Source organism: Variovorax ginsengisoli (assembly GCF_030811835.1).
In the GTDB taxonomy this organism is placed as follows: Bacteria; Pseudomonadota; Gammaproteobacteria; order Burkholderiales; family Burkholderiaceae_C; genus Variovorax; species Variovorax ginsengisoli_C.
Genome location: NZ_JAUSRO010000012.1, coordinates 1 through 56,905, shown reverse-complemented (window position 1 = coordinate 56,905; position 56,905 = coordinate 1). Strand labels below are relative to the sequence as shown.

Genomic DNA, 56,905 nt, shown 5'->3' with positions numbered 1-56,905 from the left:
CCGAGAACGTGGCCGCGCAGGTGCTCGCCATCGCGGCGAACTACAGCCACATCCTGTTCCCCTCGACTGCCAACGGCAAGAACGTCGCACCGCGCGTGGCCGCCAAGCTGGACGTGGCGCAGATCTCCGACATCACGCAAGTCGTGAGCGCAGACACCTTCGAGCGCCCGATCTACGCCGGCAATGCAATTGCCACCGTGCAGAGCAGCGACGCAACCAAGGTGATCACCGTGCGTACGACCGGCTTCGATGCGGCTGCAGCCACGGGTGGCACTGCGACCGTCGAGACCGCCGAAGGCGTGGCCGACAGCGGCAAGTCGAGCTTCGTGGGCCGCGAGGTCACCAAGAGCGACCGCCCCGAACTGACCGCCGCCAAGATCATCGTCTCCGGCGGACGTGCGCTGGGCAGCGCCGAGAAGTTCACCGAAGTGATGACGCCACTGGCCGACAAGCTCAACGCGGGCCTGGGCGCCAGCCGCGCGGCAGTCGACGCGGGCTATGCCCCGAACGACTGGCAGGTGGGCCAGACCGGCAAGATCGTCGCGCCGCAGCTCTACATCGCCGCGGGCATCTCCGGCGCGATCCAGCATCTGGCCGGCATGAAGGACTCCAAGGTGATCGTCGCGATCAACAAGGACGAGGAAGCGCCGATCTTCTCGGTGGCCGACTATGGCCTGGTGGCTGACCTGTTCACGGCCGTGCCGGAGCTGGTGAAGGCCCTGTAAGCGCGGGCAACCGTTTGTCCCACAAGGCATCGTTCGCGGTGCCTTTTTCGTATCTGGAGACCCCTCATGAGCTATATCGCCCCGATCAAGGACATGCTGTTCGACATCGAGCACCTCGCAAACATCGCGCAGGTCGCGCAGATGCCCGGCCTCGAAGAGGCCGGACTCGATACCGCGCAGGCGGTGCTTGAAGAATGTGCGCGCTTCAATCAGGATGTGGTGGCGCCATTGAATGTGGCCGGCGACCGCAATCCCTCGTCGTTCAAGGACGGCGTGGTCACGACCACGCCCGGCTTCAAGGAAGCCTTCATGCAGTACGCGGCCGGTGGCTGGCAGGGGCTGCAGCATCCGGGTGATTTCGGCGGACAGGGCTTGCCCAAGACCATCGGCGCGGCCTGTGGCGAGATGCTGAACTCGGCGAACATGAGCTTCGCGCTCTGTCCGTTGCTCTCCGATGGCGCGATCGAGGCGTTGCTCACGGCCGGCTCCGACGAGCTGAAGGCGGTGTACCTCGAGAAGCTGGTGAGCGGGCAATGGACCGGCACCATGAACCTGACCGAGCCGCAGGCCGGCAGCGACCTGGGCCTCGTGCGCAGCCGTGCCGAGCCGCAGGCCGACGGCACCTACAAGGTGTTCGGCACCAAGATCTACATCACCTATGGCGAGCACGACATGGCCGAGAACATCGTGCACCTCGTGTTGGCCCGCGCCACGGGAGCACCCGAGGGCGTGAAGGGCATCAGCCTTTTCGTGGTGCCCAAGTTCATGGTGGAAAATGACGGTTCGCTGGGTGCGCGCAACGACGTGCAGTGCGTGAGCATCGAGCACAAGATGGGCATCAAGGCGTCGCCTACGGCGGTGCTGCAGTATGGCGACCACGGGGGCGCTGTGGGCTATCTGGTCGGGCAGGAAAACCGCGGCCTCGAATACATGTTCATCATGATGAACTCGGCGCGCTACGCGGTGGGCATGCAGGGCATCGCGATTGCCGAGCGCGCCTACCAGCATGCCGTGGCCTATGCGCGCGAGCGCGTGCAGAGTCGACCGGTCGACGGTTCGATCAACGCCAGCGCGCCCATCATCCATCACCCGGACGTCAAGCGCATGCTGATGACAATGCGTGCCTACACCGAGGGCTGCCGAGCCATGGCTTCGGTGGCCGCAGCGGCCTACGACGCCGCGCACCATCATGCGGACGCTGACGCACGCAAGCAGAACGCCGCCTTCTATGAATTCATGGTGCCGCTGGTCAAGGGCTTCAGCACCGAGATGAGCCTCGAAGTGACTTCGCTGGGGGTGCAAGTGCACGGCGGCATGGGCTTCATCGAGGAAACGGGTGCCGCGCAGTACTACCGCGACGCGAAGATCCTGACGATCTACGAAGGCACGACGGCCATCCAGGCGAACGACCTGGTCGGCCGCAAGACCGCGCGCGACGGTGGCCAGACGGCCAAGGCGATTGCCGCGCAGATCGCGCAGACCGAAGCCGAACTCGCGCAGCGCGACAGCGCCGACGCAAGGGCCGTGCTGCTGCGGCTGACGGCGGCGCGCAAGGCCTTCATCGATGTGGTCGACTTCGTTGCGGGCCAGACCAAGGCCTCGCCGAACGCGGTGTTTTCGGGCAGCGTGCCGTACCTGATGCTTGCCGGCAACCTGGTCGCGGGCTGGCAGCTGGCGCGCTCGCTGCTGGTGGCCGAAGACCTGGAGAAGGTCGGTACCGACATCGCCTTCATGAAGGCCAAGGTTGCGACCGCGCGTTTCTATGCCGAGCACATCCTCAACAAGGCGCCGGGACTGCGCGACAGCATTGTCGACGGTGCCGACAGCGTGACGGCACTGGCGCTCGAAGCCTTCTGAGAAAGCGGTCGCCGAACGCGGAGGTCGCGAAGGTTACGCAGAAGTCGCACAAGGAAAACCAGAATGGGCTCCAGCTTCCTTTGCGTTCGGAAATCCGCTCCCGTATTCAATAACTTATCAAGAGACGATCGACCATGTCCACACTGCCCCCTGTACTCGCCAACCTGCCACTGCCCATCATCGGCTCGCCACTGTTCATCATCAGCAACCCCAAGCTGGTGATCGCACAGTGCAAGGCCGGCGTGGTCGGCTCGATGCCGGCACTCAACGCGCGTCCGGCCGCGCAGCTGGAAGAGTGGCTCATCGAAATCACCGAAGAACTCGCTGCCTACAACAAGGCGAACCCGGACAAGCCGGCGGCGCCTTTCGCCATCAACCAGATCGTGCACAAGAGCAACGACCGGCTCGAGCATGACATGGCCATGGTCGTGAAGTACAAGGTGCCGATCGTCATCACCTCGCTGGGCGCGCGCACCGACGTCAATGACGCGGTGCACAGCTACGGCGGTGTGACACTGCACGACGTCATCAACAACGCCTTCGCAAAGAAGGCGATCGAAAAGGGCGCCGACGGCCTGATCGCCGTGGCAGCCGGTGCGGGTGGGCATGCAGGCGTGAAGAGCCCGTTCGCGTTGATCCAGGAGATCCGCCAGTGGTTCGACGGCCCGGTGGCGCTGTCGGGGTCGATCGCCTCGGGCGGTGCCGTGCTGGCAGCGCAGGCCATGGGGGCCGACTTCGCCTACATCGGGACGGCCTTCATCGCCACCGAAGAGGCACGCGCCAGCGACGATTACAAGCAGGCGATCGTCGACGGAAGTTCAGACGACATCGTGTATTCCAACCTGTTCACCGGCGTGCACGGCAACTATCTGGCGCCCAGCATCGTGGCAGCGGGCATGGACCCGGCGAACCTGCCCGAGGGTGACCTCAAGACCATGAACTTCGCCAGCGGCGACGGCAGCAAGGCCAAGGCGTGGAAGGACATCTGGGGCTCGGGCCAGGGCATTGGCGCCATCACGGAAGTCACGTCAACGGCGGTGTTCGTGGAAAAGCTCAAGCGCGAATACCAGGCTGCGCGCCAACGACTGGCGCTGTGAGGCGACCGGGGGGATACCCCGGCGAGCGAAGAAAAAAAGGGCCTGGACAGGCCCTTTTTTCATGGGCGGTTCCGTTTGGAATTCGGGCAGGTGAGGCCAGTGCCTGCACCCGGCCAGAGGGCCTGTGGGCGAAATCCTACAGGCCTTGTCCCGACGGCGATAGGCGTCTATGATTGACGAAATTTCAGTAAATACTGAAATTTCGGTAAAACAAAGTGATACATCGTCCTGCGACTGCTGCTACTTCCGAGCCGACGCTCTCCGCGGGCTTGCGCACGCTCCGGCACCCCGGGGCGGGGAGCCTGGTACAGGGCGCCGCCGCGTTGTGCTGGCTGCCGCAGGCCGCCCTGCTGGCGTGGTCCGTGCAGCGGCTGGGCGGTGGCGAAGGCGTCCAGGCGGTCTGGTGGCCGGCGCTCGGCATCCTGCTGCTCGGTTTGTTGCGCGCGGGTGCCGAGGCCTGGGGCAGTCGCCGGGTGTTCGTGCAGGCGCGTGCGCAGTTGTCGGTCGTGCGCGCCCAGGTGGTGGCCGCGCTGGCCGCACGCTCGCCGCTGGACCGCAGCCGTGCCGCATCGGGCCAGGCGGCGAGTGTGGTCGCCGAACAGGCCGAAGCGGTGCTGCCTTACCTGGTGCGGTACAGCCCGGCGCGTTGGCGTGCTGTGATCGTGCCGCTGGTCATCCTGCCGGTAGTGGGTTGGTTCTCGTGGATCGCCGCGTTGGTGCTGCTGGTTGCTGCGCCGCTGATTCCGCTCTTCATGGCCATCGTCGGTTGGCGCGCCAAGGCGGCGAGCGAAGCACAACGGGTCGAGATGGGCGGCATGAACGCGTTCCTGCTCGATCGGCTGCGGGGTCTGGCCACCTTGCGCGCGCTCGACGCGGTCGACGCCACAGCGCGGCGCCTGGGCGAATCGGCACAGTCCCTGCGCCAGCGCACGATGGCGGTGCTGCGCATTGCCTTCCTGTCCTCGGCCGTGCTGGAACTGTTCTCCGCGCTGGGTGTGGCCATGGTGGCGGCCTATATCGGTTTCCATTTGCTGGGCATGATCGGTTTCGGCACCTGGGGGCGTTCGCTCACGCTGGGCGAAGGGCTGTTCGTGCTGCTGCTGGCACCGGCCTTTTTCGAGCCACTGCGCGACCTCTCGAGCGTCTGGCACGACCGCGCGGCCGGTGAGGCGGCGCTGGACGAACTCGACCGGCTGGGCTGCGGCGGCGTGGCGCTGCCGGGCGCGGCGTTGTCCGCCGCCGTGCCGCCGACAGAGGGCCGGCACGTCACCAGCGGCCCGTCCGTCGTGCTGCGGGGCCTGTGCTTCACCCACGTTGGCGAGGCACCCCTGTTCCAGGACTTCGACCTGCAGATTGCGCCCGGCGAGCATGTGGCGCTGCTGGGACCGAGCGGCGCGGGCAAGACTGCGCTGCTGAGCCTGATCGCCGGCCTGGTGCCGGCAGATGCAGGCAGCGTGGAGATCGACGGCGTTGCACTGAACGGCGACACCGCCACAGCGCTGCGTCAACGCATGGGCTGGATGGGCCAGCAGCCGCACGTGTTCGCAGGCTCTGCACGGGCCAACGTGGCGCTCGGCCGTGCGGGCGTCACGGCCGCGCAGGCCGATGCCGCCATGCAGTGTGCGGCGCTGGGCCATGTGACGCAGGCCCGCCCGGACGCGGCGCTGGGCGAGGGCGGCACCGGCCTGTCGGGCGGCGAGGCCGTGCGCCTGGCGTTGGCCCGCGTGTACGTTCGCACCGATGCCGATCTGCTGCTGGTCGACGAGCCGACGGCTCACCTCGACACCGCCACGGCGCTGCGCGTTGCCGACGCGCTGGTGGCACTGGGCCATGGCCGGACGCTGATCGTCGCCACGCACGACCCGGTGCTGGCGGCGCGCATGGGGCGCGTGGTCCGGCTCGAGCCGGCAGGCAATGCTGCACCCGTCGCCGTGAGGGAGGCTGCATGAAGCGCCGCAACGACCTTGCCGCGGTGCTGTGGCTCTTCGTCGCGGCGCAGCCCGGCCGGCTGGCGCTCGGCGCGGCCATGGCGGCCTTGACGGTGCTCATGGGCATGGCGCTGCTCGGGCTGTCGGGCTGGTTCATCACGGCCACTGCCCTCGCAGGCCTGCAGGCCGCCACCGCCATCGGTTTCGATGTGTTCATGCCCTCGGCAGGCATACGCCTGCTCGCGCTGGGGCGCACTGGCTCGCGCTATGCCGAGCGCCTGGTGACGCACGACGCCACCTTCGCTGCGCTGGCACCTTTGCGTGAGCGCCTGTTCCGTGGCTGGGCGCAGCCCGAGGCCGCGCGCGAGCTTCTGGCGCGGCCCGCGCGCCTGCTGTTTCGCCTGACCGCCGACATCGACGCACTGGAGACCTTCTACCTGCGGCTGTGGGTGCCCGCAGTTTCGGCAATGGGTGCGGCACTGCTGGCGGGCGTCGTGCTCGGCTTCATGAGCGTGGGAATGGGCGTGGCGCTGGCGCTGTGGCTGATCGCGTCCGGCTGGGGCATCGCGCTGGTGGTCGCGCGGCGGGCACGACCGGTGTCGGTGCAGCGCGGATTGGCCGTCGAGGCGCTGCGCGCGCGCACGGTCGACCTGGTATCGGGCCAGACCGATCTGGTGATGGCCGGACGGCTGGCGGCGCAATGCGAGGCGATTGCCGTGGCCGACCGTCACCTGGCCCGCGCCGACCTGCGTCTCCATCGCCTGGAAACGCGGGCGGGCATGGCCTATGGCATCGCCAGCACGCTGACATTGGTCGGGGTGCTGATCGGCGTCGGCATGCTGATGGGTGAGGGCCGCGTCGGCGCCCCGGCGGCCACGCTCGCCCTGCTCGTGGCGCTGACGGCGGTCGAGCCCTTCGCCGCGCTGCGCCGGGGAGCGCTCGACGCCGGACGCAGCTGGCTGGCCGCCCGCCGGCTCGGCCCCCGCATGGCGACGGTACCGACGGCGCCCATGCCGCCGCGTGCGGCCAACGACGACGAGGTGCTGCGCCTGCGCGACGTGAGCGCGGCGCATGCGGGCAGCCGCGTCGATGTGCTGCATGGCGTGTCGCTCACGCTGCAGGCCGGCGAGCGCGTGGCGCTGATCGGGCCGAGCGGTGCGGGCAAGTCGACGTTGCTGGCGGTGTTGGCTGGCGAGATCACGCCGCGCGCCGGTCGTGTGCAGGTGCCGCCGCTCAGCCTGTTCACCCAACGCACCGAACTGTTCCAGGATAGCCTGCGCGACAACCTTCGCCTGGCCGCACCCGACGCCGACGATGCGCGGCTGTGGATCGCGCTCGATGCTGCCGGTCTGGCGGGCGATGTGCGCGCGATGGCGCGCGGGCTCGACACACCGCTGGGCGAGGGCGGTCTGGGCCTGTCGGGCGGGCAGTCGCGGCGGCTCGCGCTCGCCCGCCTGCTGCTGCGCCCACCCCGTGTCTGGGTGCTGGACGAGCCCACCGAGGCGCTCGACGCCACCGTCGCCCATGACGTGCTGGAACGCCTGGCCGCCCAGGCCGCCGGACGCAGCGTGCTCATCGCCACCCATTTGCGCCGCGAGGCTGCTTTGGCCGACCGGCTGGTCTGCCTGGAGGCCGGCCGCATCGTCGCCGAGCTGTCGCGCGGCACCCCCGAATTCGACGCGGCGCTCGATGCGCTGCGACCCGACTGAATTGCCACGATCCGAAGAGAAACGAAAGGACTTTCCATGGACCTCGATATCGTCGCGCTGTCCCGATTGCAGTTTGCACTCACAGCGCTTTACCACTTTCTTTTTGTACCGCTGACGATCGGGCTGGCCGTGATCCTCGCGATCATGGAGACGGTCTACGTGATGACCGGCCGCACCGTCTGGCGCGACATGACCAAGTTCTGGGGCGTGCTCTTCGGCATCAACTTCGCGATGGGCGTGGCCACCGGCATCGTCATGGAGTTCCAGTTCGGCATGAACTGGAGCTACTACAGCCATTACGTCGGCGACATCTTCGGCGCGCCGCTGGCCATCGAAGGGCTGATGGCCTTCTTCCTCGAAGCCACCTTCGTCGGCCTGTTCTTCTTCGGCTGGGACAAGCTCAGCAAGGTCGGCCACCTGATGACGACCTGGGCGGTGGCCATCGGCTCGAACCTGTCGGCGCTGTGGATCCTGATCGCCAACGGCTGGATGCAGAACCCGGTCGGCTCGGCTTTCAATCCGCAGACCATGCGCATGGAGGTGACCGACTTCTTCGCCGTGCTGACCAATCCGGTGGCGCAGGCCAAGTTCGTGCACACGGTGTCGGCGGGCTACACCGTCGCGGCGATTTTCGTGCTGGGCGTGTCGGCGTACTACGTGTTGCGCGGCCGGCACCTGCAGCTCGCCAAGCGCTCGATGACCGTCGCTGCGGCATTCGGCCTGGCGGCCTCGCTGTCGGTGGTGGTGCTGGGCGATGAGAGCGGCTACCTGTCGACCGAGCATCAGAAGATGAAGCTCGCGTCGATCGAAGCCATGTGGAAGACCGAGCCGGCGCCCGCGGCCTTCACCGTCTTCGGTTTCCCCGATCAGGAAGCACGCGAGACGCATTTCGCGGTGCACATTCCGGCCGTGATGGGTCTGATCGGCACGCGCTCGCTCGACACCGAGATCCCGGGCATCGAGGATCTGGTGAAGCTGGCCGAACACCGCATTCGGGATGGCATCCGCGCCTACGACGCACTGCAGACGATCCGTGCCGCTGGCAGTGATGCCGCGGTGCCGGTGTCCGCGCGCGCCGCCTTCGAGGCCGACGGCGCGTCGCTGGGCTACGCGCTGCTGCTCAAGCGCTATGTGGACGATCCGCGGCAGGCCACGGCCGAGCAGATCAGCAAGGCCGCCTGGGACACCGTGCCCGCCGTAGCGCCGCTGTACTGGTCGTTCCGCATCATGGTTGCGCTGGGCATGTTCTTCATCGTGCTGACCGCCACCTTCTTCGTGCTGTCGGTGCGCCGCCGGCTCGATGCGCACCGCTGGCTGCTCAAGGTGGCCGTGTTTGCGATCCCGCTGCCCTGGATCGCTGCGGAGTGCGGCTGGATCGTGGCCGAGGTCGGCCGCCAGCCCTGGGTGATCGAGGGCGTGCTGCCTACCGCAGTGGCTGTCTCCAGCCTGGGCGCAGCCACGCTGCTCATCACCATCGCGGGCTTCGCGCTCATCTACACCGTGCTGCTCGTCATCGAGATGAAGCTCATGCTCAAGGCGATCCGCAAGGGCCCTGCCGACCATCCGGTCCCGCCGCCCGCGGTGTACCGCGCCGAAGCTGCACCCGAGCTGCGCGCCGTAGGAAATACGCCGCTGACCGCCGCCGACTGACCAGGAGCACCCCATGATCCTTCACGACCTCATCAATTACGAAATCCTGCGCCTGATCTGGTGGCTGCTGCTCGGCGTGCTGCTGATCGGCTTCGCCGTGACCGACGGCTTCGACCTCGGCACCGGCATCCTGCTGCCCTTCGCGGGGCGCAACGACATCGAGCGCCGCGTCATCATCAACAGCGTCGGCCCGGTGTGGGAGGGCAACCAGGTCTGGCTCATTCTGGGCGGCGGGGCGATCTTCGCGGCCTGGCCGCAGCTCTACGCCGTGTCTTTTTCGGGCTTCTACCTGGCGATGTTCGCGATCCTGGTGGCACTCATCCTGCGGCCGGTCGCCTTCAAGTTCCGCAGCAAGCGGGAAGACCCGAGCTGGCGTGCGCGCTGGGACGCCGTGCTCTTCATCAGCGGCTTCGTGCCCGCCCTGATCTTCGGCGTGGCCATCGGCAACGTGCTGCGCGGCGTGCCCTTCCGCCTGTCGCCTGACATGCACATCTTCTATGACGGCACCTTCTTCGGCCTGCTGAACCCGTTCGCTGTGCTCTGCGGCCTGGTGTCGGTGGCCATGCTCGTGATGCACGGCGCCGCCTGGCTGCAGCTCAAGACGCAAGGTCCGGTGGCCGATCGCGCACGTCGCTTCGGCAGCGTGGCGGCGATTGCCACGGTGGTGCTCTACGCGCTGGCGGGGTATGCGATGTGGCGCTGGATCGATGGCTACCAGGTCACCAGCGTGCAGCCGGTCGATGGTCCGTCCAACCCACTGCTCAAGACCGCCGTGGTACAGCAGGGCGCGTGGTTCGCCAACTATGCGGCGCGGCCGTGGCTGTGGGCCGCTCCGGCGCTGGGCTTCGTCGGCGCGCTGATCGCGCTGGCGGGGTTGCAACTGCGTCGCGAGGTGCTGACGATCCTGGCCAGCGCGCTGTCGATCGCCGGCATCATCCTGAGCGTGGGCGCCTCGATGTTTCCGTTCATCCTGCCGTCGTCCATCGACCCGCGCGCCAGCCTGACGGTGTGGGATTCGTCGTCGAGCGATCTCACGCTGTTCATCATGCTGGTGGTGACCGTCGTCTTCATCCCGCTCATCGTGGCCTACACGAGCTGGGTCTACCACGTGCTGTGGGGCAAGGTCGACGCGGATGCCATCCGCGACGAACGCGGCCACGCCTACTGAAACGTTCAAAGAAACAAGGAATCGATCATGTGGTACTTCGCCTGGATCCTGGGGCTGCCGCTGGCAGCGACCTTCGCCGTGCTCAACGCGATGTGGTACGAGCTGATGGAAGACGACGCCATTCGGCACGACAAGATGGACAAGCCCTGAAACCGCGGGGCTTAAAATAGAGTGGCCCCAGGCACCCCGCCGGGGTGACCTTCTCACGCGGCGTGCGCGGGCGGACCGCTTCGATGAACCACTCTCAGCCTCCTGGTCCCCAGCCACCCGCAGCAGCAGCGGCCGTCGATGATGAGGGCGGCGCGCCGCCGTCACGCGGCGCGGTCACCGAGGTCCTTCTCGCGTTCTTCAAGCTCGGGCTGACCTCCTTTGGCGGACCGGTCGCGCACCTGGGTTACTTTCGCGCGGAGTTTGTGGAACGCCGCCGGTGGCTCGACGACAAGAGCTATTCCGATCTGGTTGCGTTGTGCCAGTTCCTGCCCGGCCCGGCCAGCAGTCAGGTCGGCATCGCCCTGGGGTTCGGCCGCGCGGGGTGGCTCGGCGCACTGGCGGCCTGGCTGGGCTTCACACTGCCTTCGGCGATCGCGCTCATTTTCTTTGCGGCCGGGGTGAACCAGTGGGCCATGCTCTCGCGATCGGGGGCTGTCCATGGCCTGAAAGTGGCCGCAGTCGCCGTGGTCGCGCAAGCGGTATGGGGCATGGCGAAGTCGCTCTGCACCGACCGCCTGCGCGCCGGTGTCGCCATTGGCGCAGCGCTGTTCGTGCTGGCGGTGCCTTCCGCTGCGGGGCAGATCGCGGCCATCGTGGTGGGCGGCGTCATCGGCCGCTGGCGCATCGAAACCGGACACTTTGCGCCGACGCGGCACCGTGACTATGGCATCAGCAAGACGACCGGTGCCGTGCTGCTGGGCCTGGCTGGTGCGCTCCTGGTACTGCTGCCTGTGCTGGCGACCTTGGTCCAGTCCCCGGCGCTGTCGGTCGCCACCATGTTCTATCGGGCCGGCGCCCTGGTGTTCGGCGGTGGGCATGTCGTGCTGGCGCTGTTGCAGGCCGGCGTCGTGCCAACCGGACTCGTCTCCAATGATGTTTTTCTCGCGGGATACGGGGCGGCGCAGGCTGTCCCGGGTCCCTTGTTCACTTTCGCTGCTTACCTGGGTGCCGTCATGCCACCCCCTTGGGGCGGTTGGGGCGGCGGCATGGCGTTGCTGTTGGCCATCTTCGTGCCAGCCTTCCTGCTCGTGCTGGGCGCCTTGCCATTCTGGGAGTCACTGCGCCAGCGCCATGGCGTTCAGCGCGCCATGGCTGGTATCAATGCAGCCGTGGTCGGCGTCCTGGTTGCGGCGCTGTACGACCCGGTCTGGACGAGTGCCATTCGCTCACGCGCCGATTTCGCGCTTGCATTGGCGGCGTTCGGACTGCTGGTTTATGCGCGACTGTCGCCGGTGCTTGTCGTGGTACTGGCTGCAGGGGCAGGATGGGTGTTCGCCCTTTAGGCGCTGGACCGCTGGCAGAGGCCCGGTCGTGGCATCACGCTCGCCTGGTCAGTCCGCCGTGTTCTTTTCCTTGCTCCGGCCGATCAATCGATCCTTGACACTCAGCACCTTCGTTACCGTCGCGCCCATGCCCATCAATTGCATCGCAGTCTCGGGCGACAGGCGTTGCACATCGTCGAACCACTTCATTAGCCGGTCGATGAGCTCGTACATCTCACGCATGCGCTCCTGCGCGTGACGCTCTTCTTCGGAGCCCGCTTTCTCCAGCAGCGCCATGCGCAGCATCGAGAGCGTGGGTTCGATCTCTCGGCGGCGGCGTTCCTCTGCCAATACGCGAAAAATCTCCCACACGTCGGCGGGCGCCTCGAAATACTCGCGCCGGTCGCCGGGCTGGTGACGCAGCTGCACCAGGCGCCAGCTCTGCAGTTCCTTCAACCCCATGCTGACGTTGGAGCGGGAAAAGGAAAGCATCTCCGAAATCTCGTCGGCATGCAGTGCACGCTGCGAGATGAAGATCAGCGCGTAGATCTGGCCGACCGTTCGGTTGATGCCCCACTTGCTTCCCATCTCGCCGAAGTGGGCAACAAACTGGCGATTGAGGGGCGGCAGGTTCGATGTATGGGGCATGCCGCAATTGTTGCGCGAACATGCTGTACTTTCACGAAGTCATGAAAATACCCCGACTCGCATCAAGCCCACGGCGTGGGTGGGGGTATGGCGCACACCGGTTCCACGTCGATGCTTTTGAAGTCGGCGGGCCCGACGATTTCCAGGTATTCCATGTCCGGCGAATAGTCGAAGAGATAGTGGCGGATGCCCGGGCGCTGGTGCACCACGTCGCCGGCCTCGACCAAGGTTTCCTTGTCTTCATACATGAAGCGGGCCCAGCCCTTGGTCATGATGACGATCTGGAAGTCCGCCTCGTGACGGTGCCAGCCGGTGCCCGTTTCGGGTGCCATGTTCGCCTTGACCAGGTGCGCGATGACCTTGCCGTGGGTGGCTTGGGCGATGCCGAGGTCCCGGTAGAGGAAGAAATCGCGCAGGCCGCCTGACACGAATTCGGTGTCGCCGGGCTTGACGTGGGAGAACGTTGTCGCAGTGCGGTCCAGCATGTGCATTCCTTCGGAGGAGGGTGGAGATGCGGCGCTGCAACATGCATAAACCGTTCCCGGCCGAAGCCGGCGGTGCCGCGCCTGGTTTGCCTTGCGCATCGGGCGCGCGTGGTTGCGGGGATAATCTGCGCCCATGAGCGGCAACACCTTTGGCACCCTTTTCGCAGTCACCAACTTCGGTGAATCCCATGGCCCGGCGATCGGTTGCGTCATCGACGGCTGCCCGCCCGGCCTGTCGTTGAGCGAAGCGGACATTCAGGGTGACCTGGACCGCCGCCGTCCCGGCACCAGTCGTCACGTGACGCAGCGCAACGAGCCGGACACCGTGAAGATCCTCTCGGGCGTGTACGAAGGCAAGACCACCGGCACGCCGATTGCGCTTCTCATCGAAAACACCGACCAGCGCAGCAAGGACTATGGCCAGATCGCCCAGCAGTTTCGCCCCGGCCATGCGGATTTCACCTACTGGAACAAGTACGGCATTCGCGATCCGCGCGGTGGTGGGCGATCGTCGGCACGCTTGACGGCCCCCATGGTTGCCGCCGGCGCCGTGGCCAAGAAATGGCTGGCCGAACGGCACGGCATGGTGTTTCGCGGCTGCATGGCCCAGATCGGCGACATCGCCATTCCCTTCGAGAGCTGGGACCATGTGCCGAACAACCCGTTCTTCGCGCCCGTGGCCGACGTGGCGGCGCTGGAGGCCTACATGGACGCGCTGCGCAAGGCCGGCGACTCCTGCGGTGCGCGCATCCGCGTGACCGCCACCGGCGTTCCCGTGGGACTGGGCGAGCCGCTGTTCGACAAGCTCGATGCCGACATCGCCTTTGCGATGATGGGCATCAATGCGGTGAAAGCGGTGGAAATCGGCGCGGGCTGGAACAGCGTGACCCAGCGCGGCACCACGCATGGCGATTCGATCACGCCCACCGGCTTTCTCAGCAACAACGCGGGCGGCATCCTGGGCGGCATCAGCACCGGCCAGGACCTGGAGGTCACCATCGCCATCAAGCCAACCAGCTCGATCATCAGTCCGCGCCAGTCGATCGACGTGAACAACCAGCCGGTCGAGGTGGTGACCAAGGGTCGCCATGACCCTTGCGTGGGCATTCGCGCCACGCCCATTGCCGAGGCCATGCTGGCGCTGGTGGTCATGGAGCATGCGTTGCGCCACCGCGCGCAGTGTGGCGACGTGCAAGCCGCATCGGCACGGTCCCGCGACGATGCGGGTGCCGCAGCGGCTGTGCCGCAGGCGTCCTTTCTCTAGAGGGGCGTGGCGCTGCATGCGCCCGTGTTCCAGGCTGCCACGCCGCCGTGAGCCCCGTCCATTGTTGCCCTAACGGATTTCGAGATGTTTGCCTTGCCCCCCGCCACCCAGGCGTTGATCCTCACGAACGTGATCGTGTTCCTCATGCAGTCGCTCGGGGCGGGCGACGGGTTGGCCTCGTTTGCGCTCTGGCCGATCGGCTCCGGCGCGTTCGAACCGTGGCAGGTCGTGAGCTACGCCTTCCTGCATGGCGGCCTGTCGCATCTCGTGTTCAACATGTTCGGCCTCTACATGTTCGGTGGCGAACTCGAGCGTGTGTGGGGTCCCAGGCGTTTCCTGATCTTCTACTTCGTGAGCGTGCTCGGTGCAGCCGCCGCCCAGCTGGGCGTGGCCGCATGGTCCGGCGGCATGTACCCGACGGTGGGCGCTTCGGGCGGCCTGTTCGGGCTTCTGGTGGGGTTTGCGATGCTGTTTCCGCACCGCAAGATCGTGCCGCTCATTCCCCCCATCCCGATGCCGGCGTGGGTGTTCGTCACCCTCTACGGGCTGATCGAACTCGGCCTGGGCGTGACTGGCAGCATGAGCGGCGTGGCGCACTTCGCGCACCTGGGCGGGTTGGCCGGCGGCTGGCTCACGATCCGTTACTGGCGTGGCCAGCCACCATTCGGCCGCAGGCGCTGAATCCGCTCAGACCAGCTCCGCGCGGCGAGGCATGTCGGCGCCCCGGCGTGAGCAGGTGATGGAGGCCGCGCGCGCTGCAAAGCGCAGCAGCGCAGCGACCTCGGCCAGGCCCAGCGCGTCGATGGCTGGTGGCGTGAGCGCCTCGTGCTCGGCCAGCCAGGTCAGCAACGCGGCCTGGAAGGTGTCGCCCGCACCCACCGTGTCGACCACGTCCACCAGCAGCGCGGGTGCGCTGGCATGGCCGGCCGCATTCCATGCCTCGCAACCGGTCGCGCCGCGCGTGACCACGACCAGCTTCACACCGAGCGCCAGCCAGCGTTGCGCGACGTGGGCGGGCGACTCGTCAGGGTAGAGAAGCCCCAGGTCCTCGTCGCTCACCTTGACGATGTGCGACAAGCCGACCATCTCGTCGACCACCGGGAGCCAGCGCCCGACGTCGGGTTCGACGTTCAGCCGCACGTTCGGGTCGTAGGCGATCAGGCGCTGCGTGCGTTCGCGCGCAGCGAGCGCGCGCAGCGCGGTGCCCACCGGCTCCACCACCAGGGCGTAGGAGCCGAACTGCAGCACCCGCGTTTCGGCGGGCAGCGCGGGCAGGGTGCCGAGGGTGAGCTGCCGGTCGGCTGCACCATGCCCATGGAAGGCATAGCTTGGCACGCCGGTGGGCCCCACGCTCACCACGCTCAACGTGGTCGGCGCCGCGTGGCGCAGCACCAGCGCCGTGCCGACGTTCTCGTCGCGCAGCGACTGCACCAGCCGCTCGCCGGGCACGTCGTTCGACAGCCCTGTGAGCAACTGCGCGTTGCCGCCCAGGCGCGCCAGGCCGACCGCCACATTGAACGGCGAACCGCCCACGCGTGCATCGAGCAGCAGTCCGGTGGGGGTGCTGTCACGCACATACACGTCCATCAAGGCTTCACCGCAGACGACAAACATCTTTTGCTCCAGGCGAGTGGTCGTCCGCTCAGCGCGGTGCCGACCAGCCCTTGTAGTCCTTGACGTTGGCGCGGGTAACCAGCGTGGAGGGCAGCAGGACCATCGGTTGTGCGGGCTTCTGGCCGTTGAGGAGGCCCTGGCCGATTTCGACCGCCTTCTGCGCGATCATGAACGGGTCCTGGCTGGCCGAAGCCTGCACCTGGGTGTCCGCCTTGAGTGCGCCTTCGATGTCCGGCGCACCGTCGACCGAGGCGATCACGATGTTCTTGCGGTTGAGCTGGCGGGCGGCCAGGTCGGTGCCGATGGCCTGTGGATCGTTGATGGTGAACACCGCATCGATCTTCGGGAAGCGGGTGAGGTGGTTCTGCATCACGTTGAGGCCGCCTTCGCGCGAGCCCTTGGCGTCCTGGTCGTCCGACAGCACCTTGATGTCCGGGTTCTTCTTGAACACCGACTTGCAGCCGTTCACGCGGTCGATGACGGCCGACACCTGCGGACCGTTCTGGATGATCACGTTGCCCTTGCCGCCGAGCTTCTCGACGATGAACTGGCAGGCGATTTCGCCAGCCTGCACGTTGTTGGTCTGCACCGTCGCATCGGCACCATTGGCCGCCACGTCGACGCCCACCACGGCGATGCCGGCCTTCTTGGCCTTGTTGAGCGCGGGCTCGATCGCCTTGGCGTCAACGGCGTTGACCAGGATCAGGTCGACACCGGCGGAGATGAAGCCGTCGATCTGAGAGAACTGCTTGTTCAGGTCGTAGTCGGCCGACAGCGCAGTCACCTTGGCCGCAGGGTTGAGCTGCTTGACCTTGGCTTCGGCGCCCTTGGCGAGCGACACGAAGAAGGGGTTGCCCATCGAGCCGAGCGTGATGCCCACGTTCTTGATCTGCTTGGTCTGGGCCTGCGCCGCAGGAGCGGCGATGGCCGCCGCGATCACGGCGAGGGCGAAGAGGGATTTGCGCATGGGAAGTCTCCTGTCAGTGGTCTGTGGTTGTTGAAGCGTTGCACGAAAAAGGGCAGGCCAGTAAACACCGCGGAACCGGCTTAGCCGGGCCGTAGGTGTTGCCTCCTGCCAGGGGATGGGCGAAGCGACACGAAGTGCGCGAAGCCTGGGGGTAGGCCTATGTTCTGGCCGAGCCCTTGCGGCGATAGGCATCGAGGGCGACCGCACCGATGATCACCAGGCCCTTGACGATGTACTGCCAGATGTCCGAAACACCCATCAGGATCAGCCCGTTGGTGAGCACCGCGATGATCAGCGCGCCGATCAGCGTGCCCAGGATCGAGCCGACACCGCCGACGAAGCTGGTGCCGCCCAGGATCACCGCCGCGATGGCATCGAGTTCGTAGGATGCGCCCAGCTGCAGGCCGTTGGCCGCATAGAGCCGGGATGCCGCCATCACGCCGCCCAGGCCCGACAGCAGCCCCGACGTGGCGTAGGCGAACAGCAGCACGGCCCAGACCTTGATGCCGGCCAGTCGGGCCGCTTCGGGGTTGCCGCCCACCGCATAGATGTTCAGGCCGAGCACCGTGCGCCGCAGGATGAACCACGACAGCGCGACCACGCCGAAGGCGATGATCACCAGCCACGGCACGCCCAGCACATCGCCATTGCCGATGAACGCAAAGGGCAGGTCGGGGTTGAACACCGTCGTGTCGCTGGCCAGCAGGCGCGCGATGCCGCGCACCGCGGTCAGCGAACCCAGCGTGACGATGAAGGGCGGCAGCTTGACGAAGGCGATCAGCACGCCGTTGATCAGTCCGAACAGCAGCCCGCAGGCCAGCCCGCCCGCGATGCCCAGCATGCCGAACTCCGGCAGCTTGGACACCAGCATCGCGACCACGGCCGAGGCGGCCAGGATCGAGCCCACCGACAGGTCGATGCCCGCGGTGAGGATCACGAAGGTCATGCCTGCGGCCAGCACGATGTTGATCGATGCCTGCTGGGTCATGATCGACAGGTTCTGCAGGCTGAAGAAGTTCTCGCTGGCCAGGCTGAAGCCGATGCACAGCAGCACCAGCACGGGCAGCATGCCCAGCGTGCGGACCAGGTCGCGGGCGCTGGCGCGCGGTTGCGCGGCGGCTTCGTGGGCCATGGCGGCGGCAGCGGTGGCGGTCTTGGGTGTCATGACGTTGTCTCTCCTTGAGGGGGCGGTTCAGTGGACCGCCGGACTGAGGCTGTGGTCGGCGCGGTCACCGATGCCGATGCTGGCGCCGGTGGCGAGCGCAACGATGTTTTCCTGGGTGATGGCGTGGCCGCTCGTGCCGCCCACGTCGCCGACCAGGCGGCCTTCGCGCATCACCAGCACGCGGTCGCAGATGCCCACGATTTCGGCGAGCTCGCTGGAGATCACCAGCACGGCGACACCGCGGCGCGCCAGCTCGTCGATCAGCCGGTAGATTTCGCTCTTGGCGCCGATGTCCACGCCACGCGTGGGCTCGTCCAGGATCAGCACGCGCGGGGCGAGTTCGAGCAGCCGGGCAATGAGCACCTTCTGCTGGTTCCCGCCCGACAGCGAGCCGACGTTCACGCGCGCAGAGGCCACGCGGATCGACAGTTGCCTGATCGCATCGCGGGCACGTTGCAGCGCGCGGCTGCCGTTCATCACGCCCACGGCACTTGCGTCGCGCGGGCAGACCATCACGTTGATGTTGTCGCGCACCGACAGGTCCAGGAACAGGCCCTGGCCTTTGCGGTCTTCGGTCAGGTACAGGATGCCCGCCCGCATGGCGTCCAGCGGCTGTTCGATGTGCAGGTCGGCGCCGCTGCCGTTCAGTGAAATCGCACCGGTCGTGCGCGTGTCCGCGCCGAAGATCAGGCGTGCGAGTTCGGTGCGCCCGGCGCCCACCAGCCCGGCCAGGCCCAGCACTTCGCCGGCATGCAATTCGAAGCTGCAGTCGTGCACGCGCCGGCCGTCGCCCAGGTTGCGCACGGTCAACGCCCGCTCGCCGGTGTGGTGGCCTGCGCCTTCCTTGCGGTAGAAGCCCGACAGGTCGCGGCCCACCATCATCTTGACCAGCGCGTCGCGCGAGAGTGCCTCGCGCGTCAGCGTGCCGACGTAGCTGCCGTCGCGCAGCACGGTCACCTCGTCGGCCAGCTCGTCGATCTCGTCCATGCGGTGGCTGATGTAGAGAATCGCCAGGCCTTCGTCGCGGAGCTTGCGGATGAGCACGAAGAGGCGATCGGTCTCGTGCGTCGACAGCGGCGTGGTCGGCTCGTCCATCACCAGGATGCGGCAGTCGAATTGCACTGCACGCGCAATCTCCACCAGCTGGCGCTGCGCGATGGACAGCGTCGACACCGTGGTGGCCGGCCCGAAGTCGGCGCCCAGGCGCTGCAGCGTGGCGGCGCAGGCCGCGGCCATGCCGGCGCGGTCGACCATGCCGCCGCTGCGCAGGGCACGGCCCATGAAGATGTTCTCGGCCACGCTCAGGTTGGGCGCCAGGCTGAGTTCCTGGTAGATCACCGACACGCCCAGATTCTTGGCTGCCAGCGGTCCGTCGATGGCCACGCGCTGGCCGTCGATCAGGATCTCGGCACCCGCATCGGGCAGGTAGGCGCCCGAGAGGATCTTCATCAGCGTCGACTTGCCGGCACCGTTCTCGCCCATGAGCGCATGAATGCGGCCGGCGCGCGCCTCCAGGCGCACGTCCCGCAGTGCCTTCACGCCCGGAAAGGTCTTGGAAATGCCACGCAGTTCGAGCAGCGGCGGGGCGGTGTCAGACATGGGCGTCCTCCTGGATGAAGCGGTGCGATCGGCCACGCAGCACGTCGGCACGGGGCGAGAAATTGAAGAACATCGGCAGGCTCGCGGCGCCCACGGCGCCGGCGTCCGCGCGGAAGCTGCCGCGCAGGATGCGGGGCGTTTGGCGGGCCTCCGGTGCGATGTCGCGCAGCCCGATGTCCAGCCGCTGCATGAGTTCGGCCACCAGCCCGGCGTCGATGTCGCAGTCGATGACCACCGCCGGCACGTCGAGGACGGCGAGCGCAGCACGCACCGAGGGCACCAGCGCGTCGACGCAGTCGTCGAGCCATTCGCGCACTTCGCTGCGGTGCGCGTGCACGGCGCGCTCCAGGTCGGCGTGTCCCTGGATCTTCACGCCATGGTGGCGCAGATGCCGTGCCATCGCATTGAGTGAGGCCCGTGACAGCAGGATGTCCCAGCGCCGGTCCGACACCGGCGCTGATGCCAGGCGGCTGGGCGGCACCGGCATGAGCCCGAGGTCGGCCGCGTTGCCGGTGCTGCCGCGCAGGCTTTCCCCACCGATCACCACGCCGGCGCCCAGTGCCGCGCCGATGAAGATGTACAGAAAGTCGCTCTCCTCGCGGCCCACGCCAAAGAACAGCTCGGCAATGGCAGCGGCGTTGCCATCGTTTTCCTTGAAGACGGGCAACTGCACGTCGTGCGACAGCATGGCGCCGAAGTCCACGTCGTCCCAGATGCGGAAGTCGGCCTTGAGGTCGAGCTCGCGCAACCAGCTGCCCAGGTTGTATGGCTGCGCCAGGCCGATGCCGGTCAGACGCTTGCGCTGGCCCGCGTCGAGCATGCCGACCATGCGGGCCACGTCCTTGCGCACCAGCGCCAAGGCCTTGTCCGGGTGGGGCAGCAGGACGTCATGTGTTTCTCGCGCCAGCAGGTTGCCGCCCAGGTCGACCAGCACGGTTTCCGTCATGGTGCGGTCCAGCCGCACGCCGATGCCGTACGCGCCTTGCGAGTTGATGCGGTAGAGCCCCGCGGGCTGGCCGCGCTGGCCTTCCTGGCGGCGGCCAGCGGCTTCGATCAGGCCCGCGTCTTCGAGCGACTGCACGATGCTGCCGACGGCGGTGTTGGTCAGCTGTGCCCAACGGGCGAGGTCGGCCTTGGACGCTTCGCCTGCACGGCGCAACCGCTGCAGCAAGGTGCGCTCGTTGTAGAGCCGCAGGTTGACCGAATTGGTACCGCGACCGGGGCCGTCTGACTTCAAAGCCGCTCCTAGGCAAGGCGCCCGGGCCGAAGGAGCCTGAACGCGTCATTAATTAATTCAACTTGAATAAATTTTATGGACGCGTGTCGATACGTTGATGCGGACTTACCCGCATGCTTGTGAGCGCATGAATCACAAAAAAACGGAGGTGTGTGCCGCGGCGCTCAGATCAGGTTGCGCATCGCCTGCGCCGTCTCGCGCAGCACGGGCAGCACACGCGCCACCGCGTCTTCGCTGGTCTCGTGTCCCATCGGCATCGTGATGTTCAGTGCGCCGACCAGTTCACCGCGCCGGTCCCGCAGGGGCACGGCGATGCCACGCGAATTCAGGTCCAGCTGCTGCTCCGACAGCGCCCAGCCCTGCGCACGGATGCGCGCCAGCTCGAGCTTCATGCGTGCCTTGCTCTCGATGGTGTGCGAGGTGTAGACGCGCAGTTCCCGCGTGGCCAGCCAGTCGGCCAGGTCGTCGTCGCTGCGCAGCGCGAGCATCAACATGCCGGCGGCCGTGACTTGGGCGGGCACGCGAGCGCCCAGCACGTAGCCGGTGCTCATGCTGCGGTTCGGGCCATTGCGCGCGATGTAGACCACTTCGTCGCCATCCATCACGCTGAGGTAGGCGACCTCGTGCGTGCCTGCCGCCACGCGTTGCAGGAAGGGCTGCACGATGCGCGGCAGGCGCGCCGATTCAAGGTACGACTGTCCCAGCCGCAGCACCCGCGGTGTGAGCCAGAACAGCTTGCCGTCGCTCGCCACGTAACCCATGTGCTGCAGCGTGAGCAGGTAGCGCCGGGCGGCGGTGCGCGTCATGCCGGTGCGCTGGCCCGCCTGGCTGGCGGTCAGCCGCGGGTTGGCATCGTCGAAGGCCTCGATGATGCCGATGCCTCGTTCGAGACCGGCGATCCAGTCGCGCTTTTCGAGGCCAGCGGGTGGAAGGGAATCGTCCTGGGTCATGGCGGTGAGTGTGCGGCGGGCGTGCGGGATGGGTATGCTGGAAGAGATCAGGTAAAACCCTGTGTTTGGTCGATCATCGCTCAATTCAGTTCGGTGATCGATCCAATGGGCGACGCCGCGGCCGACAAGCGGCGTCGCGTTCGTTACAGTTCTGGCGTTCGATTCCGATCGGACGCTCGGCCCATTCACAGAGGCATCAGATGAATCACACCATCAGCGGCGGCACCGCGGCGTATCTGCTTCCCGGCGATCCGGTGAAGAACGTGCGCCTGCCGAAGATGTTCAACGCCGCGTTCGCACGCTATGGCATCGATGCGGTCATGGTGCCGATGCAGGTCGCGACCCGCGACTTCGCGGTGTTCCTCAAGTCCGCCTTCCTCGCGCGCAATGTGCGCGGCATGGTCATCGCGCCGCCGCACAAGCCGCTGGCGGTCGACCTGCTCGACGGCTGCGGCCTGTTCGGCCGCGTGGCCGGGTCGGTCAACATCGTGCGCCGTATGGACAACCGGCAGCTCGAGGGCGATCTGTTCGACGGCGAAGGCCTGATCGGTGCGCTCGATCACTGCAACATCCCCTTTCGCGGCAAGCGCGTGCTGGTCCTGGGCGCGGGCGTGAGCGCGGCGGCCATCGGTGTGGCGCTGGCCGAAGGCGGCACCGTCAACGGTGCGGAGTCCATTGCCTTTCACGACACCTCGCCGGGCAAGGCCGCAGGCGTGGCGGCCAAGCTCGATGCGTTCTTCGATGCGCATGTCACGGCGGCGGAGAGCAACGACCCCGCGGGCTACGACCTGGTCGTCAACGCCACGCCAATCGGGCTGGAGGAGGGCGCTCCCCTGCCGGTGGACGTGGCGCGCATGGACGGCCATGCCGCGCTCTTCGACATCCTGCTGCGCAATCAGCCGACCCCCTTGGTGCGCGCGGCGCGCGCGCGTGGCCTCAATGCGCAGGCGGGCTTCGAAATGCTGATCCAGCAAATGCCCTATTACTTCGACTACTTCGGGCACGCCGAGGCGGCCGAGGCACTGCGCAAGGATGCCAACTTCCTGCGCGAACTGATCTACCCGCCGGCCATGGCCGCAGAGATCCTGGCGCCGCTGCGCTACCAGTCTGCCAGCGTCGCCTGACGCGCGACCGTTCCTTCATCACCTTTGCAAGAGACCCGAATGATCTCCGGAAAAACCACCCTGATCGCCCACCTGGGCTACCCCACGGAGTCCTTCAAGGCTCCAATGATCTACAACCCCTGGTTCGACAAGAAGGGCATCGACGCGGTCGTCGTGCCCATGGGCGTCAAGTCCGAGGACTATGCGGCGGCGATCGCGTCGATCTTCAGGTTCACCAACATCCGTGGCGCGCTGGTGACCATGCCGCACAAGATCGCGACCCTGTCGCTGGTCGACGAGGTCACGCCGACCGCAAAAATCGCCGGTGCCTGCAACGCCATCCTGCTGCGGCCCGACGGCACGTTGCTGGGCGACCAGTTCGACGGCGCGGGGTTCGTGCGCGGCGTGGAGCGCAAGGGCCGGCTGTTCAAGGGCACGCGTGTGCTGGTCTCGGGCAGCGGCGGCGTGGGCTCGGCCATTGCAGCGTCCATCGCCGCGGCCGGCGCTGCCGAGATGATGCTGTTCGACGTGAGCGATGCCTCCGCGCAGGCGCTGGCCGCGCGGCTGCGCGAACACTACCCGCAGCTGCGGGTGCAGACCGGTTCCAGGGACCCGGCCGGCTTCGATATCGTGGTCAACGCAACGCCGCTGGGCATGAAGCCCGATGACCCCCTGCCGTTCGATGTCGAACGCATCTCGCCGGACACTTTCGTGGGCGAGGTCGTGATGAAGAGCGAATACACGCCGTTGCTGCAGGCGGCCAAGGACAAGGGCTGCGCCGTCCAGGTCGGCACCGACATGCTCTTCGAGATGATCCCCGCCTACCTCGAATTCTTCGGCTTCGGCACCGCGACGGCCGACGAGCTGCGCGCGACGGCGCAGATCCAGTACTGAGCCGATCCGCCACCGCACACCGATCATGAGCATCTTCGACGGCTTTCTCTCCACCCCCCAGGTGCTGGACGCGTTCAGCGACAGCCAGTTCGTGGCCGCGATGCTGCGCTTCGAATCCGAACTCGCGAGCGCGCAGGCGACCGTTGGCCTGATTCCGGCCTCGGCCGCGCAATCGATCGCGGGCAGCTGCAAGGTCGAACTGTTCGACGTTGCGAAGATCGTGCGCGACAGCGGCCGCGCCGGCAGTGTCGCCATTCCGCTGGTCAAAAGCCTGAAGGAATCGGTCGCGATGTTCAACGCCGAGGCCTTGCCCTTCGTGCATCTGGGCGGTACCAGCCAGGACGTGATCGACACCGCCATGGCGCTGGTCACGCGCGAGGCGCTGGCGTTGATCGAAGCCGATCTCGACCGTGCCATCGATGCGCTGCTGCAGCAGGCCAGCCGCCATGCAGCCACGCCGATCCTGGCGCGCACCCTGATGCAGCCGGCTTCGGTCACCAGCTTCGGTTTCAAGTGCGCGGGCTGGCTGGCGCCCCTGGTACGCAGCCGCGCGCGGCTGCGCGAAGCATCGCGCCGCGCCTTGAACGTGCAGTTGGGCGGTGCCATCGGCACGCTCGCGCAAATGAAGGGCCAGGGCCCGGCGGTGCGCGCGCGCATGGCGCAGGCGCTGGGCCTGGGCGATCCGGGCGCCACTTGGCACACACAGCGCGACGAATGGGTCGCGCTGGGCTGTGAGCTGGGCCTTCTCACCGGCAGCCTGGGCAAGATCGCGCTCGACATTTCGCTGATGGGCCAGTACGAGGTCGGCGAAGTGGCCGAGCCGAGCGAGCCCGGCCGTGGCGGTTCATCGGCCATGCCGCACAAGCGTAACCCAGTGGCCTCGATGGTGGCCCTGGCCGCCGCGCATCGTGCGCCCCAGCGCGTGGCGACCTTGCTGGCCGCCATGCCGCAGCAGCACGAACGCGCGCTCGGCGCCTGGCAGGCCGAACTGGCCGAGTGGCCCCAGCTGATGATGTCCGCGCACGGCAGCCTGCACGCGCTCGCCGGCGTGCTGCCGGGCTTGCAGGTCGATGCCGTGCGCATGCGCGCCAACATCGACCATCTGCGCGCCGAACTGCCGCGCGATGCGGCCGACGAGTGGTTCGATCCCGCGCTCGCCGTGCAGGCCGGTGAGACCACGCTGCGCGAACTCGACGCGCTGCGCCAGCAATGGCAGGCCCTGCGCGTTGCAGCGCCCGCCCGCAAGATCAATCCCGATGCTTGACCAGGAAGAAACGATGAGCGCCAGTGACATGACCCCGCCCGCCAACGACTATGAAGATGGCCTCCTGAACCGGCGCCGCGTGCTGGGCGACGCCTGGGTCGACAAATCGCTGGCCAACCGCAATGGCTTCAACGCCGAATTCCAGGAACTCATCACCCGTCATGCGTGGAACGACATCTGGGGCCGTCCGGCGCTGGGCGACAAGACGCGCCGCTTCATGGTGCTGTCGATGATGCTGGGCATCCATGCCTACGAGGAGTTTGCGATGCACGTGCGCGCAGCGCTCGACGGCCCTCCCGAGTCGCGGCTCACGCCCGACGACATCAAGGAAGTGATCATGATGTCTGCCATCTACTGCGGCGTTCCGGTGGCCAACCACGCCTTCGGCATCGCCACCGGCATCCTGCGTGAAAAGGGCCTGCTCGCGGACCTGCCGAAGTGAGCGGTGTGGCCCCAGGACGGGGCGTGACCTTCGCGCTGCTGCTGCCACTGCTGCTGGCTGCGCAGCCAGTGGCGACCGACAGCTACCTGCCGGCGCTGCCGGCCATTGCGCTGGAGATGGGGGCGGCCAGCGCCACGCTCACTGTCTTCGTGCTGTGCTTTGGCATCGGCCAGTTGCCCTGCGGGCCGTTGTCCGACCGCTTCGGTCGCCGGCCGGTGCTGCTGAGCGGGCTGGCCTGCTATGCGCTGGCCGCGCTAGGCTGCGTGCTGGCAACCAACGTGCCGACCCTGGTCGTCTGCCGCGGGCTGCAGGGCTTTGCGATGGCCGCGATCCTCGTGTGCGCGCGGGCGGCGGTGCGCGACCTGTATCCGGCGCACGAGGGCCCGCACATCATGGCGCGCGGACTGACCGGGCTCGGCGTGGTCGCGCTGATTGCGCCGCTGGCCGGCGCCTTTGCCGTGCAGTGGGGCGGCTGGCGCTGGGTGCTCGGCGGCATGGCGGTGTATGCGGCGCTGTTGTGGCTGCTGTGCCTGCGCTACTTCGGCGAGACACGACAGCGGGGGCTTGCCGACATCGGCATGCAGGCGTCGGGCACGGCTGCAGCGCCGAAAGGCGGCCTGCGCGACGTGTTCGCGAGCCAGCGCTTTCGCGCCTGGGCTTCGCTCGCCGCTTCGACCTACGGGGGCGTGTTCGCGTTCCTGCTGCTGTCGCCGATGGTCTATATCGGCTACCTTGGTTTTTCGCCGGCGCTGTACGGGTGGATTCCGGCGGGCGGCTCGCTGGTCTATGTCTTCAGCACCATGCTGTGCCGCCGCCTGCTGCATCGGGTGGGCTCTGTACAGGCGGTGCAGTTCGCCTCGATGCTCAGCGTGGGCGGACCGCTCATCCAGCTCGTGGGCTGCTGGCTGGTGCCCCTGAGCCCCTGGCCGCTGCTTGTGGGCCATGCGGTGTACGTCATGGGCCACGGCATCCACCAGCCCTGCGGGCAGGCGGGTGCGGTGGGCGACCTGCCGCACCTGGCCGGGCGGGCGGTGTCGTGGTCGGGCTTCGGCATGATGCTGGTGGCCTTCGTCATCGGCCAGGTCGCAGCGACCTTCGTCGACCCGGCTTTCAGCAACGGCGCGCTGCCGATGGTGGTGCCGATGGCGCTGGCCGGCGTCGTGCTCTTTTTCATTGCATTCTTCTGGCTGCCACGCCTGCAGCCGCTTCATCGAACCTCCAAGGAAACCACCTCATGACCCGTTTGAACGTCGTCCGCGAAGGGCAGGGCCCGATCGTCGTGCTGAGCCATGCCCTCGGCTGCAACCTCCACATGTGGGACGGCGTGGCCGCGCTGCTTGCACGCGCACACACGGTGATCCGCTACGACCACCGCAATCACGGTGGCTCCGAGCAGGTGGCGGGCCCGCTGACCATGGACATGCTGGCCGCCGACGCGGCCGCGCTGATCGAACGCGAGGCCGGTGCAGAGCCTGTGCATTTCGTCGGACTGTCGATGGGTGGCATGACGGCGCAGGCGCTGGCGCTGCACCGGCCCGAACTGCTGCGGGACGTGGTCATCGCCAATTCGGCATCGCACTACCCCGATCAGGCGCCGTGGACCGCACGCGCCGCCCGTGTGCAGGCCGAAGGCGTGGGCGCCGTTGCACCGGGCGCTGTCGAGCGCTGGCTGACACCCGCCTTCGCCGCCACGCCGGAGGGTGCCGCCGCGGCGGCAAAGCTGCACGCCATGCTGGTCGCCACCGATGCCGCCAGCTACATCGCCAGCGTCAACGGTGTGGCCGCCATCGATTTTCGCGAGAGCAACCGCCGCCTGAAGGTGCCCACGCTCGTCATCGGCGGCACGCAGGACCTGGCCACGCCGATGGCCATGTCCGAACAGATGGTTGCCGCCATTCCCGGCGCGACGCTCGCCACCATCGATGCGGCGCACCTGAGCGCGGTGGAGTTGCCCGAGCGGTTCGTCGAACTGCTGGTGAACTTCTGGCGCAGCCAGTGACGCCAGTGGGGTGATCGGCGTAGGCAGGCTTGAAATCGGCGGCGGCGGCCCCATCATGGGAGCCCCTGACCAGCCTGGAAAGCACTGCCGATGACCTCCCGCCTCAAGATCGATTTCGTCTCCGATGTGTCCTGCCCCTGGTGCGCCATCGGGCTCAGTGCGCTGGAGACGGCGTTGCAGCGGGTGGCGCCAGACGTGAGCGCGGACCTGCATTTCCAGCCCTTCGAGCTGAATCCGCAGATGGCCGCCGAGGGCGAAGACACGATCGAACACCTGACGCGCAAGTACGGCATCACCGAGGCGCAGGCGGCCGCCAACGCGGCGAACATTCGCGAGCGGGGTGCTGCGGTGGGTTTCGACTTTGGCCTGCACAAGCGCAAGCGCATCTGGAACACCTTCGACGCGCACCGCTTGCTGCATTGGGCCGAGCTGGAAGGCCAGGGCAAGCAGATCGCGCTGAAGAAACGGCTGCTGCAGGCCTATTTCACCGACGGCGAGAACCCGTCGGACGTCGAACTCCTGGTGCGTGCGGCAACCGATGCCGGCCTCGACCCGGTGCGCGCCCGCGCCATCCTGGCGAGTGACGCGTACGCCCTGGAAACCCGCGAGCGCGAGCGCATGTACACCGAGGCCGGCATCCATTCCGTGCCTGCGATCATCATCAACGACCAGCACCTGATCTCGGGTGGCCAGCCGGTCGAGGTGTTCGAGCGCGCGCTGCGGCAGATCGCCGGCGCGGCACCGGCGGCCACCGCGACCGCCTGATCCGCCGTCCGGCGCAAGGCAAGCGCCGTCCTTGCGCATCGTTACCTTGACGATGTAAAGCCCGTCAACGCGAAAGAGGACCTGGGGGTTGAGGGAGCAGCATGCCGTGCACGGCGCATTGGCAGCTCACAGGGGTGATCATGCTCAAGACACGGCAGTCCAGCGTCTCTGTACTTGGTTGGCGCGCACGGACGGCGACCACACTTTGCGCGTCGGCGCTGTTGCTCGCGGCCTGTGCCGTGCCGGGGTCTCCCGGACCGCCAGGTTCGCGCGGCGCTGCGGCCGGTGTTACGGCTGCATCCTTCCCTCTGCCGCGCGTGTCGGCCACAGACGGCGCCACCCAGCTGCAATGGCTCGATCGGGTCGCCTGGGGTGCCAACGCGAGCAGCGCTGAACAGCTCGCCCACGCGGGCCTGCCGGCCTGGCTGCGCGCGCAGTTGCATCCGGATGCAGCCGGCTTGCCGCCCGCAGCCCAGGCGCAGATCGATGCGATGGCGCTGACGCGGACGCCCGTCGATCAACTGGCCGTGTCGCTCGAAGCGCAGCGCGCCGCCGCCCAGGCGCTCACCGACGACGACCAGAAGAAGGCAGCGCAGCGCGAGTACCAGGCCCGGCTCAATGCGTTGCTGCGCGAGGCCAGGCAACGCGCCGTGCTGCGTGCGCTCTATTCGCCTCACCAGCTGCAGGAGCAGATGACGTGGTTCTGGATGAACCACTTCAACGTGGATGCGCGCAAGGACAACCTGCGCGCACTGGTGGGCGACTACGAGGAAACGGCCATCCGGCCGCATGCGCTCGGGCGCTTTCGGGATCTGCTGGGCGCCACGGCGCACCATCCGGCGATGTTGCGCTACCTCGACAACGCGCAGAACGCGGCCAACCGCATCAACGAGAACTATGCGCGCGAGCTGATGGAGCTTCACACGCTGGGGGTCGGCAGTGGCTACACACAGGCCGACGTGCAGGAGCTCGCCCGGGTGCTGACCGGCGTCGGCGTCACGCTGCGCGGTTCGGACGCGCCGCCGCCGCGGCTTCGGCCCGAGCTGCAGGGCGCCTACGTGCAGCAGGGCCTGTTCGAATTCAACCCGGCCCGCCATGACTTCGGCCCGAAGACCCTGTTGGGCCAGCCCATGACGCAGCGCGGGCTGGCCGAGGTCGACGAGGCACTCGACCGGCTGGCGCGTGCGCTGGCCACGGCACGGTTCGTCTCCCGCAAGCTGGCCGTCTACTTTGTCTCCGATGCGCCGCCGCTTGCGCTGGTCGAGCGCATGGCCGCGACCTTCATGCGCAGCGACGGCGACATTGCGGCCGTGTTGACGACGATGTTCGAGTCGCCCGAGTTCAGCGCGTCGCTCGGCCGCAAGTTCAGCGATCCGCTGCACTATGTCATCGGCAGCGTGCGGCTGGCCTATGACGACCGGGTGGTCACCAATGTCGGTCCCATGCTGGGCTGGATCGACCGGATGGGGGAGCCGCTCTACACCCATGCGACGCCCGACGGCTACCCGCTGACGCAGGACGCCTGGGCCAGCGCCGGCCAGATGGCGACGCGCTTCGAGATCGCGCGCGCGATCGGCGCCAACGGCGGCGTGCTGTTCCGCGCGGCCGATGCGCCGGCCGCCGCCGTCCCGGCATTGCCAGCCCTGGCTGCGTCCCGGGCGGTGCGCACTGCCATGCCCGGCTGGAGCGCCGACACACGCGAGGCGCTCGCGCAGGCGACGTCGGCGCCGGACTGGAACACCTTCCTGCTGGCGTCACCCGAACACATGCACCGCTGAATCACCCCAGGACCTGCGCTGAAAGGAACCGCCATGCAACGTCGACATATCCTGAAGATGCTGGCCGCCGCGCCGCTGGCCGGTGGCGCGGCGCGGCTGATGGCCGCACCCGCGGCCGGCAGCGCCAAGCTGCTGGTCGTTTTCCTGCGGGGCGCGTACGACTGCGCGAACCTGCTGGTGCCCATCGGCGGCGAGGCGCGCGCGTTCTACGACGCTTCACGGCCCACCATCGCCGTGCCACGGCCGGGGCAGGCGGGAGGCGCCGTCGCGCTGGACACGACCTGGGGCCTGCATCCCGTGCTCGCGTCGAGCGTGCTGCCGCTGTTCCAGAAGCGCGAGGCCGCCTTCATCCCGTTTGCCGGCATCGACGACCTCACGCGCAGCCACTTCGAGACGCAAGACGCCATCGAGCTCGGCCAGGCGCTCGACCGCGGGCGCGACTATCGTTCGGGTTTTCTCAACCGGCTGGCCAGCGTTCTGGGGGGCGGTCCGCTGGCCGCGGTGTCGCCCATTGCTTTCACCGACCAGTTGCCGATCATGCTGCGCGGCCAGTTCAAGGCCGCCAACATGGCGCTGGGCAACGTCGGGCGCCAGGGCATCGACGCAGCGCGCAGCCGTGTGATCGAACGCATGTACCGCAACACCGCGCTGGCCCAGCAGGTGGCCGAGGGCTTCCAGGTGCGCGACGAGGTGACGCGCACCGTCAAGCTCGAAATGGACGCCGCCAGTCGCAATGCCATGACGGCACAGGGCTTCGAGCTGTTGGCACGCCGCATGGCGCTGCTCATGCGCGAGCGCTTCGATCTCGGCTTCGTCGATGTCGGTGGCTGGGACACCCACGTCGGCCAAGGCGCGGCCACGGGCTACCTGGCCAACCGCCTGGACGAACTCGGCCGCGGCGTGGCGGGGTTTGCCGAGGAGATGGGCGAAGAAGCCTGGCGCGACACGGTGGTCGTCGTCATCAGCGAATTCGGCCGCACCTTTCGCGAAAACGGCAACAAGGGTACCGACCACGGGCACGGCACGGTGTACTGGGTGCTTGGCGGCGGCCTGTCGGCGCAGGCCGGTGGCCGCGTGGTCGGCGAACAGGTCGCGCTGTCGCCGGCCACGCTGTTCCAGAACCGCGACTATCCGGTGATCAACGAGTACCGCGCCGTGTTCGGCGGACTGTTCGCACGCATGTACGGGCTCTCGCCCGCGCAGCTCGACCGGGTGTTTGGCGGGGTGGTGCCCCAGGACCTCGCGTTGGTCTGAACGGGGCAAGCGAGCGCGGTCAGCCGCGCGCTGCCCGCTGTTCGGCCCACGCCATGATGTCTGGCAGCGGGCCGGGACGGGCAATGTGGTAGCCCTGCATCAAGGGGCATTTCATTGCCTGCAGCACGTCCAGGTCGGCCTGCGATTCGATGCCCTCGGCAACCACGGCGATGTTCAGCGACCGTCCCAGCTGCAGCACGGCTTCCACCAGTGTCTGGTTGCCTGGGGAATCGGCGAGTCCGCAGATGAAGCTGCGGTCGATCTTCAACTGCCGCACCTGGTCGTTTCGCAGCGAGGACAGCGATGAATAGCCGACACCGAAGTCGTCGAGGACGATCGTCGCGCCGGCCGCGGTCAGACGCTTGAGCCGGTGACGGGTGGCGCGCGTATCGAGCGCCACCTCCTCGGTGATCTCGATGTGAAGGCGCCGGGGTGAAACACCATTGGCTTTCAACGTACCCAGCACGATGTCGTCGACCGCGAGCTGCGCCATTTCGCGCGGCGAGATGTTCATCGCGATCGGTGTATCGGCCAGCACGGGGCAATGCGCAGCGAGTGTCTGCAGCGCCAGGCAGACATCCTCCAGGATGTGCTGCATCAGCAGCGCCGCAGCGCCCGTGCTTGCCGCGGCGAAGATCACCTGCTCGGGCGGGATCTGGCCATGCCGGGGATGTTGCCAGCGCAACAGGCCTTCCAGGCTGTGGATACGTCCCTGCGCATCGCCGCTGATGATGGGTTGGAACCACACGCCGATCTCGCGCGACACGATCGCCTGCACCAGGTCGCGCTCGACGTCGGTGCGCACGGCCAGCCGCTGATACAGGGCATCGTCGACGAGGCGGAAGGTGTTGCGGCCGGCTCGCTTGGCTTCATGCAGCGCTTCATCCGCAAAGATCAGCATGCTGGCCACCTGGGCGTGCGTGGCCGTCGACACGCCGATGCTGACCCCCAAGTGCCCGCCGCAGCGCGTGGTGGCGAAAGGAATGGCCGTGATCAGTGCGTCTGCGACGACTTCCGGGGGCGGATGCCGGGGCTTCTGGCGGCTGAGCACCGCAAACTGGTCGCCCCCCCATCGACCGATCACCGCGTCGAGCGTTTGGAGCTCGTGTTGCAACCACTTGGCGGTGTCCTGCAGCACTCGGTCGCCCACCGTGTGGCCGAAGGCATCGTTGACGGCCTTGAATCCGTTGAGGTCGAGCAGCATCAAGGCGTACGAGTGCGCCGGGTCCTGTGCGATGTAGGCGGTGGCTGCCTGCGTAAAGCCGTCGCGATGGAGCAGGCCGGTCAGGCTGTCATGCGTGGCGCGAATGCCCAGTTCATGCGCGGAAGCCTGCAGGCGTTCGTGTGCCTCGCGCAGTTGCGCAGCGACCACTGTCGCTTCATTCTGCAGGCGGCTGCGTTGCCGGAAAGCCCGTTCGTTGAGCCGCGCGCCGCGCAGCAGGGCAGCCAGGAAGAGCAGCGCCATGGCGGCCAGACATTGGCGATCGAAGCCGCCCGCAGCGACGAGGCAGCCCGCCACCGACAGCAGCGCCGGCGTGATGAAGCTGATCGACACCGCCGCGTACGGCACGCCGTAGATGACCGAGCCGGCGCAGATGCCGCAGACCACCGTCAGGTAGAAGATCGTCTGCGGCGTGGTGTAGCCGTCGCACAGGAGCGCAATGAGCGCCCAGACGCCGCCCGAGGCGGCGGCCCACACTGATGCGATCCTCAGATGCCGCTCGACATGGCGCCCGTCGGACGCCATGGGGGAAGACGGCGACGCGATGTCGCTCTTGCAGACCAGGATGCGCAGCACGTTCACCGTCAGCGACAGCGCGAGCCACCACAGGCCTTCGATCGCGCGGCCTGCGTGCCATGCCACCAGCGCACCCACACAGCTGAGCACCATGTTGATCGGGATGGCGGCCAGCACACTCTGGCGCACCGCGGTGAGCTGGTCGGCGCGAACCATGCGCGACAACAGCGCATCGTCGATGGCCACCAAGGGAGCGGGCGTGGGAGGGGTGCTATGGGCCATGAAGCGAAATGGATAACTCACCCTGATGTCACAAACCTGCTGCGGGCTCAGGGACTCGGGGCCTCAGGGACTCTCACAGCATGGCGACTCCGACGAGTGTATCTGAGGGGCCGCACGCGTTGAGTCGATGTCGCTGCGTCAGGTTCGCGTCGGGTGGTTTCCTGCACAATAGCGCGCGCCGCGGGCCTGGGTTCGCGTGTACCTCTTTCGCAGACCCAACCCAGGACGACGTGCCATGTTCGACAAACGCTACTACCCGCGCCTGGCCGTTGCGTCCGGCGGCAACAGATGGGACTGGGCGTTGCTGCCGCTGGTGCTGGCCGTGCTCTTCGGCCTGGCCTACGGCGGCATGCAGATGGCACGGCCCTATCAGCTCGGTGAGACGCTGCCGATCAGCCTCGATCCGTGGATGCTCCCGTATTACCTGCTTCGCACCACGCTGCGAATGTTCCTGGCGCTCGGCGCATCGCTGGTCTTCAGCTGCATCTTCGCGGCGCTCGCGGCCAAGTACCGTGCTGCCGAACGCGTGCTGGTGCCGATGCTCGACATCCTGCAGTCCATTCCGATCCTGGGTTTCCTGTCGATCACCGTGACGGGCTTCATCGCGTTGTTTCCCGGCAACCTGCTGGGTGTGGAGTGCGCGGCGATCTTCGCCATCTTCACGTCGCAGGCCTGGAACATGGCGTTCAGCCTCTACCAGTCGTTGCGCACCGTGCCGGCCGAACTGAGCGAGGCCGCAGCGGTGTTCCAGCTCTCCGGCTGGCAGCGCTTCTGGCGCCTGGAGATGCCTTTCGCCATGCCCGGGCTGCTCTGGAACATGATGATGTCGATGTCCGGTGGCTGGTTCTTCGTGGTGGCCTCGGAAGCCATCGCGGTGTCGAACCAGCACATCCTGCTGCCCGGCGTGGGCTCGTACATCGCCATGGCCATCGATGCGCGCGACCTGGGCGCGATCGGCTGGGCCATTGGCGGCATGCTGGTGGGCATCGCGCTGTACGACCAGCTCTTTTTCCGGCCGCTGATCGCCTGGGCCGACAAGTTCCGTTTCGAGGAAGGCAGCGGTGAGGACACGCCGCGTTCCTGGCTGCTCACCTGGCTGCGCCGCACCGACCGGCTGCAGCGCCTGGGCCAGTGGCTGGGTGGCCATTTCGAGCAGTCGCTGCTGTGGTTTCGCCGCGACCACGACGGCACCTCGATCAAGGCGCGGCCGACCGTGGTCAACCCCCGGATCGAGCGCGTGTGGGACGCCACGCTCGCCGCCGCGGTGCTGCTGGCCGTGATCTGGCTGGCGCGCTTCATCCACACCGAGGTGGGTTGGTCGGAGGTCGGACACGTCTTCTTGCTCGGTCTCTACACGCTGGCGCGCGTGCTGGTGCTGATCATGCTGGCAGCGCTGGTGTGGGTGCCGGTGGGCGTGTGGATCGGCATGAACCCGCGTTGGGCGGGCCGGTTGCAGGGCGTGGCGCAGTTCCTCGCTGCATTTCCTGCCAACCTCATGTTCCCGGTGGCGGTGCTCTTCATCGTGCGCTGGCATCTCAGCCCGAACATATGGCTGGCGCCGCTGATGGTGCTGGGCACGCAGTGGTACCTGCTGTTCAATGTGATCGCCGGCGCGTCGACGATACCCACCGAGTTGCGCTACGCAGCGAAGAACCTGGGGCTGAGCGGCTGGCTGCAATGGCGCCGCTATCTGCTGCCCGCCGTGTTCCCGAGCTTCGTGACCGGTGCCATCACGGCCAGCGGCGGCTCCTGGAACGCCAGCATCGTGGCCGAATACGTGACTTGGGGCGACACCACGCTGCAGGCCAGCGGCCTGGGAAGCTACATCGCCCACATGACCGCCATCGGCGACTTCCCGCGCATCGCCCTGGGCATTGGCGTGATGTGCGTGTTCGTGATGGGCATGAACCATTTCGTCTGGCGCAAGCTCTACGAACTGGCCGAAAACCGCATGCATTTCTAGAGGTGCAGGGAGAACTGACATGGCCCAAGCCATTGTTGAATTGACAGGCGTCGGCAAGTCCTTCCGCTCGGCCGATGGCGCGGCGCGCTCGGTGCTCGAGGACGTGGACTTCCGTCTGGCCGAAGGCGAAATCGTCGCGTTGCTGGGCCAATCGGGCTCGGGCAAGTCGACCATGCTGCGCGTGCTCGCAGGCCTGGTGACTGCGGATGCGGGCAGCGTGCGCTACCGCGGCCAGCCGCTCTACGGGCCTGCGCGCGGCATCGCGATGGTGTTCCAGTCCTTTGCGCTGTTCCCGTGGCTGACGGTGCAGCAGAACGTCGAACTCGGCCTGGAGGCGCGCGGTGTCGCGCGCAGCGAGCGCGCGCGCCGTGCCGCGTCAGCCATCGATCTCATCGGCCTGGCGGGCTTCGAGGGGGCGCTGCCGCGCGAGCTCTCCGGCGGCATGCGCCAGCGCGTGGGCATTGCGCGCGCGCTGGTGGTCGAACCCGAGGTGCTGCTGATGGACGAGGCCTTTTCCGCCCTTGACGTGCTCACCGGCGAGCGCCTGCGCGACGACATCCTGCAGTTGTGGGACGGTGGTGCCATGCCGACCAAGGCGATGTTGGTGGTGTCGCACAACATCGAGGAGGCCGTGCTCATGGCCGACCGCGTGCTGATCTTTTCGAGCAACCCTGGGCGTGTGCGTGCCGAACTGCCGATCACGCTGCCGCGCCCGCGTGACGGTGACAGCCTGGAGGTGCGCGCCCTCATCGACGAGGTGTACGCCCTCATGACGGCCGGTGCGCACGCCGCCGGCCGTACGCGCGACGAACCCGTGCACATGCACCTGGGAGACCGGCTGCCCGAAGCCGACGTGGATCGCATGGAGGCGCTGCTCGAGATGCTGGTCGAAGATGGCCGCAACGGCCGTGCCGACCTGCCGCAACTCGCTGAAGAGGCCGAGCTGCCCGACCACGCGCTGCTGCCGCTGGCACAGGCCCTGGCACTGCTCGGCTTCGCCCAGCTGGCCGATGCGGACCTGCATCTGACCGAACTGGGCCGCTGCTATGTGGGAGGCGCCCACACGCTGCGCCAGCAGCTCTTTGGCCAGCAGTTGCTCGCGCAGGTGCCGTTGGCTGCACATATCCGCCACAGCCTGGAACAGGCGCCGTCGGGCGAACTGCGCGAAGAGCCCTTCCTGCAACTGCTCGGCGACAGCATGGAAGCGGCCGTGGCCGAACGTGTGCTGCGCACCGCGATCGAGTGGGGCCGCTATGGTGAAGTCTTCGAGTACGACTACCACACCGGGCTGATCCACCTGCCGGTGGGCGACCCACCGGTCGCCTTGGACAAGGCTGGCAGCTGAGGCTGAGTCAGATCGAATCGATCGAGGTCTGCTGCTCGGTGCCGTCGGCATCGAGCATGAAGCGGTCGCGGGTGCGCAGGTAGAGGCTGCCGCCGAAGCGGCCTACCGGAAAGTACGACTCCAGGCGGACTCGCCAAGTGTCGGTGTCGATCAGGCCGTCGCGCGTGTGCATCCAGCGCACCTGGCCGAAGAAGATCTGGCGGCTGGCCGTCTCCAGCTTTTCGAAGAGCGTGCATTCGAAGGCCACCGGCGCCTGGGCGATCCGAGGTGGCGCGACCACCTGGCTGGGGAGCGTCGTGAAGCCGACCACATCGACTTCGCTCACGTCAGGCGGGTGCTGCTCGCCGCAACGGTCCATCTGGTGCGCGATGGCCTCGTCGGCCAGGTGCACGACGAATTCTCCGGTGCGGCCGATGTTGATCGCCGTGTCCTTGAGCGATGTGTCGGCGCGACGGTTCAGGCTGATCATCACCAGGGGCGGTTCTTCGCCCACCATGTTGAACATGCTGAAGGGCGCGGCGTTGACCGTGCCGTCGGGCCCCAGGGTGGTGACCAGCGCAATCGGGCGTGGCACGATCAGGCTGGCCATGAGTTTGTAGCGCTGGTATTCGGTCAGGGTGGCGAAGTCGATGTTCATGCAGTTCTAACGGTTACCCGCGTACTTCACACGGCGTTACTGCGGCCGTGGCCGCGATGGTTTCAAATGGCGCGTCGCCGTCCGGCGGTGTCGAATGTTTCCAGGAGGATTCCGCGCATGCCCGAAAACGATCCAGCAGAATTCAGGCCAGGCGCGCGCAAGCGCGCGGCTTCGTCGTCGTCCTCTTCGTCGCGCTGGCTGCTCGCCGTTCTCCTCATGCTGCTGGTCGGCGGCGGTGCATGGTGGTGGTATCGGTCGCAGACCGTGCCTCAGTCCGTGCCGCCCACCGTCGCCACCGATGCGCCGGCTGACATGCCGCCCGCACCGGCCCCTGCGCCAGCGACTGCCGCCTCGGGGCCCCGAAATCCGGTCGATGCGATTGCCCTGCCTGAGAGCGCGCTGCCGGCGCTCGCGGATGCCGATGCGCGCGTGACGACGCTGCTCGACGAGCTGCTTGGCAGCAAGCAGGTCGCGTCGTTCCTGCAGGTCGACGGCTTCGTGCGGCGCTTCGTCGCCACGGTCGACAACCTGGCGCGCTCGCCCGCACCGTCGCGCCTTTGGCCGGTGCAGCCCGCGCCGCAGCGCTTCATGGTGCAGGGCGATGCCAGCAACCCGACCATCCATCCCGACAACGGCGCGCGTTACACCGGCTTCGTGCTGTTTGCCGAGTCGATCGACATGGCTCGCGCCGCCAAGTTGTATGCGCGCCTGTACCCGTTGTTCCAGCAGGCCTACGAGGAGCTTGGCTATCCAGGTCGCTACTTCAACGACCGCCTGGTCGCGGTGATCGACCACTTGCTGCAGGCGCCCGAACCCGAGGGATTGGTGCCGGTCACGCTGCCCGAGGTGAAGGGCGAGATGCAACTGACACGGCCCTGGGCGCACTACGAGTTCACCGATCCGCAACTCGAGGCGCTGTCCAGCGGCCAGAAGATCATGGTGCGTGTCGGGCTGGTCAACGAGCGGCGCCTGAAGGCGCAACTGCGTGAATTCCGCAGCCATGTGGCCACCAACCCCGCTTTGAAGAAGTAGCGCTGGCGCCCGTGTTTCAGCAGAGAGGTCAAGCCGCTCAGGCGGCTTCGTAGGCGTCGATCGGCAGGCAGTTGCAGAACAGGTTGCGGTCGCCATAGACGTTGTCCACGCGACCCACCGGCGACCAGTATTTGCTGCCCTTGAGCGCCGCGAGCGGGTAGGCGCCCAGCTCGCGTGCATAGGGGTGCGACCAGTCGCTCGCCAGCAGGCTCGCTGCCGTGTGCGGTGCGTGCTTGAGCGGGTTGTCGTCCCGCGGCCAGACGCCTTCCTCGATGCGGCGAATCTCTCCACGGATGGCGATCATGGCTTCGACGAAGCGGTCGAGCTCGGCCAGCGGCTCGCTCTCGGTCGGTTCGACCATCAGCGTGCCTGGCACGGGAAAGCTCAGTGTTGGCGCGTGAAAGCCATAGTCGATCAGTCGCTTGGCGACATCTTCGGCCGTCACGCCGCTGCTGTCCTTCAACGGACGCAGGTCCAGGATGCATTCGTGGGCCACATGGCCGTTGGCGCTGGCATACAGCGTCGGGTAGTGGTCGCGCAGCCGTGCACTGATGTAGTTGGCGCTCAGGATGGCGGTCTCGGTGGCGGTCTGCAGGCCGCGGGGGCCCATCATGCGCACATACATCCAGCTGATCGGCAGCACCGCCGCATTGCCCAGCGGCGCGGCCGACACGGCTCCCACCGGCGCGCCGTGGCCCGCCGTGGCATGGCCCGGCAGGAAGGGCACCAGGTCTTCGACCACGCAGACTGGACCGACGCCCGGGCCGCCGCCGCCGTGCGGAATGCAGAAGGTCTTGTGCAGGTTCAGGTGGCTCACATCGCCGCCGAATTCGCCGGGCGCAGCCACGCCGACCAGCGCATTCATGTTGGCGCCGTCGACATACACGCGGCCGCCGTGCGAATGCACGATCTCGCAAAGCTCCTTGACGCGCGTCTCGAACACGCCGTGCGTGCTCGGGTAGGTGATCATGATGGCGGCCAGCCGGTCGCCGTGCTTTGCGCAGGCGCGCTGCAGGTCGTCGATGTCCACGTTGCCCTGCGCATCGCAGGCGGTCACCACCACCTGCATGCCCACCATCTGCGCGCTGGCCGGATTGGTGCCGTGCGCGGACGAAGGAATCAGGCAGACGTTGCGGTGGCTCTCGCCCCTGGACGCGTGGAAAGCCTTGATGGCAAGCAGGCCCGCATACTCGCCCTGCGAGCCCGCATTGGGCTGCAGGCTGATGCCGGCGTAGCCGGTGGCCTCGCACAGCCAGGCGCGCAACTGGGCATCGAGCTGGGCGTAGCCCTGCAACTGGTCGGCTGGCGCGAACGGGTGGATGTTCGCGAATTCCGGCCAGGTGATCGGGATCATCTCGCTGGTTGCGTTGAGCTTCATCGTGCAACTGCCCAGCGGAATCATGCTGCGGTCGAGCGCGAGGTCCTTGTCCGACAGGCTGCGGATGTAGCGCAGCATCGCGGTTTCGCTCTTGTGGGTGTTGAACACCGGGTGCGTGAGAAAGGCGCTGGTGCGCCGCAGCGTGTCGGGGATGCGGGGCGTCGCACCCTCGTGGTCGGCGAAGGTCGGCACCGCGCCGCCATCGCCTGCAAAGATGCGCCAGAGCAGTTCGATGTCGGCGCGCGTCGTGGTTTCGTCGAGCGACACGCACAGCCAGTCGCCCCCGTACACACGCAGATTGGCGCCCAGCGCGCGGGCACGTGCTGCCAGCGCATCGGTCTGGTCGCCGGTGTGAAACGACAGGGTGTCGAAGGTGGCGGTTTCGCGCGGGGCGTGACCGATCTGAGCCAGGCCGGACGCCAGGATCGCCGTGTAGCGTGCCACCCGCTGGGCGATGCGTGTCAGGCCTGCCGGGCCGTGGTAGACCGCGTACATGCTGGCAATAACGGCCGGCAGCACCTGGGCGGTGCAGATGTTCGACGTGGCCTTTTCTCGCCGGATGTGCTGCTCGCGCGTCTGCAGCGCGAGTCGGTAGGCCGGCGCACCATGTGCATCGACGCTCACGCCCACCAGGCGGCCCGGCAGCGAGCGTTTGTAGGCATCGCGGCAGGCCAGGAAGGCGGCGTGCGGACCGCCGTTGCACATCGGCATTCCGAAGCGCTGCGTGGTGCCGCACACAATGTCCGCCTCGAATTCGCCTGGCGGCGTGATCATCGTCAGCGCCAGCAGGTCGGCCGCGACGATGAAGGCAGCGTCCTTGGCATGCACCTTGGCCACATCGGCGCGAAGGTCGTCGATGCGGCCGCTGGTGGCGGGGTACTGCGCCAGCACGGCAAAGCAGTCGCCATCGAGCGCCGCGTCCCAGGCCTCGCGTGAGTCGGCCAGCAAGACCGTGATGCCCAGGGGCGCAGCGCGCGTCTGGATCACCTCGATCGTCTGCGGGTGGCAGTCGCCCGCGACAACGAAGGTCTGGCTCTTGCTCTTCACGCTGCGCTTGGCGAGGGTCATGGCCTCGGCTGCTGCGGTGGCTTCGTCGAGCATCGACGCATTGGCAATGGCCATGCCGGTGAGGTCGCAGACCATCGTCTGGAAGTTGAGCAGCGCCTCCATGCGCCCCTGCGAGATCTCTGCCTGGTAGGGCGTGTAGGCCGTGTACCAGGCGGGGTTCTCGAGGATGTTGCGCAGGATCACGCCGGGGGTGTGCGTGCCGTAGTAGCCCTGGCCGATGAAGCTGCGCAACACCTGGTTCTTCTGCGCGATGGTGCGCAGTTCGGCCAGCGCATCGGTTTCGGTCACCGCCGCCGGCAGGCGCATCGGGGCGCTGCGGCGGATGGCCGCCGGCACGATGCCGTCGATCAGCTCTGCGCGGCTCGCCGAGCCGATGACGGGCAGCATGCGCGCCTCGTCGTCGGCACTGATGCCGATGTGTCGCGCGATGAACTCCTGCGGGTTCTCGAGTTCGGTGAGGGAGGGCAAGGCGGTCGTCGGCATGGCGATGGGAGGCGGCGGGAGTGAAGGGAAACGGGTGATGCGTGACGGGTGATCCGAGGCGGAATCAGGACTCGGCCGTGAACTTCTCGTAGTCGGTCGCATCGAGCAGCGCGTCGATCTGCGTGGCGTCGTCCGGCTTCACCTTGAAGAACCAACCCGCGTCTTGAGGCGCGCTGTTGGCCAGCGACGGGTCGGCACGCAGGGCTTCGTTGACTTCGACGATCTCGCCGGAGATCGGCATGAACACGTCGGCGGCTGCCTTGACGGACTCGACCACGCCGGCGACTTCGCCCTGGGCAAAGGTCTTGCCGACTTCAGGCAGGTCGACGAACACCACGTCGCCCAGCGCATCCTGCGCATGCACGGTGATGCCGACCACCACGGGTGCGTCGCCTTCGGTCTGGACCCATTCGTGGTCCTTGGTGTATTTGATGGCCATGGGGAAGCTCCTTGGAAAAATTGAAATGCAGATCGATGGATGCGGACATCAGCCGCGGAAGTAGCGCGCGGGCAAGAAGGGCAGGGGACACACCTCCATGGCCACGGGCTTGCCGCGGACGATAGCCTGAATCCGTGTGCCCGATGTGGCAAAGGCGGTGGCGACATAGCCCATGGCGATGGGGCGGTCGACCGTCGGGCCGAGCAGGCCGCTGGTGACCTGCCCGATCGGCTGGCCCTCCAGGGATTGCAGCAGCGTCCCGTCGCGCACCGGGATGCGTTCGAGCGCCACCAGGCCGACGCGTCGGCGTGGGAGCGCAGCGTGGTCGGCGGGGTTGGCCGCAGCGGCAGCCGCGGATGCGGCCAACTGTGCCAGCACCTTGGCCGCGCCCGGAAACCCGCCTTCGCGCGCGCCGCCCGTGCGGCGCACTTTCTGGATCGCCCAGTTCAGCGAGGCCTCGACCGGCGTGGTGCCTTCGTCGATGTCGTGGCCGTAGAGGCACAGGCCTGCTTCGAGCCGCAGCGAGTTGCGCGCACCCAGGCCGACGGGCAGCACCTCGGGCTGCGCCAGCAGCAGGCGGGCGAGCGCTTCGGCGTTGTCAGCGGCCACTGAAATCTCGAAACCGTCTTCGCCGGTGTAGCCGCTGCGCGTGACGAAGGCCGGAATGCCGCCGATCGATACCGCACCGCCGGTCATGAAAACGAAACGTTCGATGCCGGGCGAGAGGCGGGCCAGTGTGGCCGCGGCCTGCGGTCCCTGCAGTGCGAGCAGAGCATGCGAAGGCATCGGCTCCACCGTACAGCGATGGCCGATGCTGGCCTGGATGTGCGCGATGTCGCCTGCCTTGCAGGCGCCGTTGACGATCACGAACAGCGCGTCATTGCCTTCGTTGAAGAACATCAGGTCGTCGATGATGCCGCCTGCTTCATTGAGCAGCAGTCCGTAGCGCTGCTTGCCCGGCGCGAGGTCGATCACGTCGACCGGCATGAGGCTTTCGAAGGCAGCGGCGGCCTCGGGGCCGATCAGGCGCAGCTGGCCCATGTGGGAAATGTCGAACAGGCCGGCGGCGGCGCGCGTGTGCTTGTGTTCGGCCATCAGGCCGGCCGGGTACTGTACGGGCATCGCGTAGCCGGCGAACGGCACCATGCGGGCGCCGAGCTCGACGTGCAGGTGGTACAGAGGGGTCTTGAGCAGATCGTCAGGTGCGGGAGCCAAGGCGCTCTCCAAAGCAAAGGGGCAGACGGAATCCATGACGCAAATCATGGGCCACCCCTGCTGTCCGCTCTACCTGAGAGATTCGCCCCACGATCGGGGTTTGCTCCTTCGGTGGACGGTCTCCATCGCTGCGATGCACACCGTCTCTCTCCAGCAAGGAAACGCCCGTGTGAGCGGGCGCCTCGTCAGTCCTTTGGCCTGAGCGTTCGGGAAACCCCTGCGCCTTCGGCGGCCCCGCGTGGGGACTCTCTCCTGACCGGGTCAAGTGTAATGGATTGCGTCGTTGCCTTGCGCACGCCCCACGGACCGGAGCGTCTTGGCATCGGCATCACTTGAATCCGAGCGCCCTCGGCATCCACGTGCTCAGCGCCGGTACGAAGGTCAGCAGCACCAGCACCGCGCCATGCGCCCACAGGAAAGGCACCAGTTCGCGCACCAGCTTCGACATGGGCACCTTCGACACGTTGCAGGTCACGAACAGCAGGCCACCCACCGGTGGCGTGATCATGCCGAGCGTGAGGTTGTAGATCACGATCATCGCGAAGTGCACCGGGTCGACACCCAGCTTGATCGCCACCGGTGCGAGGATCGGCGCGAGCACCATCACGCCCGGCAGCGGTTCGATGAAGATGCCGAAGACCAGCAGGAACACGTTGACGATGATGAGGAACATCCACGGCGACAGGTTCATGCCGATGAGCCATTCGGCCATCTGCTGCGGAATGCCTTCGATGGTCAGCACCCAGGCGAACGACGCCGACAGGCCGATGATGATCAGCACCGAGGCCGACAGCAGCGCCGAGCGTTCCAGGATGTTCGGCAGCGCCTTCCATTCGAGCGTGCGGTAGACGAATTTGCCGCACACCAGCGCGTAGAACACCGCCACCACCGAAGCTTCGGTCGGCGTGAACCAGCCGGCGCGCATGCCCCCGAGGATGACCACCGGCAGCAGGATGGCGGGCAGCGCCTTCCAGGTCGTCAGCAGGATCTCGCGCAGCGGCGGCAGCTTGCCGTCGCCCTTGTAGTTTCGCTTCTTCGACACGTGGAAATTGACCGCGCACATCGCCACCGCGATCAGGATGCCCGGCAGGATGCCCGCGACGAACAGCGTGCCGACCGAGACCGTCTCGTCCTGCAGTGCGTAGATGATCATGATGATCGAGGGCGGAATGATCGGCCCGACGATGGCTGTCGACGCGGTGAGCGCGGCTGCGTAGGAGCGGTCGTAGCCGGCCTTGTCCATCATCTTGATCAGCATCGAACCCGGGCCGGCCGCATCGGCCAGTGCGGAGCCGGAGATGCCCGAGAAGAAGGTCAGCGACACCACGTTGGTGTAGCCCAGGCCACCGCGCTTGTGGCCGACGAACTGGCCGGCAAAGCGCAGCAGCACCTCGGTGAGGGACCCGCCGCTCATGAGTTCGGCCGCCAGGATGAAGAAGGGCACGGCCATCAGCGGAAAGCTGTCGATGCCGGTGAAGGTTTCCTTGAGCAGCACCATGAGCGGGTAGCTCTCGGCAAAGATCAGGGTGGTGGCCGTCGACAGCCCGAGCGCGAAGGCCACGGGCACGCCGATGGCCAGGAACACGCAGGCGGAGACGATGAGAATGACGCTGGCATCCATGGTCGTTCCTTCAGAGCGACGCGCTGGCGTTGGCGTCGAAATGCGCGTCCGACGAGAACTCCCGTCGCAGCACGTAGCCCTTGACCACCAGCAGGAAGTGAACGATCAGCAGCACGCCGCCGATGAGCATCGCACTGTAGATGTAGGCGAACGGCACTTGCGTGACGGCGGTCAGCTGGAACATGGTGCGCTGCATGTAGAGCCAGCCATACCAGACCATGAAGCCGAAGAAGGCGAAGAGCAGGGCGGCGACCACCATGCGCACGGCCACCGCGCCCGCCTGCGGCAGCGCGTCCTGCAGGTTCTCGACGGCAATGTGGCCGCCGTAGCGCAGCACCGGCCCGGCACCCAGGAAGGTCAGCCAGATCATCATGTGGCGCGAGACCTCTTCGGCCCACTCGAGCGACTGGTTGGTGAGGTAGCGCAAGGCCACGTTGGTGAAGATGATCACCGACATGGCGGCGATCAGCAGGATCAGCGCCCAGCGGTTGGCGGCAAGGAAGTAGCGCTCGAAAGCTTGCACAAAAATCTCGATTCTCAAAAAAGCAAAGCGCCCGGCGCCATGAAGGCGCGCCGGGCGGCGGGTCAGGCGATGGAGGCGGCGTCGCTTAACGGACGTCCGAGATCTTCTTGATGTTGTCGGCGCCGAATTCCTTGGCGTAGCCGACATAGGCTGGCTTGAGCGCCTCGCGGAAGGCGTTGCCGTCGACGATGCGCGTGACCTTCATGCCGTCCTTCTCGAGCTGGGCGATGCCGTTGTTCTCATCGTCGTTGACCTTCTTGCGCTGCGCGACCGACGCCTTTTGCGCGGCTGCCAGGAACACCTTCTTGTCGCTGTCCGACAGCTTGTTCCAGACCTTGGGCGACAGCAACAGCAGTGCGGGCGAGTACACGTGGCCGGTGAGCGACAGGTGCTTTTGCACCTGCGAGAACTTCGACGCCAGGATCACCGGGATCGGGTTTTCCTGGCCGTCGACCGTGCCTTGCTGCAGCGCGCCGAACAGTTCGGGAAACGCCATCGGCGTGGGCAGGATGCCGAAGGTGCGGTAGCCGTCCATGTGCACCTTGTTTTCCATGGTGCGCATCTTCAGGCCGGCTGCATCGGAGGGCTTGACGATGTCGCGCTTGCTGTTCGTCATGTGGCGAAAGCCGTTTTCCGTCCAGGCCAGCGCAATGATCCCCTTGCTCGGGAACTTGGTCAGGATGTCCTGGCCGATCGGGCCGTCCATGACCTTGCGCGCATGGTCGTAGTCGCGAAACAGGAACGGGATGTCCACGATCTTCATTTCGGGCACGAAGTTGCCCACCGGGCCGGTCGAGGTGTTCAGCAGGTCCTGCGTGCCCAGCTGGATGGCCTCGATCTGTTCGCGCTCGCCGCCCAGCGCCGAATTGGCGAAGTGCTGGCACTTGAAGCGGCCCGCCGTGTTCTTCTCGACCTCCTCGCAGAACACGGTGGAACCGACGCCGTAGTGCGACTCCTTGGAGGTGGCGTAGCCGATCTTGAGGGTGGTGGTCTGCGCGAAGGCGCTGGAGCTGGAGCCGAGGGCCAACGCAAGGCATGCGGCGGCGAGAGGGCCGATTTTCATGGTGTCTCCGGGAATGGTGCAACGCGCGCGGGATCGCGCACCTGACTGCTGCCTGACTATGCGCGCGTCGGCAGCTTCACCGCGTCGGGACTTTCACGGACGTAATCGCGAATCACCTCGTCGAAATTGGCGTCGGCGCGCAGGCCGAGCGCGCGTGCGCGTGTCCATTCGAAGCGTCCGGGCCACGTCTTGACGATGCGGGCGATGACCGGGTCCGGCGTTCGGTCGAGCAGGTCGGTGGCGGCGCTGCCGGCCACCCGGCCCAGGGCGGCCGCCATCTCACCCACCGTGGTGGCCAGGGACGGCAGGTTCAATGCGATGCGGGGGCCCCATTCGGCATCGGAGGCCTCTGCCGCCCGCAACAGGCCTTCGATGGCACGCGCGGGCGAGCCGATCGCCACCGGCGTGTCGTCGGGCACCGGGCAGGGCGCACGCACGCCGGCCAGCGGCTCGCGGATCATGCCGCTGAAAAAGCCGGATGCGGCCCCGTTGGGCTTGCCCGGACGTACGCTCACGGTCATCAGCCGCACGCTGCGTCCCTGGATGAATCCCTTGCGGGTGTAGTCGGCCACCAGCTGCTCGCCGATGACCTTCTGGATGCCGTAGCTGGTCAGCGGCGTGGGTAGCGTGTCGTCGCGGATCACGGGAGGCAAGGGTTGCTCCGGCGCGTCGCCGAAGACCGCCAGCGAGCTGGAGAACACCAGCGTGGGCATCGTGCCCGCATGGCGGCAGGCTTCGAGCAACGCGTTCGTCGCAGCGAAATTGCTACGCATGCCGAGATCGAAGTCGGCTTCGCACTCGCCGCTGACGGCCGCCGCCAGGTGGAACACCACGGCGGCCTGCGGCGTGACGACCCGTTGCGGTGTTTCGGCCAGCAAGGCATTCAGGTCCCCGACGACGGTGGCGATGCGAGGGTCGTGGGCGAGGTCGGCCGGTGCCTCCACGCGGTCGACCAGCGTGATGCGTGTGACGGGGGCTGGCGCGGTGCCTGCGCGCGACAGGGTACCGCGTGAGAGCAGCGTGCGCGCGAGGCGGGCACCCAGGAATCCGGCGCCGCCGGTGATGACGATGTGCATGGGTTTGTCTCCTTGGTTTTCGCAGCAGTCTAGCCGCGCGCACCCCGGAGGCAAACTAGGCGCGCGTTGCGCGCACCGTGCGCCAGAGCAGGCCGAGAAACAGCACGGCGGTCAGCACCAGTGCCAGCGCGCTCATGAGCCAGAAGGCCAGCGGCGACTGCATCGCGGGCCAGGACCCGAGGCCGTGGTAGGCCAGCAGGTAGCTGCCGCCCAGGCCGACGCCCCACAGCAGCGCGCAGTAGAGCAGCAGCGGCATCAGCGTCACGCGATAGCAGCGCAGCACGAAGACACACAGCGTCTGCACCGCGTCGGCCACGTGGTAAGCCGCGGTTGCCAGCAGCAGCGTGGCCGCCAGGGCGACGACGGCCGTTCTGTCCGAGTACACGGCGGCGAGCTGCCAGCGCAGCGCGACCATCAGCGTGGCAATCATCGCCGCGCACAGCAGGGCCAGTTCGAAGCCGGTGCGGCAGGCACGTCGGGCACGCGTCGGATCACCCGCGCCGAGCCAGTAGCTCACGCGTGCGCTGGTGGCAATGGCCAGCGACAGCGGCATCATGTAGGCAACCGCGGTGAGGTTCGATGCGATCTGGTGCGAAGCCGCGGCGGCGGTGCCCAGTCGGGCGATGAAGAGCGCCATCAGCGTGAACGAGGTCACTTCGACCAGCACCGACAGGCCACCCGGGATGCCCAGTCGCGCGAAGCGGCCGATCTGCCGCCAGTCTGGCGCCTCGATGCGGCGCCAGAAGCCATAAGGCCGGTAGAGCGCCTGCGTGCGCAGCAGCCAGAGCGCGGCGGTGAGCATCGACCAGTTCACCGCAAAGCTGGCCCAGCCGCAACCCGCCAGCCCCATGGCCGGCAGACCCGCGCCGCCAAAGGCGAACCAGACCGACAGCGGCAGCTTCACGAAGAGCGAACCCACTTGCAGCCACGTGACGAGCTGCGGATGGCCCAGGCTCTGGTTGAGCGTGCTGAAAAGCCGGAACAACAACGCAGGCGGCAAGGCAAAGGCGAGGATCGCCAGATACGCCTCGACGTCGCCGCGCATGGCCTGCGGCACCTGGGTCCATTGCAGCAGGGCGTCCGGCATCAGCAGCAAGGCCATGCCCAGCACCATGGCGATGCCACACAGGTAGAGCGACTGGCGCAGTGATCGTCCGACCTCATCGGTGCGGCGTGCGCCGTGCAGTTCAGCCCAGATGGGTAGCAGTGCCTGCAGCACACCCATCAACGACACGTACACACTGATGAAAATGGCCGAGCCGACCGACAGCGCAGCCAGCGCGCGCTCGTCGTAGCGGCCCGCGACGATGGTGTCCGTCACTCCAAAGGCCATCACCGCGAGTTGCCCGACGAGCACCGTGCCCGCATGCCGGGCGATCGTGCGTCGCTCGCTGCCTCCTGCGGCCTGAGAGCCCGGGCTCACGGAGCGTGACGCTCGTAGAGCAGCAGGTCGTCGTTGGCGCTGGTCTGGCGGCGGAAGCTGCCGACCAGATGCCATTGATCGAAGGACACGACCGTGCGCAGCGTCGGGATCGCATCGGCACTGATCAGCAGCCAGCGGCAACGGCTGCTGTCGTTAAAGTCCTCGAGGTCGAAATTGCCGTGGTGGCGCAGCGCGGCGATCTGCGGTCGCGGCACGCCCAATTCGGCCACGCAGCCCGGTTGCGGGCCGACCTTCTCGGCAATGGCGGCGACCTGGGGACCGTAGCTGAGCACATGGTCCAGTGAGGGCAGCCAGAGCGTCATGCCGAGCAGCCAGCACAGCGCCGCACCGCCCGCAGGCAGGACCAGCGTTTTCCAGAGCGCTGCGCGATGGCGGCCCGAACGCCACCGCACCAGCCAGCACCAGGCGATGGTGGCAGCCACTGCGAAGACGACACCCAGCCAGGAAATCGGCGGCACGTGGCCCAGTGTGAGCCGTGCCACGCTGGACGCCATCTTGGGCGGCCAGCCGCTCTGCATGGCGATCCAGTAGGTCCAGATGATGAGTGCGGAGCCGCTGAAGAACAACAGCGTGAACCAGTCGATGAGTGCGGCCACGCTGCGACGGAAAGTCGGCAGTGCGAAAGCTGCCAACGTCGCGAATGCCGGCAGCGCCAGCAGCAGTGAACGTTCGGAGAAATCCGTGCTCCAGGTCGCGGCCAGCGGAACGGCGACGAACCACAGCGGCAGCGCCACGTGGCGCGCAGACAGCTGCCGCCGCCAGCGCCACAAGGTCCACAGTGCGAGCGGCCAGGCCGGCCAGGTGAACCACAGCAGCAGGCGCAACTGGCTGCCGATGTCCGCGCCGAGCGAGCGACCCGTGTGCGAGCCTGGCAAGGCGATCTGCCAGTGCCACAGCTTCATGACGATCGCCATCAATGCGGCAATCAAGGTTGCTGCCGCGATGAGACCCAGTGCATTGCGGGTGTAACCGGGCGCGGCGTCCTCCTCGGAAAGGGTCGCGCGGCCGTGGCTGTCATGCCAGGCGATCAGCAGGCCGCCCAGGCCGAGGGCAAGGCCAACGACGGGGGCCCCGCTGAGCGTCAGGCCAAACGTACCACCCAGCAGTGCGATGGTCGCTCCCAAAGGCCGGTAGGGCAGGGCCGCGATCCCGAAGAACATGTGGGTCGTGAAGAACAGCTGGGCCAGCGCCGGAGTGGTTTCATGGCCGAGCTGCGCCAGTCCCAAGCAGGCCAGCAGCGCCAGCAGGCTGCCGTCGGCCATGGCGCGTGCGTAGTCCTTGGGCAACGCTTCACCACCGAATGCGAACGCCACCGGTTGCGCACGCGGGGTGCGTGCGAGGAAATAAACCGCATACCAGGTGGTCGTGAAAACCAGCCACAGCATCAGCGCGAAGACGATGCGCACCGCCAGGTCGGGATGGACCCAGGAAGGCGCCAGCTTGATCGCGAAGGCGCCGATCCAGTAAGGAAGCAGCGCTGGCGTTTCCGGCCGCAGGCCCAGCAGCAAGGGGTCGAGCCAGCGGGCGAGCCCCTCGGTGGTACGCGCGAGTTCGGCCATGTAGCCGAAGGACGTCACGTCGGCACTTTTCCAGGGTCCACGTCCGATCAGACCCGGCAGGAGGTAGGCCGCGCACAGCAGAAGCAGGGCGATGCGCGGCAGCCGGCGCACAGCGCTTTGGGCAACGATGGCGGGGGTCGGCTGGTTCAATGGAGAGGTGCCTGCGCGGAGAAATGAAAAAGGGCAGCGCGGTTAAACCGGGCTGCCCTCGACCTGCGTACGTTGGCTTACTTGGAAGCAGCGCCGGTGGTCTTGCCGAAACGGTTGCGGAACTTCTCGACGCGACCGCCCATGTTGTCCACCGACTTTTGCGTGCCGGTGTAGAACGGGTGGGATTCGCTGGTGGTGTCCAGCTTGAACAGCGGCAGTTCACGACCGTCGTCGGTCTTGCCCATTTCCTTCGTGTTCGCGCACGAACGCGTCACGAACTTGAAGCCGTTCGACATGTCGACGAACAGGACTTCACGGTAGTTCGGGTGGATGCCTTCTTTCATGGTATTTCCTTTGGGGTCGATGCGAGAGCCACGAGCACGGTGGACGGTTCCGATGGGAGGGGCACGACGCCCGTGCCATCTTCGGCTGCACTTTTCGCGGAGCCTGCGATTATCGCATACTGGCGCTTTCTGTCGACCAGGATTTCTTCGCTATGACTTTACCGCTGTTGCGCGTCGGCCTCGTCGGTTACGGTTTCGCGGGCCGGACCTTCCATGCGCCGGTACTTTCCGCCGTGCCAGGTCTCCAGCTGGCTGCCGTCGCCAGCTCGCAGCCCGCACAGGTGCAAGCCGACTGGCCCGGCGTGCCGGTGGAGTCCGATGCGCAGGCGTTGCTGCGCCGCAGCGACATCGATCTGGTGGTGATCGCTGCACCGAACGCGCAGCATCATCCGCTCGCACGTGATGCCTTGAAGTCCGGCAAGCACGTGGTGGTCGACAAGCCCTTCACGCTTGATGCTGCACAGGCGCACGATCTGGCGGCGCTCGCCGCCCAGCACCAGCGTGTGCTGTCGGTCTACCAGAACCGCAGGTATGACGCCGATTTCCTGACGCTGCGCGACCTGCTGGCCTCCGGCCAGCTGGGCCGACCCGTGTATTTCGAATCCCATTTCGACAGGTTCCGGCCCGAAGTACGCGACCGCTGGCGCGAGCAGGCCGTGCCCGGCGCGGGGCTGTGGGGCGATCTGGGGTCGCATCTGCTCGACCAAGCGCTGCAGCTGTTCGGCAAGCCCGACACGCTGCAGGTGGACCTGGCGGCGCTGCGCGACGCAGCGGTCGTCGAAGACTACTTCCATGCTGTACTGCGCTATGAAACCGGCCCCCATGCACCGCTGCGTGTGGTGCTGCATGCGACCGCCCTGGCCGCGCACGCGGCGCCACGCTATCTGGTGCACGGCACACGGGGCAGCTATGTGAAGCAAGGTGTCGATCCGCAGGAGGACGCGCTGCGCGCGGGCTTGCGGCCGGGGGGGGCCGACTGGGGCGTCGACCCGGTGACCGGCGACCTTCGTGTGCTCGCCGTCGGCGACTGGATGAAGGACAGCAGGGTGCCGAACTGGCCAGGCAATTACGGCGATTACTATGCCGCCGTGCGCGATGCGATTCGAGGCACCGGACCGAACCCGGTGCCGCCTGAGCAGGCCGTCGAGCTGATGGCGTTGCTGGACCTGGGTCGGCGCAGCGCTGAAGAGGGGCGTGTGCTGCCCACACCGTGAACGCGCCTTCGACGCGGAGGCACGAAACCATGAAAAAGCCCGTCGCAAGGACGGGCTTTTTCATGGCCACCACCGACCCGACAGCGCCGGGCCGTGGTATTCGGGGTCAGCCCCCGCGACGCATCATGTCGAAGAACTCGACATTGGTCTTCGTCGCCTTCATGTTCTTGAGCATCAGCTCCATCGACTCGATCTCGTCCATGTTGTACATGAGCTGGCGCAGGATGCGGGTCTTCTGCAGGATCTCCGGCGGCAGCAGCAGTTCTTCACGGCGCGTACCGCTGCGATTGAGCTGGATCGACGGGAACACGCGCTTTTCGTACAGGCGGCGGTCCAGGTGGATTTCGGAGTTGCCGGTGCCCTTGAACTCTTCGAAGATCACTTCGTCCATGCGGCTGCCGGTGTCGATCAGCGCGGTGCCGATGATGGTCAGCGAGCCGCCTTCTTCCACGTTGCGCGCGGCGCCCAGGAAGCGCTTGGGGCGCTGCAGCGCGTTGGAGTCGACACCGCCGGTCAGCACCTTGCCCGACGAGGGCACGACGTTGTTGTAGGCACGGGCCAGACGGGTGATCGAGTCCAGCAGGATCACGACGTCTTTCTTCAATTCGACCAGGCGCTTGGCGCGCTCGATCACCATTTCGGCCACGTGCACATGGCGTGCAGCAGGCTCGTCGAAAGTCGAGGCAATGACCTCGCCCTTCACGGTGCGCTGCATTTCGGTCACTTCTTCAGGCCGCTCATCCACCAGCAGCACCATCATGTGCACTTCAGGGTAGTTGGCGCTGATGGCGTGGGCGATGTGCTGCATCATCACCGTCTTGCCGCTCTTGGGCGGTGCCACGAGCAGGGCGCGCTGGCCCTTGCCGATGGGCGCGATGATGTCGATGATGCGGCCCGTGATGTTCTCTTCGCCCTTGACACCCTCGCGTTCGAGCTTCATCTGTTCCTTGGGGAACAGGGGCGTCAGGTTTTCGAACATCACCTTGTGCTTGTTCTGCTCGGGCGGGCCACCGTTGACGGCGTCCAGCTTGGTCAGCGCAAAGTAGCGCTCGCCGTCCTTGGGCGTGCGCACTTCGCCCTCGACCATGTCGCCGGTGTGCAGGTTGAAGCGGCGCACCTGGCTTGGCGAGATGTAGATGTCGTCGGTACTGGCGGTGAAGCTGGTGTCCGGGCTGCGCAGGAATCCAAAGCCATCGGGCAGGATTTCGAGCACGCCATCGGCAAAGACCTGTTCGCCGGCCTTTGCGCGCTTCTTGATGATCGCAAACATCAGCTCCTGCTTGCGCATGCGGCCGGTGTTTTCGATCTCAAGGGCTTCGGCCTGCTTGAGGACTTCAGACACGTGGAGTGCCTTGAGTTCGTTTAAGTGCATGGAGCGACCCCTGGCGGGGTATTTGTCGAACGGGAAACGGGGGGAGGTTTAAGGAGAGGCGAGAACTGCCTCACAAACCGGGGAACTCAAACCGGGCGAGCCGGTGATATGGAAGAGATTATGACAGGAAAAAAAGGCGAGCGGCACCTTGCGTGCCGCCCACCCGTCTGCGCCTTGAATCAGGCCAGTTGCTGATCGATGAAGGCGGTGAGTTGCGCCTTGCTCATCGCACCGACCTTGGTGGCGGCAAGCTGACCGTCCTTGAACAGCATGAGCGTGGGGATGCCGCGGATACCGAACTTGGCCGGGATGTCGCGGTTTTCATCGACGTTCATCTTGGCGATCTGCAGCTTGCCTTCGTACGTGGCCGAGACTTCGTCGAGGATGGGCGCGATCATCTTGCAAGGGCCGCACCATTCGGCCCAGTAGTCCACCAGCACAGGCTTGCCGGACTTGAGCACGTCGGCTTCGAAAGATGAGTCGGAGATGTGTTTGATCAGTTCGCTGGCCATGATGGATCCTTGTGGGGCGGGTGGTTTTCGGTCCCGCAGAAGTGAAGGTCATTGTGACAGAAACCAAGTGTCACCGTTGCTGGCAAAGGGCTATGGGCGCGATAGCCAAACCCAGCCAAAGGCCCCCGCGCCTTGCTTTGAACGATACTGCCACGCCCCTGTCCCTTCCGCGCGAGCGGCCTTTTTCTTGCGGGCGGGGATGAACCGGTATGACCCCAATGACAGCAATCAAGACCGTCGCCGTGATCGGCGGCGGACCGGCCGGCCTGATGGCCGCCGAAACCCTGGGCGCCGCTGGCCTCCAGGTCCACCTTTACGACGCCATGCCCTCCGTGGGCCGCAAGTTCCTGCTCGCCGGGCGTGGGGGGCTCAACCTCACGCATTCGGAGCCGTTCGATGTGTTCGCGAGCCGTTTCGGCGACCGTCGCGCCGCGCTCGAGCCGCTGCTTCAGGCCTTCAGCCCGGACGCGCTGCGCGCATGGGCGCAGGGCCTGGGCATCGAGACCTTCGTCGGCACCTCAGGCCGCGTGTTCCCCACCGACATGAAGGCCGCACCCCTGCTGCGTGCCTGGCTGCATCGCCTGCGGGCGACGGGTGTGCAGTTCCATATGCGTCACCGTTGGCTCGGCTGGCCGGACGGCGAGGCATCGGCCACCAGGCTCCGCTTCGCCGCGCCAGGCGGCGAGGTCCAGGCGCAGCACGACGCCGTGGTTCTCGCGCTCGGCGGCGCGAGCTGGTCACGACTGGGCTCCGACGGTGCCTGGGTGCCGTGGCTGCAGGCGCGTGGCGTCGAGGTGGCCGCGCTGGCACCGGCCAACTGCGGCTTCGACGTGGCCTGGAGCGCGCATTTCGCCGAGCGGTTCGCGGGCCAGCCTTTCAAGTCGGTGGCGATCGCCTTCACCGATTCGGCGGGGCGCAGCTTCACGCGCCGCGGCGAATTCGTGGCCACGGCCACGGGTATCGAAGGCAGTCTGATCTATGCCGCGTCAGCCCTGCTGCGCGACGAGATTGCCGCGAACGGTAGCGCCACCGTGCGTCTCGATTTGCTGCCTGACCGCAGCCCCGAACAGGTGGCGGCGGCCGTGCGCCACCCACGCGGCGCCCGTTCGCTCAGCAGCCATTTGAAGAGCCGGCTGGGTATCGACGGCGTCAAAGCCGGCGTCTTGCACGAAGCGCTCACGCGCGAAGAAATGCTCGACCCCGACAGGCTCGCCGCCACGCTCAAGGCGGTGCCGATCCGGCTGATGGCGCCGCGCCCGATCGACGAGGCCATCAGCACGGCTGGCGGGGTGAAATTCGGCGCGCTCGATGCGGCATTGATGACGGGCGCATTGCCCGGTGTGTTCTGCGCGGGCGAAATGCTCGACTGGGAGGCCCCGACCGGCGGCTACCTGCTCAACGCATCGATGGCCAGCGGGGCGGCAGCAGCGCGAGGCGTGCTGGCACACCTGGCGGCCGGCGATTGAAGCCAAATCGCACATGGACGGCCTGGACCTGATCAAGACCTTTCGCGCGGTGGCGGAACGCCGCAGCTTCTCGCGGGCCGCCCTGGCGATGGGTGTTTCGAAGGCCACGGCCAGCAAGCACGTGGCCGAACTCGAGGCGCGCTGTGGCGTGCGCCTGCTCAACCGCTCGACGCGGGCGCTGAGCCTGACCGATGCCGGCCAGGTGCTGCTCGAACGCAGCACGCAACTGGTCGAGAGCGCAGAACGCACGCTGGCGGAGTTGCAGGAGTTCGGTGGCACGCCGCGCGGGCGACTGCGCATGACGGCACCGTCGGGCCTGGCCAACGAATGGCTCACCGGCGTGGTCAGCGACTTCATGGCGCAGTACCCGGAAGTCAGCATCAGCATCGACTTCACCAACCGGGATGTCGATCTGGTGGAGGAGGGGATCGACATCGCGTTGCAGGGCGGCCGCATTCCCGACCTCAATGCCATCGTGCGGCGGCTCGCACCGGTTCGGCTCGTGTTGTGCGCTTCGCCAGCCTATTGGGCGCGTCGCGGCCTCCCGAAGGTGCCCGAAGACCTGCAGCGGCACGAGTTCCTGCGCTTCTCGCTGATGGCGGCGCATCACATCGAGCTGCAGCGCGACGGTCAACCCTATCTCGTGCCCATGCAGTCGCGCATGGACTGCAACGAACCGGCCGCCTTGATCGAACTCGCCTTGCGCGGCGCAGGCATGATCGTGGCCCCCGTGTTTCTGGCGAAGCCGCACCTGGAGCGCGGCGCGCTGGTGCCGGTGTTCGAAGACTGGATGCCGACCGACGTATGGATCTACGCGGCCTACTCGCAACGTCGGTACAACAGCGCCGCCCTGCGGCTGATGCTCGACTTTCTGGTGCGCTCCATGGACGCGGTTGCGCTGTAGAAAAAAACGCGACTGCGCACCTCGTTCGTGTTCACAGAAATGGCAAGGGATTGTTTCGATCTGGGAAACATCGTGTCTTCGCCGCGTGTGATCGCAATGGGCCTTTCGGCAGCACACTGGCGACGCGGTTTGCCAGAGGGCTTACCCGTAAACGTCCTACCGACACGATCGAACCCGAGGAGATCCAGATGATGATGACCCAACGCCTTTCCGTTCTCGCCGCCGCTGCCAGCCTGTCGCTGTTGGCTGCTGTTGCTGTGCATGCCGAAACCTACGAAGGCGTGCAGGGCGTCACGTCTGCGCGTTCGGCCGACGAAGTCCGCAACGAAGCCTACAGCGCGGCATCTGCCTCGAACCAGAACGTGCCACGTGGCTCGCGCGGCGCCGAAGCCTTCACCCCCAGCGCGGATCCCGAGGCCGTGCGTGCGCAAGCCATTGCAGCAGCCAACGCGCCCGACCAGAACGTGTCGAGCGGCTCGCGCGTCAACAGCCGTGTCGTGTCGACTGCGACGACCCGCACGCAAGCCGCCGGCGCCAGTACCTCTGGCACCGTCAGCAAGTAAGCAATGATGTGAGCTGGTGGGCTGCATGGAGTGCGGCCCGCCTTGAATTGAAAAACCCGCATGGCCTTCGGTCCGTGCGGGTTTTTTTGTGCCATTGCAATGGCCTGAAGAAACGGCTTGCGAGCTTGGGAGGGGCGATGGAAGCGTGCGCCGCTTTGTGCGCACGTCTTCGTGTGATGAGGTTGACGAGCCTTACCCCCGGCACTGACTACGCAGTTAGGGCTGCTTGGTTCCCCACCTGACCCGGTTGGCCGCTTCACCATGCGGGGAGGCCCGTCAATCCATATTGTACCTCGTGCGCATACCCACTTCGGCTGCTCAGGCGTGGCCGCATCCAGCCGTACGGGGTCGGCGACAACCTATTCGACAACTTAGAATCCCCGCAATGTCCTATCTCGTGCTCGCCCGCAAATACCGGCCCCGTAATTTCGAAGAAATGGTCGGGCAGGAGCATGTGGTCCAGGCGTTGTCGAACGCGCT

49 protein-coding genes, 1 other RNA gene and 2 riboswitches (1 of these 52 cut by a window edge) are annotated in these 56,905 nt (G+C 66.9%); of the genes, 27 read left to right on the top strand and 23 right to left on the bottom strand.

Translation table 11 applies throughout. The features are described 5' to 3' along the window. From J2W36_RS18275 to chrA, 9 genes are all read left to right on the top strand, one after another. Positions 1-725, top strand: the 3' portion of a protein-coding gene (locus tag J2W36_RS18275) for an electron transfer flavoprotein subunit alpha/FixB family protein (RefSeq protein WP_307691184.1). 208 nt of this gene lie to the left of the window's left edge; the window shows 725 of its 933 coding nt (coding positions 209-933); its start codon lies beyond the left edge, outside the window; the stop codon is at positions 723-725. A gap of 66 nt (positions 726-791) precedes the next feature. Then, positions 792-2,582 (top strand): acyl-CoA dehydrogenase, encoded by a 1,791-nt coding sequence (locus J2W36_RS18270; protein WP_307691183.1) that lies wholly within the window; start codon positions 792-794, stop codon positions 2,580-2,582. Between the two features lie 134 nt (positions 2,583-2,716). Further along, positions 2,717-3,679: an NAD(P)H-dependent flavin oxidoreductase gene (locus tag J2W36_RS18265; RefSeq protein ID WP_307691182.1), complete on the top strand. Its 963-nt coding sequence runs from the start codon at positions 2,717-2,719 to the stop codon at positions 3,677-3,679. A 269-nt stretch (positions 3,680-3,948) separates the two neighbouring features. Further along, on the top strand, positions 3,949-5,628 hold the full coding sequence (gene cydD, locus J2W36_RS18260; protein ID WP_307691181.1) for a thiol reductant ABC exporter subunit CydD: 1,680 nt from the start codon (positions 3,949-3,951) through the stop codon (positions 5,626-5,628). Then, complete coding sequence (gene cydC, locus J2W36_RS18255; protein ID WP_307691180.1) at positions 5,625-7,316, top strand: thiol reductant ABC exporter subunit CydC; 1,692 nt, start codon at positions 5,625-5,627, stop codon at positions 7,314-7,316. The genes cydD and cydC overlap by 4 nt, the downstream gene beginning before the upstream one ends. A 36-nt stretch (positions 7,317-7,352) precedes the next feature. Beyond that, complete coding sequence (locus J2W36_RS18250) at positions 7,353-8,966, top strand: cytochrome ubiquinol oxidase subunit I (protein ID WP_307691179.1); 1,614 nt, start codon at positions 7,353-7,355, stop codon at positions 8,964-8,966. Positions 8,967-8,979: 13 nt separating this feature from the next. Then, the gene (gene cydB / locus J2W36_RS18245; RefSeq protein ID WP_307691178.1) at positions 8,980-10,134 is read left to right on the top strand and encodes a cytochrome d ubiquinol oxidase subunit II; all 1,155 of its coding nucleotides are present in this window, start codon (positions 8,980-8,982) and stop codon (positions 10,132-10,134) included. Positions 10,135-10,161: 27 nt separating this feature from the next. Next, positions 10,162-10,284: a cytochrome bd-I oxidase subunit CydX gene (gene cydX, locus J2W36_RS18240; protein WP_307691177.1), complete on the top strand. Its 123-nt coding sequence runs from the start codon at positions 10,162-10,164 to the stop codon at positions 10,282-10,284. Positions 10,285-10,367: 83 nt separating this feature from the next. Beyond that, positions 10,368-11,627, top strand: a complete 1,260-nt coding sequence (chrA, locus tag J2W36_RS18235) for a chromate efflux transporter (RefSeq protein ID WP_307691176.1) — start codon at positions 10,368-10,370, stop codon at positions 11,625-11,627. A 48-nt stretch (positions 11,628-11,675) separates the two neighbouring features. Here the strand turns inward: chrA and J2W36_RS18230 are convergent, their stop codons facing one another. Further along, the gene (locus tag J2W36_RS18230) at positions 11,676-12,254 is read right to left on the bottom strand and encodes a GbsR/MarR family transcriptional regulator (protein WP_307691175.1); all 579 of its coding nucleotides are present in this window, start codon (positions 12,252-12,254) and stop codon (positions 11,676-11,678) included. A gap of 62 nt (positions 12,255-12,316) precedes the next feature. Next, the gene (locus J2W36_RS18225) at positions 12,317-12,739 is read right to left on the bottom strand and encodes a cupin domain-containing protein (RefSeq protein WP_307691174.1); all 423 of its coding nucleotides are present in this window, start codon (positions 12,737-12,739) and stop codon (positions 12,317-12,319) included. 133 nt (positions 12,740-12,872) lie between these two features. On the opposite strand from J2W36_RS18225, the gene aroC reads away from it, so the two are divergent. Continuing rightward, positions 12,873-14,003 carry a chorismate synthase gene (gene aroC, locus J2W36_RS18220; protein ID WP_307691173.1) on the top strand — a complete coding sequence of 377 codons (1,131 nt, stop codon included), beginning with the start codon at positions 12,873-12,875 and terminating at the stop codon, positions 14,001-14,003. Between the two features lie 84 nt (positions 14,004-14,087). Continuing rightward, positions 14,088-14,684 carry a rhomboid family intramembrane serine protease gene (locus tag J2W36_RS18215; RefSeq protein WP_307691172.1) on the top strand — a complete coding sequence of 199 codons (597 nt, stop codon included), beginning with the start codon at positions 14,088-14,090 and terminating at the stop codon, positions 14,682-14,684. A gap of 6 nt (positions 14,685-14,690) precedes the next feature. On the opposite strand, the gene J2W36_RS18210 is transcribed toward J2W36_RS18215, so the two are convergent. The 6 genes from J2W36_RS18210 to J2W36_RS18185 form a co-directional block, all read right to left on the bottom strand. Then, positions 14,691-15,617: a carbohydrate kinase family protein gene (locus J2W36_RS18210; protein ID WP_307691171.1), complete on the bottom strand. Its 927-nt coding sequence runs from the start codon at positions 15,615-15,617 to the stop codon at positions 14,691-14,693. A 28-nt stretch (positions 15,618-15,645) separates the two neighbouring features. Beyond that, positions 15,646-16,584 carry an ABC transporter substrate-binding protein gene (locus J2W36_RS18205; protein WP_307691170.1) on the bottom strand — a complete coding sequence of 313 codons (939 nt, stop codon included), beginning with the start codon at positions 16,582-16,584 and terminating at the stop codon, positions 15,646-15,648. A 157-nt stretch (positions 16,585-16,741) separates the two neighbouring features. Next, positions 16,742-17,749: an ABC transporter permease subunit gene (locus J2W36_RS18200; RefSeq protein ID WP_370869348.1), complete on the bottom strand. Its 1,008-nt coding sequence runs from the start codon at positions 17,747-17,749 to the stop codon at positions 16,742-16,744. Positions 17,750-17,776: 27 nt separating this feature from the next. Continuing rightward, a complete protein-coding gene (locus J2W36_RS18195; RefSeq protein WP_307691169.1) occupies positions 17,777-19,348 on the bottom strand; it encodes a sugar ABC transporter ATP-binding protein in 1,572 nt (523 codons plus the stop codon). Continuing rightward, positions 19,341-20,585, bottom strand: coding sequence for an ROK family transcriptional regulator (locus J2W36_RS18190; RefSeq protein WP_307691168.1), 1,245 nt, complete (start codon positions 20,583-20,585; stop codon positions 19,341-19,343). Before J2W36_RS18190 ends, J2W36_RS18195 begins: the two co-directional genes overlap by 8 nt. Positions 20,586-20,749: 164 nt before the next feature. Then, complete coding sequence (locus tag J2W36_RS18185; protein ID WP_307691167.1) at positions 20,750-21,535, bottom strand: IclR family transcriptional regulator domain-containing protein; 786 nt, start codon at positions 21,533-21,535, stop codon at positions 20,750-20,752. 200 nt (positions 21,536-21,735) lie between these two features. Between J2W36_RS18185 and J2W36_RS18180 the strand changes: the two genes are divergently transcribed. From J2W36_RS18180 to J2W36_RS18140, 9 genes are all read left to right on the top strand, one after another. Next, entirely contained in the window at positions 21,736-22,659 is a 924-nt protein-coding gene (locus J2W36_RS18180) for a shikimate dehydrogenase family protein (RefSeq protein ID WP_307691166.1), read from the top strand. 39 nt (positions 22,660-22,698) lie between these two features. Continuing rightward, on the top strand, positions 22,699-23,532 hold the full coding sequence (locus J2W36_RS18175; RefSeq protein ID WP_307691165.1) for a shikimate dehydrogenase family protein: 834 nt from the start codon (positions 22,699-22,701) through the stop codon (positions 23,530-23,532). 25 nt (positions 23,533-23,557) lie between these two features. Next, positions 23,558-24,796: a 3-carboxy-cis,cis-muconate cycloisomerase gene (gene pcaB, locus J2W36_RS18170; RefSeq protein ID WP_307691164.1), complete on the top strand. Its 1,239-nt coding sequence runs from the start codon at positions 23,558-23,560 to the stop codon at positions 24,794-24,796. Between the two features lie 13 nt (positions 24,797-24,809). Further along, positions 24,810-25,238 (top strand): carboxymuconolactone decarboxylase family protein, encoded by a 429-nt coding sequence (locus tag J2W36_RS18165; protein WP_307691163.1) that lies wholly within the window; start codon positions 24,810-24,812, stop codon positions 25,236-25,238. 23 nt (positions 25,239-25,261) lie between these two features. Beyond that, a complete protein-coding gene (locus J2W36_RS18160; protein ID WP_307691162.1) occupies positions 25,262-26,476 on the top strand; it encodes an MFS transporter in 1,215 nt (404 codons plus the stop codon). Continuing rightward, positions 26,473-27,237: an alpha/beta fold hydrolase gene (locus J2W36_RS18155; protein WP_307691161.1), complete on the top strand. Its 765-nt coding sequence runs from the start codon at positions 26,473-26,475 to the stop codon at positions 27,235-27,237. Before J2W36_RS18160 ends, J2W36_RS18155 begins: the two co-directional genes overlap by 4 nt. 90 nt (positions 27,238-27,327) lie before the next feature. Continuing rightward, complete coding sequence (locus J2W36_RS18150; protein WP_307691160.1) at positions 27,328-28,002, top strand: DsbA family oxidoreductase; 675 nt, start codon at positions 27,328-27,330, stop codon at positions 28,000-28,002. A 140-nt stretch (positions 28,003-28,142) separates the two neighbouring features. Beyond that, positions 28,143-29,780: a DUF1800 domain-containing protein gene (locus tag J2W36_RS18145; RefSeq protein WP_307691159.1), complete on the top strand. Its 1,638-nt coding sequence runs from the start codon at positions 28,143-28,145 to the stop codon at positions 29,778-29,780. Positions 29,781-29,813: 33 nt separating this feature from the next. Then, positions 29,814-31,034 carry a DUF1501 domain-containing protein gene (locus J2W36_RS18140; RefSeq protein WP_307691158.1) on the top strand — a complete coding sequence of 407 codons (1,221 nt, stop codon included), beginning with the start codon at positions 29,814-29,816 and terminating at the stop codon, positions 31,032-31,034. Between the two features lie 19 nt (positions 31,035-31,053). Here J2W36_RS18140 and J2W36_RS18135 read toward each other — a convergent pair whose 3' ends face one another. Further along, a complete protein-coding gene (locus J2W36_RS18135) occupies positions 31,054-33,054 on the bottom strand; it encodes a putative bifunctional diguanylate cyclase/phosphodiesterase (RefSeq protein WP_307691157.1) in 2,001 nt (666 codons plus the stop codon). Between the two features lie 235 nt (positions 33,055-33,289). On the opposite strand from J2W36_RS18135, the gene J2W36_RS18130 reads away from it, so the two are divergent. Both J2W36_RS18130 and J2W36_RS18125 read left to right on the top strand, forming a co-directional pair. Continuing rightward, positions 33,290-35,017 (top strand): ABC transporter permease, encoded by a 1,728-nt coding sequence (locus J2W36_RS18130; protein WP_307691156.1) that lies wholly within the window; start codon positions 33,290-33,292, stop codon positions 35,015-35,017. A 19-nt stretch (positions 35,018-35,036) separates the two neighbouring features. Continuing rightward, the gene (locus tag J2W36_RS18125) at positions 35,037-36,362 is read left to right on the top strand and encodes an ABC transporter ATP-binding protein (protein ID WP_307691155.1); all 1,326 of its coding nucleotides are present in this window, start codon (positions 35,037-35,039) and stop codon (positions 36,360-36,362) included. A 7-nt stretch (positions 36,363-36,369) separates the two neighbouring features. Here the strand turns inward: J2W36_RS18125 and J2W36_RS18120 are convergent, their stop codons facing one another. Continuing rightward, on the bottom strand, positions 36,370-36,999 hold the full coding sequence (locus J2W36_RS18120) for a flavin reductase family protein (RefSeq protein WP_307691154.1): 630 nt from the start codon (positions 36,997-36,999) through the stop codon (positions 36,370-36,372). Positions 37,000-37,116: 117 nt separating this feature from the next. Between J2W36_RS18120 and J2W36_RS18115 the strand changes: the two genes are divergently transcribed. Beyond that, positions 37,117-38,031, top strand: a complete 915-nt coding sequence (locus tag J2W36_RS18115) for a DUF3014 domain-containing protein (protein ID WP_307691153.1) — start codon at positions 37,117-37,119, stop codon at positions 38,029-38,031. A 37-nt stretch (positions 38,032-38,068) separates the two neighbouring features. On the opposite strand, the gene gcvP is transcribed toward J2W36_RS18115, so the two are convergent. From gcvP to J2W36_RS18065, 10 genes are all read right to left on the bottom strand, one after another. After that, positions 38,069-40,960, bottom strand: a complete 2,892-nt coding sequence (gcvP, locus tag J2W36_RS18110) for an aminomethyl-transferring glycine dehydrogenase (protein ID WP_307691152.1) — start codon at positions 40,958-40,960, stop codon at positions 38,069-38,071. A 64-nt stretch (positions 40,961-41,024) separates the two neighbouring features. Beyond that, complete coding sequence (gene gcvH / locus J2W36_RS18105; protein ID WP_307691151.1) at positions 41,025-41,399, bottom strand: glycine cleavage system protein GcvH; 375 nt, start codon at positions 41,397-41,399, stop codon at positions 41,025-41,027. Between the two features lie 48 nt (positions 41,400-41,447). Further along, positions 41,448-42,650 carry a glycine cleavage system aminomethyltransferase GcvT gene (gcvT, locus tag J2W36_RS18100; RefSeq protein WP_307691150.1) on the bottom strand — a complete coding sequence of 401 codons (1,203 nt, stop codon included), beginning with the start codon at positions 42,648-42,650 and terminating at the stop codon, positions 41,448-41,450. Positions 42,651-42,664: 14 nt separating this feature from the next. Then, a riboswitch (glycine riboswitch) is annotated at positions 42,665-42,778 on the bottom strand. 12 nt (positions 42,779-42,790) lie between these two features. Then, positions 42,791-42,879, bottom strand: a riboswitch (glycine riboswitch). A gap of 63 nt (positions 42,880-42,942) precedes the next feature. Continuing rightward, on the bottom strand, positions 42,943-44,235 hold the full coding sequence (locus J2W36_RS18095; RefSeq protein ID WP_307691149.1) for a TRAP transporter large permease: 1,293 nt from the start codon (positions 44,233-44,235) through the stop codon (positions 42,943-42,945). A 10-nt stretch (positions 44,236-44,245) separates the two neighbouring features. Further along, entirely contained in the window at positions 44,246-44,758 is a 513-nt protein-coding gene (locus J2W36_RS18090) for a TRAP transporter small permease (RefSeq protein ID WP_307691148.1), read from the bottom strand. Between the two features lie 85 nt (positions 44,759-44,843). Continuing rightward, the gene (locus J2W36_RS18085; protein ID WP_307691147.1) at positions 44,844-45,821 is read right to left on the bottom strand and encodes a TRAP transporter substrate-binding protein; all 978 of its coding nucleotides are present in this window, start codon (positions 45,819-45,821) and stop codon (positions 44,844-44,846) included. Positions 45,822-45,877: 56 nt separating this feature from the next. Next, positions 45,878-46,897: a D-erythronate dehydrogenase gene (denD, locus tag J2W36_RS18080; RefSeq protein ID WP_307691146.1), complete on the bottom strand. Its 1,020-nt coding sequence runs from the start codon at positions 46,895-46,897 to the stop codon at positions 45,878-45,880. Between the two features lie 55 nt (positions 46,898-46,952). Next, the gene (locus J2W36_RS18075; protein ID WP_307691145.1) at positions 46,953-48,320 is read right to left on the bottom strand and encodes an MATE family efflux transporter; all 1,368 of its coding nucleotides are present in this window, start codon (positions 48,318-48,320) and stop codon (positions 46,953-46,955) included. Then, on the bottom strand, positions 48,317-50,050 hold the full coding sequence (locus tag J2W36_RS18070) for a hypothetical protein (RefSeq protein ID WP_307691144.1): 1,734 nt from the start codon (positions 50,048-50,050) through the stop codon (positions 48,317-48,319). The genes J2W36_RS18075 and J2W36_RS18070 overlap by 4 nt, the downstream gene beginning before the upstream one ends. Before the next feature lie 77 nt (positions 50,051-50,127). Beyond that, positions 50,128-50,394 (bottom strand): type B 50S ribosomal protein L31, encoded by a 267-nt coding sequence (locus J2W36_RS18065; RefSeq protein ID WP_307691143.1) that lies wholly within the window; start codon positions 50,392-50,394, stop codon positions 50,128-50,130. Positions 50,395-50,546: 152 nt separating this feature from the next. Between J2W36_RS18065 and J2W36_RS18060 the strand changes: the two genes are divergently transcribed. Continuing rightward, a complete protein-coding gene (locus J2W36_RS18060; protein WP_307691142.1) occupies positions 50,547-51,608 on the top strand; it encodes an oxidoreductase in 1,062 nt (353 codons plus the stop codon). A 106-nt stretch (positions 51,609-51,714) separates the two neighbouring features. Here J2W36_RS18060 and rho read toward each other — a convergent pair whose 3' ends face one another. Together rho and trxA are read right to left on the bottom strand one after the other, a co-directional pair. After that, on the bottom strand, positions 51,715-52,980 hold the full coding sequence (gene rho / locus J2W36_RS18055) for a transcription termination factor Rho (protein ID WP_307691141.1): 1,266 nt from the start codon (positions 52,978-52,980) through the stop codon (positions 51,715-51,717). A 179-nt stretch (positions 52,981-53,159) separates the two neighbouring features. Then, complete coding sequence (gene trxA, locus J2W36_RS18050; RefSeq protein WP_307691140.1) at positions 53,160-53,492, bottom strand: thioredoxin TrxA; 333 nt, start codon at positions 53,490-53,492, stop codon at positions 53,160-53,162. A 218-nt stretch (positions 53,493-53,710) separates the two neighbouring features. Between trxA and J2W36_RS18045 the strand changes: the two genes are divergently transcribed. From J2W36_RS18045 to J2W36_RS18035, 3 genes are all read left to right on the top strand, one after another. After that, entirely contained in the window at positions 53,711-54,958 is a 1,248-nt protein-coding gene (locus tag J2W36_RS18045) for a TIGR03862 family flavoprotein (protein WP_307691139.1), read from the top strand. A gap of 13 nt (positions 54,959-54,971) precedes the next feature. Continuing rightward, positions 54,972-55,862 carry a LysR family transcriptional regulator gene (locus tag J2W36_RS18040; protein ID WP_307691138.1) on the top strand — a complete coding sequence of 297 codons (891 nt, stop codon included), beginning with the start codon at positions 54,972-54,974 and terminating at the stop codon, positions 55,860-55,862. A 188-nt stretch (positions 55,863-56,050) separates the two neighbouring features. Continuing rightward, positions 56,051-56,425, top strand: a complete 375-nt coding sequence (locus J2W36_RS18035; RefSeq protein WP_307691137.1) for a DUF4148 domain-containing protein — start codon at positions 56,051-56,053, stop codon at positions 56,423-56,425. A gap of 181 nt (positions 56,426-56,606) precedes the next feature. On the opposite strand, the gene ffs is transcribed toward J2W36_RS18035, so the two are convergent. Beyond that, positions 56,607-56,703, bottom strand: an RNA gene (gene ffs / locus J2W36_RS18030) — signal recognition particle sRNA small type. Between the last annotated feature and the right edge of the window lie 202 nt (positions 56,704-56,905).

What these genes read in the sequence shown, in the direction of transcription:
- J2W36_RS18270 (WP_307691183.1), top strand. Translation starts at nt 792, where the DNA reads ATGAGCTATATCGCCCCGATCAAGGACATGCTGTTCGACATCGAGCAC.
- J2W36_RS18265 (WP_307691182.1), top strand. Translation starts at nt 2,717, where the DNA reads ATGTCCACACTGCCCCCTGTACTCGCCAACCTGCCACTGCCCATCATC.
- cydC (WP_307691180.1), top strand. Translation starts at nt 5,625, where the DNA reads ATGAAGCGCCGCAACGACCTTGCCGCGGTGCTGTGGCTCTTCGTCGCG.
- J2W36_RS18250 (WP_307691179.1), top strand. Translation starts at nt 7,353, where the DNA reads ATGGACCTCGATATCGTCGCGCTGTCCCGATTGCAGTTTGCACTCACA.
- cydB (WP_307691178.1), top strand. Translation starts at nt 8,980, where the DNA reads ATGATCCTTCACGACCTCATCAATTACGAAATCCTGCGCCTGATCTGG.
- cydX (WP_307691177.1), top strand. Translation starts at nt 10,162, where the DNA reads ATGTGGTACTTCGCCTGGATCCTGGGGCTGCCGCTGGCAGCGACCTTC.
- chrA (WP_307691176.1), top strand. Translation starts at nt 10,368, where the DNA reads ATGAACCACTCTCAGCCTCCTGGTCCCCAGCCACCCGCAGCAGCAGCG.
- J2W36_RS18230 (WP_307691175.1), bottom strand. Translation starts at nt 12,254, where the DNA reads ATGCCCCATACATCGAACCTGCCGCCCCTCAATCGCCAGTTTGTTGCC.
- J2W36_RS18225 (WP_307691174.1), bottom strand. Translation starts at nt 12,739, where the DNA reads ATGCTGGACCGCACTGCGACAACGTTCTCCCACGTCAAGCCCGGCGAC.
- aroC (WP_307691173.1), top strand. Translation starts at nt 12,873, where the DNA reads ATGAGCGGCAACACCTTTGGCACCCTTTTCGCAGTCACCAACTTCGGT.
- J2W36_RS18215 (WP_307691172.1), top strand. Translation starts at nt 14,088, where the DNA reads ATGTTTGCCTTGCCCCCCGCCACCCAGGCGTTGATCCTCACGAACGTG.
- J2W36_RS18210 (WP_307691171.1), bottom strand. Translation starts at nt 15,617, where the DNA reads ATGTTTGTCGTCTGCGGTGAAGCCTTGATGGACGTGTATGTGCGTGAC.
- J2W36_RS18205 (WP_307691170.1), bottom strand. Translation starts at nt 16,584, where the DNA reads ATGCGCAAATCCCTCTTCGCCCTCGCCGTGATCGCGGCGGCCATCGCC.
- J2W36_RS18200 (WP_370869348.1), bottom strand. Translation starts at nt 17,749, where the DNA reads ATGACACCCAAGACCGCCACCGCTGCCGCCGCCATGGCCCACGAAGCC.
- J2W36_RS18195 (WP_307691169.1), bottom strand. Translation starts at nt 19,348, where the DNA reads ATGTCTGACACCGCCCCGCCGCTGCTCGAACTGCGTGGCATTTCCAAG.
- J2W36_RS18185 (WP_307691167.1), bottom strand. Translation starts at nt 21,535, where the DNA reads ATGACCCAGGACGATTCCCTTCCACCCGCTGGCCTCGAAAAGCGCGAC.
- J2W36_RS18180 (WP_307691166.1), top strand. Translation starts at nt 21,736, where the DNA reads ATGAATCACACCATCAGCGGCGGCACCGCGGCGTATCTGCTTCCCGGC.
- J2W36_RS18175 (WP_307691165.1), top strand. Translation starts at nt 22,699, where the DNA reads ATGATCTCCGGAAAAACCACCCTGATCGCCCACCTGGGCTACCCCACG.
- pcaB (WP_307691164.1), top strand. Translation starts at nt 23,558, where the DNA reads ATGAGCATCTTCGACGGCTTTCTCTCCACCCCCCAGGTGCTGGACGCG.
- J2W36_RS18165 (WP_307691163.1), top strand. Translation starts at nt 24,810, where the DNA reads ATGAGCGCCAGTGACATGACCCCGCCCGCCAACGACTATGAAGATGGC.
- J2W36_RS18155 (WP_307691161.1), top strand. Translation starts at nt 26,473, where the DNA reads ATGACCCGTTTGAACGTCGTCCGCGAAGGGCAGGGCCCGATCGTCGTG.
- J2W36_RS18150 (WP_307691160.1), top strand. Translation starts at nt 27,328, where the DNA reads ATGACCTCCCGCCTCAAGATCGATTTCGTCTCCGATGTGTCCTGCCCC.
- J2W36_RS18145 (WP_307691159.1), top strand. Translation starts at nt 28,143, where the DNA reads ATGCTCAAGACACGGCAGTCCAGCGTCTCTGTACTTGGTTGGCGCGCA.
- J2W36_RS18140 (WP_307691158.1), top strand. Translation starts at nt 29,814, where the DNA reads ATGCAACGTCGACATATCCTGAAGATGCTGGCCGCCGCGCCGCTGGCC.
- J2W36_RS18135 (WP_307691157.1), bottom strand. Translation starts at nt 33,054, where the DNA reads ATGGCCCATAGCACCCCTCCCACGCCCGCTCCCTTGGTGGCCATCGAC.
- J2W36_RS18130 (WP_307691156.1), top strand. Translation starts at nt 33,290, where the DNA reads ATGTTCGACAAACGCTACTACCCGCGCCTGGCCGTTGCGTCCGGCGGC.
- J2W36_RS18125 (WP_307691155.1), top strand. Translation starts at nt 35,037, where the DNA reads ATGGCCCAAGCCATTGTTGAATTGACAGGCGTCGGCAAGTCCTTCCGC.
- J2W36_RS18120 (WP_307691154.1), bottom strand. Translation starts at nt 36,999, where the DNA reads ATGAACATCGACTTCGCCACCCTGACCGAATACCAGCGCTACAAACTC.
- J2W36_RS18115 (WP_307691153.1), top strand. Translation starts at nt 37,117, where the DNA reads ATGCCCGAAAACGATCCAGCAGAATTCAGGCCAGGCGCGCGCAAGCGC.
- gcvP (WP_307691152.1), bottom strand. Translation starts at nt 40,960, where the DNA reads ATGCCGACGACCGCCTTGCCCTCCCTCACCGAACTCGAGAACCCGCAG.
- gcvH (WP_307691151.1), bottom strand. Translation starts at nt 41,399, where the DNA reads ATGGCCATCAAATACACCAAGGACCACGAATGGGTCCAGACCGAAGGC.
- gcvT (WP_307691150.1), bottom strand. Translation starts at nt 42,650, where the DNA reads ATGGATTCCGTCTGCCCCTTTGCTTTGGAGAGCGCCTTGGCTCCCGCA.
- J2W36_RS18095 (WP_307691149.1), bottom strand. Translation starts at nt 44,235, where the DNA reads ATGGATGCCAGCGTCATTCTCATCGTCTCCGCCTGCGTGTTCCTGGCC.
- J2W36_RS18085 (WP_307691147.1), bottom strand. Translation starts at nt 45,821, where the DNA reads ATGAAAATCGGCCCTCTCGCCGCCGCATGCCTTGCGTTGGCCCTCGGC.
- denD (WP_307691146.1), bottom strand. Translation starts at nt 46,897, where the DNA reads ATGCACATCGTCATCACCGGCGGCGCCGGATTCCTGGGTGCCCGCCTC.
- J2W36_RS18065 (WP_307691143.1), bottom strand. Translation starts at nt 50,394, where the DNA reads ATGAAAGAAGGCATCCACCCGAACTACCGTGAAGTCCTGTTCGTCGAC.
- J2W36_RS18060 (WP_307691142.1), top strand. Translation starts at nt 50,547, where the DNA reads ATGACTTTACCGCTGTTGCGCGTCGGCCTCGTCGGTTACGGTTTCGCG.
- rho (WP_307691141.1), bottom strand. Translation starts at nt 52,980, where the DNA reads ATGCACTTAAACGAACTCAAGGCACTCCACGTGTCTGAAGTCCTCAAG.
- trxA (WP_307691140.1), bottom strand. Translation starts at nt 53,492, where the DNA reads ATGGCCAGCGAACTGATCAAACACATCTCCGACTCATCTTTCGAAGCC.
- J2W36_RS18045 (WP_307691139.1), top strand. Translation starts at nt 53,711, where the DNA reads ATGACAGCAATCAAGACCGTCGCCGTGATCGGCGGCGGACCGGCCGGC.
- J2W36_RS18040 (WP_307691138.1), top strand. Translation starts at nt 54,972, where the DNA reads ATGGACGGCCTGGACCTGATCAAGACCTTTCGCGCGGTGGCGGAACGC.
- J2W36_RS18035 (WP_307691137.1), top strand. Translation starts at nt 56,051, where the DNA reads ATGATGATGACCCAACGCCTTTCCGTTCTCGCCGCCGCTGCCAGCCTG.